The organism is Bacillus paranthracis, from assembly GCF_001883995.1.
Taxonomy (GTDB): domain Bacteria; phylum Bacillota; class Bacilli; order Bacillales; family Bacillaceae_G; genus Bacillus_A; species Bacillus_A paranthracis.
On record NZ_MACE01000062.1, the window covers coordinates 57,672 to 112,336 of the forward strand.

At 34.2% G+C, this 54,665-nt stretch carries 46 protein-coding genes and 2 pseudogenes (1 of these 48 only partly in view); 20 read left to right on the top strand and 28 right to left on the bottom strand.

The annotated features are described in order from the left end of the window. From BAQ46_RS23405 to BAQ46_RS23415, 3 genes are all read right to left on the bottom strand, one after another. Window positions 1-723 carry the 5' portion of a WecB/TagA/CpsF family glycosyltransferase gene (locus tag BAQ46_RS23405; RefSeq protein WP_000290759.1) on the bottom strand. 18 nt of this gene lie to the left of the window's left edge, so only the first 723 of its 741 coding nucleotides appear in the window; the start codon lies at window positions 721-723; the stop codon falls past the left edge of the window. Between the two features lie 21 nt (window positions 724-744). Further along, window positions 745-1,854 (bottom strand): glycosyltransferase family 4 protein, encoded by a 1,110-nt coding sequence (locus tag BAQ46_RS23410; protein WP_061131907.1) that lies wholly within the window; start codon window positions 1,852-1,854, stop codon window positions 745-747. Between the two features lie 95 nt (window positions 1,855-1,949). After that, window positions 1,950-3,422: an O-antigen ligase family protein gene (locus BAQ46_RS23415; RefSeq protein ID WP_061131908.1), complete on the bottom strand. Its 1,473-nt coding sequence runs from the start codon at window positions 3,420-3,422 to the stop codon at window positions 1,950-1,952. Window positions 3,423-3,915: 493 nt separating this feature from the next. On the opposite strand from BAQ46_RS23415, the gene BAQ46_RS23420 reads away from it, so the two are divergent. From BAQ46_RS23420 to BAQ46_RS31745, 3 genes and pseudogenes are all read left to right on the top strand, one after another. Then, entirely contained in the window at window positions 3,916-4,548 is a 633-nt protein-coding gene (locus BAQ46_RS23420; RefSeq protein WP_000924376.1) for a trimeric intracellular cation channel family protein, read from the top strand. Window positions 4,549-4,798: 250 nt separating this feature from the next. Beyond that, window positions 4,799-5,176: pseudogene (locus tag BAQ46_RS31740) on the top strand (protoglobin family protein); the annotation flags it as partial. Then, window positions 5,174-5,980, top strand: coding sequence for a methyl-accepting chemotaxis protein (locus tag BAQ46_RS31745; protein ID WP_392387734.1), 807 nt, complete (start codon window positions 5,174-5,176; stop codon window positions 5,978-5,980). The pseudogene BAQ46_RS31740 and the gene BAQ46_RS31745, both read left to right, overlap by 3 nt. Before the next feature lie 86 nt (window positions 5,981-6,066). Here BAQ46_RS31745 and BAQ46_RS23430 read toward each other — a convergent pair whose 3' ends face one another. Then, complete coding sequence (locus tag BAQ46_RS23430) at window positions 6,067-7,380, bottom strand: ArnT family glycosyltransferase (RefSeq protein ID WP_071742894.1); 1,314 nt, start codon at window positions 7,378-7,380, stop codon at window positions 6,067-6,069. Between the two features lie 298 nt (window positions 7,381-7,678). Here BAQ46_RS23430 and BAQ46_RS23435 point away from each other — a divergent pair, with 298 nt between their 5' ends. The 5 genes from BAQ46_RS23435 to BAQ46_RS23455 all read left to right on the top strand — a co-directional run bounded on the left by BAQ46_RS23435 (window position 7,679) and on the right by BAQ46_RS23455 (window position 12,782). Continuing rightward, the gene (locus BAQ46_RS23435) at window positions 7,679-8,191 is read left to right on the top strand and encodes an acyl-CoA thioesterase (protein WP_061131911.1); all 513 of its coding nucleotides are present in this window, start codon (window positions 7,679-7,681) and stop codon (window positions 8,189-8,191) included. A gap of 212 nt (window positions 8,192-8,403) precedes the next feature. Next, window positions 8,404-9,132 carry a glycosyltransferase family 2 protein gene (locus BAQ46_RS23440; protein ID WP_000151538.1) on the top strand — a complete coding sequence of 243 codons (729 nt, stop codon included), beginning with the start codon at window positions 8,404-8,406 and terminating at the stop codon, window positions 9,130-9,132. A 6-nt stretch (window positions 9,133-9,138) separates the two neighbouring features. Further along, window positions 9,139-9,489, top strand: coding sequence for a DUF2304 domain-containing protein (locus tag BAQ46_RS23445; protein WP_001121772.1), 351 nt, complete (start codon window positions 9,139-9,141; stop codon window positions 9,487-9,489). Window positions 9,490-10,291: 802 nt separating this feature from the next. Beyond that, window positions 10,292-11,272 carry a glycosyltransferase family 2 protein gene (locus BAQ46_RS23450; RefSeq protein ID WP_071742896.1) on the top strand — a complete coding sequence of 327 codons (981 nt, stop codon included), beginning with the start codon at window positions 10,292-10,294 and terminating at the stop codon, window positions 11,270-11,272. A gap of 97 nt (window positions 11,273-11,369) precedes the next feature. Then, window positions 11,370-12,782: an oligosaccharide flippase family protein gene (locus BAQ46_RS23455; protein ID WP_000856141.1), complete on the top strand. Its 1,413-nt coding sequence runs from the start codon at window positions 11,370-11,372 to the stop codon at window positions 12,780-12,782. On the opposite strand, the pseudogene BAQ46_RS31170 reads toward BAQ46_RS23455, so the two are convergent. Continuing rightward, a pseudogene (locus BAQ46_RS31170) lies at window positions 12,771-13,304 on the bottom strand (Rossmann-fold NAD(P)-binding domain-containing protein); the annotation flags it as partial. The gene BAQ46_RS23455 and the pseudogene BAQ46_RS31170 sit on opposite strands and share 12 nt — an antisense overlap. A 97-nt stretch (window positions 13,305-13,401) precedes the next feature. On the opposite strand from BAQ46_RS31170, the gene BAQ46_RS23465 reads away from it, so the two are divergent. The 4 genes from BAQ46_RS23465 (at window position 13,402) to BAQ46_RS23480 (ending at window position 18,092) form a co-directional block, all read left to right on the top strand. Then, a complete protein-coding gene (locus BAQ46_RS23465) occupies window positions 13,402-14,955 on the top strand; it encodes an ABC-F family ATP-binding cassette domain-containing protein (RefSeq protein WP_061131963.1) in 1,554 nt (517 codons plus the stop codon). 92 nt (window positions 14,956-15,047) lie between these two features. Further along, window positions 15,048-16,499 carry an ArnT family glycosyltransferase gene (locus BAQ46_RS23470; protein ID WP_061131916.1) on the top strand — a complete coding sequence of 484 codons (1,452 nt, stop codon included), beginning with the start codon at window positions 15,048-15,050 and terminating at the stop codon, window positions 16,497-16,499. Window positions 16,500-16,700: 201 nt separating this feature from the next. Further along, entirely contained in the window at window positions 16,701-17,084 is a 384-nt protein-coding gene (locus BAQ46_RS23475; protein ID WP_000413286.1) for a GtrA family protein, read from the top strand. A gap of 36 nt (window positions 17,085-17,120) precedes the next feature. Further along, window positions 17,121-18,092, top strand: a complete 972-nt coding sequence (locus tag BAQ46_RS23480; RefSeq protein ID WP_001170717.1) for a glycosyltransferase family 2 protein — start codon at window positions 17,121-17,123, stop codon at window positions 18,090-18,092. Window positions 18,093-18,121: 29 nt separating this feature from the next. Here BAQ46_RS23480 and BAQ46_RS23485 read toward each other — a convergent pair whose 3' ends face one another. Then, window positions 18,122-18,994 (bottom strand): TetR/AcrR family transcriptional regulator, encoded by an 873-nt coding sequence (locus BAQ46_RS23485; protein ID WP_044791879.1) that lies wholly within the window; start codon window positions 18,992-18,994, stop codon window positions 18,122-18,124. Window positions 18,995-19,136: 142 nt separating this feature from the next. On the opposite strand from BAQ46_RS23485, the gene BAQ46_RS23490 reads away from it, so the two are divergent. Beyond that, complete coding sequence (locus BAQ46_RS23490) at window positions 19,137-22,253, top strand: efflux RND transporter permease subunit (protein WP_071742898.1); 3,117 nt, start codon at window positions 19,137-19,139, stop codon at window positions 22,251-22,253. A 28-nt stretch (window positions 22,254-22,281) separates the two neighbouring features. On the opposite strand, the gene msrB is transcribed toward BAQ46_RS23490, so the two are convergent. Beyond that, entirely contained in the window at window positions 22,282-23,247 is a 966-nt protein-coding gene (msrB, locus tag BAQ46_RS23495; protein WP_000261264.1) for a peptide-methionine (R)-S-oxide reductase MsrB, read from the bottom strand. 318 nt (window positions 23,248-23,565) lie between these two features. On the opposite strand from msrB, the gene BAQ46_RS23500 reads away from it, so the two are divergent. After that, the gene (locus BAQ46_RS23500; RefSeq protein WP_071742900.1) at window positions 23,566-24,039 is read left to right on the top strand and encodes a hypothetical protein; all 474 of its coding nucleotides are present in this window, start codon (window positions 23,566-23,568) and stop codon (window positions 24,037-24,039) included. Between the two features lie 278 nt (window positions 24,040-24,317). On the opposite strand, the gene BAQ46_RS23505 is transcribed toward BAQ46_RS23500, so the two are convergent. The 5 genes from BAQ46_RS23505 to lytS form a co-directional block, all read right to left on the bottom strand. Beyond that, window positions 24,318-25,352: an AI-2E family transporter gene (locus BAQ46_RS23505; RefSeq protein ID WP_061131921.1), complete on the bottom strand. Its 1,035-nt coding sequence runs from the start codon at window positions 25,350-25,352 to the stop codon at window positions 24,318-24,320. Window positions 25,353-25,677: 325 nt separating this feature from the next. Further along, entirely contained in the window at window positions 25,678-26,370 is a 693-nt protein-coding gene (gene lrgB / locus BAQ46_RS23510; RefSeq protein WP_000168869.1) for an antiholin-like protein LrgB, read from the bottom strand. A 34-nt stretch (window positions 26,371-26,404) separates the two neighbouring features. Then, window positions 26,405-26,836 carry an antiholin-like murein hydrolase modulator LrgA gene (lrgA, locus tag BAQ46_RS23515; RefSeq protein ID WP_000104902.1) on the bottom strand — a complete coding sequence of 144 codons (432 nt, stop codon included), beginning with the start codon at window positions 26,834-26,836 and terminating at the stop codon, window positions 26,405-26,407. 132 nt (window positions 26,837-26,968) lie between these two features. Further along, the gene (locus tag BAQ46_RS23520) at window positions 26,969-27,709 is read right to left on the bottom strand and encodes a LytR/AlgR family response regulator transcription factor (RefSeq protein WP_000921833.1); all 741 of its coding nucleotides are present in this window, start codon (window positions 27,707-27,709) and stop codon (window positions 26,969-26,971) included. Further along, entirely contained in the window at window positions 27,687-29,456 is a 1,770-nt protein-coding gene (gene lytS / locus BAQ46_RS23525) for a two-component system sensor histidine kinase LytS (protein ID WP_000933576.1), read from the bottom strand. The genes BAQ46_RS23520 and lytS overlap by 23 nt, the downstream gene beginning before the upstream one ends. A gap of 328 nt (window positions 29,457-29,784) precedes the next feature. Here lytS and BAQ46_RS23530 point away from each other — a divergent pair, with 328 nt between their 5' ends. Beyond that, window positions 29,785-31,083, top strand: a complete 1,299-nt coding sequence (locus tag BAQ46_RS23530; protein WP_001103440.1) for an MFS transporter — start codon at window positions 29,785-29,787, stop codon at window positions 31,081-31,083. Window positions 31,084-31,195: 112 nt separating this feature from the next. On the opposite strand, the gene BAQ46_RS23535 is transcribed toward BAQ46_RS23530, so the two are convergent. Together BAQ46_RS23535 and BAQ46_RS23540 are read right to left on the bottom strand one after the other, a co-directional pair. Next, window positions 31,196-32,764, bottom strand: a complete 1,569-nt coding sequence (locus BAQ46_RS23535) for a BCCT family transporter (RefSeq protein WP_071742901.1) — start codon at window positions 32,762-32,764, stop codon at window positions 31,196-31,198. A 364-nt stretch (window positions 32,765-33,128) separates the two neighbouring features. Further along, window positions 33,129-34,199 (bottom strand): nitric oxide synthase oxygenase, encoded by a 1,071-nt coding sequence (locus BAQ46_RS23540; protein WP_071742903.1) that lies wholly within the window; start codon window positions 34,197-34,199, stop codon window positions 33,129-33,131. A gap of 215 nt (window positions 34,200-34,414) precedes the next feature. On the opposite strand from BAQ46_RS23540, the gene sodA reads away from it, so the two are divergent. Further along, the gene (sodA, locus tag BAQ46_RS23550) at window positions 34,415-35,041 is read left to right on the top strand and encodes a superoxide dismutase [Mn] (RefSeq protein ID WP_000094046.1); all 627 of its coding nucleotides are present in this window, start codon (window positions 34,415-34,417) and stop codon (window positions 35,039-35,041) included. An 88-nt stretch (window positions 35,042-35,129) separates the two neighbouring features. Here sodA and BAQ46_RS23555 read toward each other — a convergent pair whose 3' ends face one another. Beyond that, window positions 35,130-36,011: an NAD-dependent epimerase/dehydratase family protein gene (locus BAQ46_RS23555; RefSeq protein ID WP_071742910.1), complete on the bottom strand. Its 882-nt coding sequence runs from the start codon at window positions 36,009-36,011 to the stop codon at window positions 35,130-35,132. Window positions 36,012-36,116: 105 nt separating this feature from the next. Further along, window positions 36,117-36,707, bottom strand: coding sequence for an AmiS/UreI family transporter (locus BAQ46_RS23560; protein WP_000542569.1), 591 nt, complete (start codon window positions 36,705-36,707; stop codon window positions 36,117-36,119). 379 nt (window positions 36,708-37,086) lie between these two features. On the opposite strand from BAQ46_RS23560, the gene BAQ46_RS23565 reads away from it, so the two are divergent. Then, window positions 37,087-37,488, top strand: coding sequence for a hypothetical protein (locus tag BAQ46_RS23565; protein WP_071742905.1), 402 nt, complete (start codon window positions 37,087-37,089; stop codon window positions 37,486-37,488). Window positions 37,489-38,055: 567 nt separating this feature from the next. On the opposite strand, the gene galE is transcribed toward BAQ46_RS23565, so the two are convergent. Next, window positions 38,056-39,072, bottom strand: a complete 1,017-nt coding sequence (gene galE, locus BAQ46_RS23570) for a UDP-glucose 4-epimerase GalE (protein WP_000996533.1) — start codon at window positions 39,070-39,072, stop codon at window positions 38,056-38,058. Between the two features lie 186 nt (window positions 39,073-39,258). Next, entirely contained in the window at window positions 39,259-39,906 is a 648-nt protein-coding gene (gene trhA / locus BAQ46_RS23575; protein WP_000995364.1) for a PAQR family membrane homeostasis protein TrhA, read from the bottom strand. Between the two features lie 164 nt (window positions 39,907-40,070). Here trhA and BAQ46_RS23580 point away from each other — a divergent pair, with 164 nt between their 5' ends. After that, on the top strand, window positions 40,071-40,631 hold the full coding sequence (locus tag BAQ46_RS23580) for a DUF1836 domain-containing protein (RefSeq protein WP_000427879.1): 561 nt from the start codon (window positions 40,071-40,073) through the stop codon (window positions 40,629-40,631). Window positions 40,632-40,669: 38 nt separating this feature from the next. Here BAQ46_RS23580 and BAQ46_RS23585 read toward each other — a convergent pair whose 3' ends face one another. Continuing rightward, window positions 40,670-42,115, bottom strand: coding sequence for a DEAD/DEAH box helicase (locus tag BAQ46_RS23585; protein WP_001290603.1), 1,446 nt, complete (start codon window positions 42,113-42,115; stop codon window positions 40,670-40,672). A 476-nt stretch (window positions 42,116-42,591) separates the two neighbouring features. Here BAQ46_RS23585 and guaC point away from each other — a divergent pair, with 476 nt between their 5' ends. Both guaC and pepF read left to right on the top strand, forming a co-directional pair. Next, window positions 42,592-43,575 (top strand): GMP reductase, encoded by a 984-nt coding sequence (gene guaC / locus BAQ46_RS23590; protein WP_000432434.1) that lies wholly within the window; start codon window positions 42,592-42,594, stop codon window positions 43,573-43,575. A gap of 134 nt (window positions 43,576-43,709) precedes the next feature. Beyond that, the gene (gene pepF / locus BAQ46_RS23595; protein WP_071742907.1) at window positions 43,710-45,521 is read left to right on the top strand and encodes an oligoendopeptidase F; all 1,812 of its coding nucleotides are present in this window, start codon (window positions 43,710-43,712) and stop codon (window positions 45,519-45,521) included. Between the two features lie 190 nt (window positions 45,522-45,711). Here pepF and BAQ46_RS23600 read toward each other — a convergent pair whose 3' ends face one another. From BAQ46_RS23600 to walR, 9 genes are all read right to left on the bottom strand, one after another. After that, the gene (locus tag BAQ46_RS23600; protein ID WP_000713636.1) at window positions 45,712-46,590 is read right to left on the bottom strand and encodes a radical SAM/SPASM domain-containing protein; all 879 of its coding nucleotides are present in this window, start codon (window positions 46,588-46,590) and stop codon (window positions 45,712-45,714) included. 136 nt (window positions 46,591-46,726) lie between these two features. Next, entirely contained in the window at window positions 46,727-47,206 is a 480-nt protein-coding gene (rlmH, locus tag BAQ46_RS23605; protein ID WP_044791861.1) for a 23S rRNA (pseudouridine(1915)-N(3))-methyltransferase RlmH, read from the bottom strand. A gap of 59 nt (window positions 47,207-47,265) precedes the next feature. Beyond that, window positions 47,266-47,451: a CxxH/CxxC protein gene (locus tag BAQ46_RS23610; RefSeq protein ID WP_001052827.1), complete on the bottom strand. Its 186-nt coding sequence runs from the start codon at window positions 47,449-47,451 to the stop codon at window positions 47,266-47,268. A gap of 53 nt (window positions 47,452-47,504) precedes the next feature. Then, a complete protein-coding gene (locus tag BAQ46_RS23615; RefSeq protein ID WP_071742908.1) occupies window positions 47,505-48,680 on the bottom strand; it encodes a S1C family serine protease in 1,176 nt (391 codons plus the stop codon). A gap of 63 nt (window positions 48,681-48,743) precedes the next feature. After that, a complete protein-coding gene (locus tag BAQ46_RS23620) occupies window positions 48,744-49,538 on the bottom strand; it encodes an MBL fold metallo-hydrolase (protein WP_000522836.1) in 795 nt (264 codons plus the stop codon). Continuing rightward, window positions 49,522-50,364 (bottom strand): two-component system regulatory protein YycI, encoded by an 843-nt coding sequence (locus tag BAQ46_RS23625; RefSeq protein ID WP_000383731.1) that lies wholly within the window; start codon window positions 50,362-50,364, stop codon window positions 49,522-49,524. Before BAQ46_RS23625 ends, BAQ46_RS23620 begins: the two co-directional genes overlap by 17 nt. Further along, a complete protein-coding gene (locus tag BAQ46_RS23630) occupies window positions 50,345-51,661 on the bottom strand; it encodes a YycH family regulatory protein (protein ID WP_000061586.1) in 1,317 nt (438 codons plus the stop codon). Before BAQ46_RS23630 ends, BAQ46_RS23625 begins: the two co-directional genes overlap by 20 nt. Next, window positions 51,658-53,499 carry a cell wall metabolism sensor histidine kinase WalK gene (walK, locus tag BAQ46_RS23635; RefSeq protein ID WP_000755380.1) on the bottom strand — a complete coding sequence of 614 codons (1,842 nt, stop codon included), beginning with the start codon at window positions 53,497-53,499 and terminating at the stop codon, window positions 51,658-51,660. Before walK ends, BAQ46_RS23630 begins: the two co-directional genes overlap by 4 nt. A 3-nt stretch (window positions 53,500-53,502) precedes the next feature. Further along, window positions 53,503-54,210 (bottom strand): cell wall metabolism DNA-binding response regulator WalR, encoded by a 708-nt coding sequence (walR, locus tag BAQ46_RS23640; protein ID WP_000971872.1) that lies wholly within the window; start codon window positions 54,208-54,210, stop codon window positions 53,503-53,505. Window positions 54,211-54,665 lie beyond the last annotated feature (455 nt).

The window sequence follows — 54,665 nt, forward strand, 5'->3', positions numbered from 1 at the left end:
GACTTCTTTTAAAAATTCCGCTAATACTAACTGACGACGCCAACGCGTTGGATTGCTACACAATCTATAAAACCACTCTAAATGTATCGCTTGAATCCATTTTGGTGCACGTTTTACCTCTCCAGCCCATACATCTAAACTTCCGCCTACTCCAACGGCCATTTTCGTTTCTAAACGATGCTTATTCGTTTGGATAAAGTTCTCTTGTCTCGGGAAACCAAGTGCAACAAGCAATAGGTCTGGTTTTGCCTTTTGAATACGAGAAACAATATTCTCTTCTTCTTCTTGTTTAAAATACCCATCTTGTATACCCACAATAGATACAGCTGAATACGTCTTCGTTAAATGATCTGCTGCAGCTTGTACAACATGCGGTTTTGCACCTAATAAGAAAACTGATACTGGTTTATTGTCTTCTGATAACGCCGCAAGTAAATTACACATTAAATCAAAACCTGCTACACGTTCCTTTACAGGTGTACCTAACATACCACTTGCTTTTACGACTCCAATACCATCAGGTGTAATTAAATCTGCATTTAATAATGTTTGATGGAATGCTTCATCCTTTTTTGCACACATAACAATTTCAGGATTTGCTGTTACTACCTGAAAAGTATGTGTTCGCTCCACTTCTAGTTGTTCTTTTAAATATTGGACCGTTTCATCCATTGTCATTGTAGAAAAAGGAACGCCTAGAATATCAACTGTTTGTACTGCCATAGTTAACTATCCTCTCTATCATTACAAGTTTTTCGCTATTAATTGCTTATATGTTTCCTTTGTATCTTCATATAGTTTTTGAAGTGAGAAGTTCATAATAGCATGCTCATAAATATGTTTCCCCATTGCTGCTAATTCTCCAGTTTTCCACTTATCATACGCTTCTTCTAAAGCTAATGCTAATGCCCTTCCATCATCTGTTGGCACAATCCATCCATACGTTTCATCTACAATTAATGGTTCAATCTCTCCAGCCCTAGTCACAATTGATGGTACGCGTTGATTTGCCGCTTCTAATAAAACTAGTGGGAACCCTTCACTATGGGAGGTTAATAAATTCACATGTGACGACGCAAATAATTGTTTTACATCTTGACGATGCCCTAAAAACTCGACTTTATTATTAATCCCTTTTTCAATAGCCAATGACTTTAGATTTTCTTCTAACGGGCCATCGCCAACTAACAATACTTTAATTTTCTCTAATTTTGTTCGTTGTAACGCATCAAATAGAACTTCATGTCCTTTCACAGGATGCAATCGTGCTACTTGGATTGCCGTAAATACATCTTCATCAATATTGAACATTTCTTTTTTATTATAACCTTCTGCTTTTTCCTTATCGTATTCAATTCCATTATAAATAACATGCATCTTTTCATTAGAAATACCTAAAGCAGCTAAACTTTTCTTTAATCTATTTGTTACAACAAAAAATAAATCTATATTTTTTAAGGCTTTCAAATTCAATTTCGTAAAAATCCAACCTTTTAAGCCTTGTTTAGTAAAGTCTTCAAATGGATCACTATGAATAGTCGTTACCCATTTTGCCGTTATTCTCTTTTTCATTAAAGAAACATAGAAATTAGCCCTAGGACCATGCGTATGAACTATATCAAATTTTTCATTATTAATGAATTCGCTTATATTCTTTAAAATAGATAAATCATAGCGGGATTTTTGTGAAAACACATGGACTTTTATCCCTAACTCTCTTGCTTCTTTCGCAACAATTCCATCTTCAAATACCGCTAATTCTACTTCACCAGTTGGAAACTGATCGAGAAGTGAAATAATATGTGTTTTCCCTCCCCCATCTTCTGCTCCTGCATTCATATGCAATATCCTCATATTTTTTCCTCCTTTAAATCCTCGCCACATTTCCATCTATCTTTATTTTACTGTACTAAAAAATAAAAGCTAACAAAAGTTAGCTTTTATTTTAATCATTCAATTTCTAAGTCTACAATTAGATAAGCTAACACCACTACAAAGTAGATCCCAACTCCTGGTGCTGTTAAAATATGTCCTGCAATATAGGCAATACCTAATGCTAACAATAAGCTTGCTGCAATCATTCCATATTTTATATTAAATATCTCTTTAAACCTTGTAATAAATACTAGTAGGATTCTTAAGCCGTAATAAATAAATGGAATCATTAGTAATGCAAAACCAATAATCCCAAAGTCATAAAACCAATCATGGAAGTCCATTTCAATTAGCTTTGGATCTGGCTGCTTTTGTTCATTATATTTAAAATTACCTGCATAACCCATTCCTAATAACTTTTGTGACATTGGCGCTTCTTTAAAGAACTGCTTATGTCTTTCTTCATATACTTGACGTCCGCTGAAAATAAGATTTTCTTGATTTTCTTTCTTTTGCTCTTTCTCAAGCTCTTTCTTAACTTCCTCTTCTATCTTCGCCTTTTCTTCTGGCTTTTCAACTTTATGATGCTTTTCTTCTTTTGCTTTAAGTTCTTGCTCTTTTTTCAGCTTTTCTTTAATTTCTTTTTCCTTTTGACCTTGCTGTGCCACATTTTGCTCTGATAAATAGTTATTGTGAATACCCATATTTTGTGCTAATGGCGTTTGTTTAAACGTTCCAACTACACCAGCTAATAGGACAATAGCAATTACTGCATTAAACGCAAGGGATTTTTTGTTCGGATTTTTTCTATCAAATAATAATTGTAGTACAATGATTCCGATTGCTGCCGCTAACGTAGCACCAATTGAGCCCATTCCTACTTTCGTACCGACCTGAATTAATGAGTAAATCATTAAAAGCGATGGAATCCAATATAAAACGTGTTTCCAGCTCTTTGTTTTTTGAATAGAATATAGTACCACAATAGGGAAAATAATAGCTAAGATTGAACCTAGTTCATTCCCTGCATAGAACCAACCTCGAGAACCTACCTTCATCCATTCATAACTACCAAAATCAGTAGATGTTGAAATAGAAATAACCATAATTGCGTTAATGATTAATGTAGCATATACAATACTATTTCGAACCTTATCACTAATATTAACTTTCTTTTTCAATGATTTTAAAGCTAAAATGTATGATCCCAGCATGATATATATATATAATGCTTTCGCAACGAATTTAACTTCTTCACTAAGTACAATAGGATCCTTAACTAGTTTATTATTAATAAATCCTACCCCTAAAACTCCGGCTAATAATATAAGATAAATTAAAAACTTTCTATTTTCCTTCTCTTTTGCCTGAATTAAAATGTAAATACCACCAACAGCCATAATAAGGAATCTTACTAAAATTCCAACGGTAGCACTTGACTTTAATAAAGTGATGCTAAGAGACGTTAATAAATCTAAAACAGGCTGTAAAATAATAAAAAAGAGCAAAAAACGCTCAAATCTAACCCTAGCTTGATTTGCTAACATTCCAAGACCTCCATACAAAATCTTAACATTATCTTTTAATCATAATTTTTTATCATTCAAACACACCTAGCAATTATAACATAACTCATATTCAAATCGAGAACTATTTTTCCAGCTAAAACTAGCCAGGACAAGTATTAATCAATAATAGAAATTACTGTTCTTTCGCTATACTCCTTATTTTTACAAAAGCTATCTAACAACCATCCCCTTATTTTTGTCAGTATATACATATTTTTTTATCATTTTATACAGATGTAAACAACATACCTACTATTGTAACATTTTACCAAGTAGGTAACACCAAAAAATGTGAAATTAATCTTTTCATATCTTTTTCAAATTACTTTATAGCTATTTTCCAAACATTTTCAAACGCTTTCTTTATGTATTTTATCCGTTTTTCTACATGTAGCGAAAAGTAATTGTTATTTCCAATACTTTAGTGTATATTTTTTCTCTGGAACATCTTTAAGAGGAAGGGATTAAGGCCATGTTATTAATCGATATATTTACGTTTCTTGGCATTATCGCCGCTGCCATTTCTGGTACATTAGTTGGTTTAAAAAAAGATTTAGATTTATTCGGTGTCCTTTGTTTAGCTGTAGCTACTGCGCTCGGCGGCGGTATTATTCGTGATATTATGATCGGTAACCTGCCTCCCGTCGCATTTGTTAAACCCATTTACTTTTTCGTAAGCGTATTATCAGCATTATTTACTTGTATGTTTTTTGAGCGTATCAATAAACTTCAAGTTGTTATTATGCTTTCTGATGCTGTTGGCTTAGGCGTTTTTACAGCTATTGGTGCAAATGCGGCAATGTCACATCATGTTGACGCCTCATTTTTAGTTGTTTCAATGGGAGTCATTACAGGTATTGGAGGCGGTATTTTGCGTGACATTTGCGCTCAAGATATCCCCTACGTATTCCGAAAAGAAATTTACGCCATCGCTTCTATTTTAGGGGCAATTAGTTTCCTAATCACATATGCAATGGGGGCACACGTATTGGCTTTCTATGTTTGTTTACTAGTAACATTCATTATTCGTGTTGTCACTGTCATATATAATGTACATTTCCCAGTTTTCTTTAAAACACATGCTAAAATTAATAAAGGTCATTAAGAGAATTCTATATGGAATTCTCTTAATTTATATACTATTCTACACACTAATATAGAGTAATTGTATATAAAAATATATAATTATATTAGAACTAAAAAATGAAAACGCTTTACAAACAGGGGGAAGAACGATGCTTGGGGTTTTTAAAAAACATAACAATAAAACAAACGTCAGTATACTTGAATTAAGTAAGAATCAACAAATCACTTTTAACGTTCCTACTAATTCTGAACTGAAAATTCAAATGGATATGCTACATATTTCAAAAGAAGATTTACAAATCGTAAAGGTACTACAGCCCTTTATTTATGAAGAAATTGATTGGATTACTGAAAAATTCTATTCCAATATTACAAAACAGCCTAATTTAATTACGATTATCGAACGTTATAGCTCTATTCCAAAACTAAAGCAAACTTTAAAAACACATATAAAAGAATTATTTAGCGGAGATATGCATGAAGACTTTATTGAACAACGTGTTAGAATTGCAAAAAGACATGTACAAATCGGGTTACATAGAAAATGGTATACTGCCGCTTATCAAGAATTATTCCGCTCTATCATGAAGATTTTAAAAACGAAAATTACAACAATTGACGATTTTTCTTATTCCATAAACGTAATAAACAAATTACTTACTCTTGAACAAGAACTCGTTATTACGGCTTATGAATCTGAATATGAAAGAATGCAAAAAGAACTTGAAAAAGAAAAAGAAATAACAGCTATGACCATTACGCACATTGCAACAGAACTAGCATCTGTATCTGAAAAAACAAGTGCTTCTATTCAGCAGTTAACCGCTAGATCTGAAACGATTGTAGAAATTGCTAAAACAGGTACGTCATTAGCTACAACATCAGAAGAAAAAGCAAATAAAGGTAAAGAACAATTAAATGAGCAAAATAAACGAATGGAATACATTCAAACGAACATGGAAACGATTATTACAGATACGCATGAACTTCTCGATATTTCTAACAAAATTAACGAAATTATAGATATTGTAAAATCAATTGCCGAGCAAACAAATTTACTCGCACTAAATGCTGCAATTGAATCTGCGCGTGCTGGGGAATTTGGCAAAGGCTTTTCTGTTGTAGCTGGAGAAATTAGAAAGTTATCAGAGCAAACGAAAGAATCTATATTTAACGTTACAAAGCTCGTTGAAAAAACAAATGAACAGATTGTTCGTGTCTCTTCTTCTGTGAAACAAATTAGCTCTCTCGTATCTGAAGGAACTGATAGTATGTCTGCAACGGATCAATACTTCCAAGAAATCGTAAAAGACATGTCTAACTCAAAAGAACAGAATAAAAAAATTGAAAATGAGTTAGAAACCATTTCACAAGTAATGAAAGGAATTCAAGATGATTCCTCAAAAATGGCTCTAACAGCTGATAGTTTACAACTAGAACTGAACCGATAGAGCGATTATGTCAGTAGAGATTCTTTATCTCTACTAGCTCTTAGTATTCATCTTCCATCAAAAAAAGAATCCAAATTGGATTCTTTTTATTTTCTAAAGAATATTTTTTGACAATACACATAACTCATATAAACACCAAAGCTTTGCAAAATAAACAATGCTGGCACAATAAGATTATAATATACCATATCGACTTGGAAGAGCTTTAACAATACGTAGCCACTAGTTAAAAATAAGAACAACATATATCCCTCATTTTGTTGTTTCTTAATAAGGAAGTGTAATAGAGCTATAGTCATAAACAATGTTACGGCTATATATATCAGTTTTTCACATTTAAAAAGAATAGAATTTATTCCCTCATCTGAAAACTGATTTATCATCGGTTCTAAAAGTTTAAATCTTTCTCCCTCAATCTCTTTTAACTTTTGATCAATATGCTCTGTTACACTTTGATTTTTCGATACTCTTTCCTCATGTTGCGTTTTTCCAATTAAGACAGATTGAACATACGTCTCATTCGTAATCGTATATTGTGACAGTCCCATTGTCTTAATTCCATAATTCACACTAAAATGAGCACTATAAAATAGAATAAGTATCCCTATCATCTTTAGTAACACTTTTTGTTTCGTTGCTGATTGAAACACTTCAATTAATAATACATATATCGTGATAAAAATAGGAAGAAATAATCCCATTGGGAAAATCATATTACTACATGCAAATAAAATTGCTGAAAACACCCACATATAAGGATGATCTAATCCTTTATATAAAAGTATGTAGCAAGCAAAATAAAATAAAAATATTGCAAGTGACTCAGGAGTTAATACGGAACTCATGAATATATTTGGAATATACAGAGCATAAAATGTGGAAGCAATACGACCGCATTCTTCTCCAAAAACTATTGCCGCAATACGATAAATAAAAAATGCAGTTCCTGCGCAAAATAACACATTAAATAGTTGTAAAGCGAATAATGTATCACCAAATATGCGAATAATTACTGACTCATATATAATAAACGGCAAATGAGTTACAGTCCCTATATTATTACCAATTGCAATCTCCTTTGCAGACTCATACATCACTTTCATATCACCAATTATTGGAGCGTCTACAAATAACAGCATACTAAGCCTCACAACTATAGATATACTTATAAGAAAAATAAGAAATTGTTTGTCTGTAAAACGATATTGTAAAATTGATGCCACTAACAAAATGAGTATGACGAAAATTGCCAATATGATTGTTACACTTGTTGTACTTCCCCCAAAAAATTGCTTACTTGTCTCAAATGCTGTCCAACAACTATAAACAAAAAATGCAAGCATCGCACCAATCGTAATTTTATTGAAGAAAGATGAAAAATTTGTTTGTATATGATTCATATGTCCATTGCACCTCTATTTCCATTCATAACAAAACGATTCTATCATGAATGGGTACACGGCTGATAGGGAATTTCTATGACAAATACATAGTCATTACTTTTTGCTTGCAATGTAAGCGAATCCTCTTTTACACTACATTTTAGATAAAATAAATTTTCTTTCAGTTACATGAATACAAATACAGAAGTTTAAATAATCCTCTTTTGGAATACGCTTTACTTTATTAAATATCTAATATGAGTAATCCACTTACACATATTATTCTGATTGAAAACAGACTATAGGGGCTGAATATATGGAAAAGAAATTCATGCGAGAATCTAAAGCAATTAAAACAACACGTGTTTTTCCTAACGATTTAAATAATCACCAAACACTTTTTGGAGGGAAATTATTAGCAGAAATTGATAGTATTGCTTCAATTGCGGCTGCAAGACATAGTCGTAAACATTGCGTAACAGCATCTATTGATTCAGTTGATTTTTTAACTCCAATTCACCAAGCTGATTCTGTTTGTTATGAAGCATTTGTATGTTATACAGGGAAATCTTCAATGGAAGTTTTCGTAAAAGTAATCGCAGAAAATTTATTAGAAGGCGAGCGTAGAATTGCCGCCACTTGCTTCATTACATTTGTGGCAATAAAAGACGGAAAACCTTCGTCCGTACCACAAGTACTTCCTGAAACTGAAGAAGAACATTGGTTACACACAACCGGTTCAGAACGCGCGGAAAATAGAAAAAAAGGACGTTTAAAAAGTAAAGAAATGGCTGAGGTTTTAACTTTAAATAAACCTTGGAATATTTAATACGATACTCTTCCATATACATGCATAGGTTCTTTCTTCCTTGCATGTATTTTTTATGCGAAATATTCCCTCTTATCCTTTTATTCTCAATCTGTCCTCTTAAATCATGCACCAGCTTTTCCTTTATTTTGTTATACTGTTAATGGTATATTAAAGAAAGTTCGTTTAAAAATAACCATAATATGATTAAGTATATAAGGGATGGTGCGGTAATGACTATTGAAGTACCAATTTCAATACCAAAAACGTTAATTATTATTCCAGCGTATAACGAGGAAGAGGCAATTGCAGATACATTAACAAGATTATTAAAACTAAAACAGCATTTTACTGGATTAAGCATTTGCGTTATTAATGATGGATCACACGATAAAACAGCTCAAATCGTAAAAGAATTTCCTGTTCACCTTGTGAATTTACCGTATAATCTAGGTATTGGCTCAGCTGTACAAACTGGATATAAATACGCATATGAGAATGGATATGATATTGCGATTCAGTTCGATGCTGATGGACAACATAACCCAGATGATTTATATAAAATTATAAAGCCTATCGCTGAAGATGAATGCGATATGGTACTAGGGTCACGTTTTACAGAAAAAACAGCATATAAAGGTAGTATTTCCAGAAGAATCGGTATTTTTTATTTTACTGCCCTATTGAAAGTACTAACAAAACAAACATTTATGGATCCAACTTCTGGATATCGTGCTATCAATCGAGAAGTAATTACAATTTTTGCACACAATTATCCAAAAGATTATCCAGAACCAGAAGTTCTTATTCATTTAAAAAAGAAAAAACTTCGCATTAATGAAATATCTGTAAATATGCAAGAGCGACAAGGTGGACAATCTTCTATCACACCTTTTAAATCTGCATATTACATGATTAAGGTAAGTCTTGCTATATTGATGCAAAAAATCGTGAAAGGTTGATAATAAATGCCTATAATTACCTTTTCATTCATCTTTATTTTATTATTATTATTACTAATTATTAATTCTATTCGTCGCGGAACTTTAGAAACGAAATATGCTGTTTTGTGGATTTTTGTTTGTATTGCAATGGCTATTTTAAGTTCTACCGATAAAATTATAAACTGGATTGGAAAACTACTAAAAGTAGAATATCCCCCTTCCATTTTATTTTTATTTGGATTATTATTCTGTTTCATCTTAATTTTTGATCTAACAAGAAAAATTTCTAAACAACATCATCAACTTGTAACATTAACGCAAGATTATGCGTTACTAAAGCAAAAATTACATGCAACTGAGCCAGACAAAGATTAACCTAATAGTTCAAAACCAATATAAAAAACCTCTTAATTTATTTCAAAAATTAAGAGGTTTTTTATTCTCAATAATAATTTATTCCCCTTCACAATCGTTACGATAAATATATCCTACTTACTAACTAATTGACACTCCCACGGCTAAAGCCGCAAGCTGACTAACGTCAGTGGGATTCTTGCTACCAAAGGCGAAGTCTATTTCTAGTATCGCTGACGTGCAAGATTGCGGTGTGCCATCACCACTCCATATCCAGTGCATCTAGCAGATACGGCACTCGTTCTATTACCAAACGAGTCAGATTTTGAGTTCTCAAATGTGTTTTAGCGTCTTGTACTTGACGACTCAATACATTTTACAGAGCAGAAGAATTTGTTACTCCAACCTCATATGTATTCTGTTTTCAGAGAACAAGATTGTTTTAGAGACTTTTACTTGTCTGTTATGAAAATTATACCATTTCAAACACTTGATGTGCAGAACATACTTTCGGTATTTTATCTGTACATCGCATTTGACCTCACTATCATCCCACCCCTAAAGGGGGTACTATCGCACCGTAGTGGGCTTTCCTATTCGGAAAATCTGTAAAAATAGTATAAATAAGAATTTATATGCAATAAACATATTAAAGCCGTTTGAAATACGAGAATTAACCATAAGTCACCACCTTTTTAATAGAAAGTTGATTTACAAAGTTTATATGCGTTAAAATTATACAGATGTTCTTGTAATCTTCTTCCTTTCAAAAGGCTTGTATATATGGTGCGAGACATAAAAAACTTGAGGAGATAAAAATTCTATGATGGAACAAAAACAACTTGTTTCTGTTGTCATACCTCTGTATAACACGGAAAAATATATTGAAGAAACGATGCAGTCAATATTAGATCAAACATATAAAAACATCGAAATTGTAATTGTAGATGATGGGAGTAAAGATCAGTCACCTTCTATCGTAAAAAATCTTGCTGAAAAATACCCAGGGCAAGTAAAATACGTTCATCAAAAAAACCAAGGCGTTTCAGTAGCCCGTAATACAGGTATGGAAAATGCTAGCGGAGAATATGTCGCTTTCCTTGATAGCGATGACTTATGGCATCCAACTAAAATTGAGAAGCAAGTCGAAAGTATGCATAAAAACGAAATGGACGCGTGCTATTGTGGTTATATGAATTTCTACGAAGAAACAGGCGAGAAGGTTGAACATACAACAAACTTTATTAAAGGTGATATGACAAAAGCATTCCTAACACATCAAGTTGTTGCTCAAACAAGTACTTGGATTTTCAAAAAATCTATCGTAATAGATCATAACATTCGTTTTACACCAGGATGTAGTTGGGGAGAAGACTTGGAGTTTTTATTTAAACTTATGAGTGTGACAAATGTATGTTATGTCGATGAATATTTAACATATTACAGAATCTTATCAGAAGGAAATCTTTCTTCTAAATATAAAGATTATGAATTAAAAACGGCAAAAGAGCTGGAAGTATTCAATCGTATGAAGGACTGGGTACATAATAAGTCTCAAGATTTCATTACAAAAGACCCTCAGTCACTTATTGAGATTCTTGAGACTTATTTATTCCCTTATACAGTCATCAATAACGCTTGTATATATATTAAGGGAAACTCTCAATTAGATAAATCACAAGTTCAATTAATCAAAAAAGATATCAAGAAATATTGCCGTAAAATCTATTCAAAGAATGGAAAGCGTAGTAAAAAACTATATGCAATGCTTTGGTTTGTACGAATTAAATTTCTGTTTTCTTAAACTGAAAATATAACTATACTCTCTCTTTCTGTGAACAAATCAAATTTACAAATAGGACAAGCTAACCGGGTCCTAAAGAATAGAAAGGTCTTTTCTCATGAAAACAAATAAAATTCTAAAAAACGCATCCTACCTCTTTGTAGGAAACATTACTGTTCGTTTTGTACTGGCTATTGCAACAATTCTCTTTGCAAGATATGTTTCACCAGATGAGTACGGGATGTTTACAGTTGCATTAGCAGTTTCCGCTGTCATTTGCTATTTTACGGATGCAGGTTTGACACATACGTTTATGCGTGAAGGAACAAGAAGCAACGCTAACATTAGCGTATTAATAAGCAGTTATTTACGAATTCGTTTAGTATTAGCTATCGTAATTTCTGTGCTCTTCGCCATTTTCGCTCAGTTCTTCTACACTGATGCTTACTTACGTGCCATGGTATATTGGGTCGTACTACCAACCATGTTTGGAGCTACTTTACAAGGGGTTGGGATGGCCTATTTCCAAGTAACAGAGCGTATGCAATTCACAGCGATTATTTCTGTACTACAAGGTGTGACGGCCGCTGCCGCTCTTCTGCTAGGGATGTCATTTAAATGGTCACTTATGATGGTTGCTGCTATGTATGGAATATCTAGCCTTATAACAGGAGTCATTGCCTTTATAATGACAATCCGCTATACAACAATTCATAAGGGTTGGAATAAAGGCATTTTAGATCAATTACTTATTTTCACAGTCAATGGCGTTATCATTATGCTTTTACCGCAGTTAGGTCCTATTATCTTAGAAAAAGTTTCAACGAAAGCACAAGTTGGATTCTTTGGGGCCGCCTATAAAATACCTGCTGTACTTTACCAAATACCTGGTGTAATTGCAGCAGCCTTTTATCCAAAATTGTTTGCTTTTGGAAACGAAAATAATATTGATGAACATAGAAAGCTATCTCAATTCGAATTAAAGCTTATGTCTTTCTTAGGGATGGGAATTTCTATCCCGTTTATTGCCGATCCAAGTTTTTGGATTGTAACTCTATTAGGTGAAAAATATGCGCCAGCTGGTAATGCACTTGCAATTTTAGCCTTTATGGTCATTTTACAATCTATCAACTATCCGCTTGCTGATAATTTAACAACAGCTGGTCAACAATGGAAACGTGCGACAACTATGGCAATTGGATTAGCTGTTGCTATCATAAGTTACATCATATTAGGTAGCCAATTTGGAATGATGGGAGCTGCTGTAGCTGCTATCCTTACTGAGATTACATTATTAATCGGATTTTCATTATTCGTTCGTAAAGGATTTTCATTGCTATTCAAAGGAATAATATTCAATACACTAGCATTTATAATTAGTTATGCAATATATCGCACAGTATTAATTAGCTTACCACCACTAGTAGCTTTAGTACTTACTGGTATATTGTATGGCATTATTGGCCTTGCAATTGATCCACAAATACGTGGATTAATTTTAGGGTTTGTAAATAAAAAGCTAGGTAGATAAACAATAACAAGGCAAGCTTCTAAATTGTAAATAGAAGCTTGTTTTTTTACTTATATACAATTCCCCTTCATAATAAAAGGTTCTAGGTACAACCCCAATATATTTCTCGCACTTCTCTCCACTTAATACAACTGGTTTTTCCGTCAAATATAGTATTTCCACAAATTCATTGATCTGCTTATCAAACAGACCAAAGAACTGGATTATTCCTCTCTTTACAGTTATTACTCATTTGGTATATCCCGTTCATTCTCGTATGTGTTAAATCAATTCCTCACCTGTAATGTCACCATAACCTGATATGTTCCAATTTTGTCCATAGGCCTCGCCATGTGAAGCTAATTCAACTATTGCTTTTGCACCATCTGGTGTAAAACTATATTCACGGACAATCTTTTTACCTCCAATAAAGCTAGACATTTTATTTGCAAGTATTCCTTTTAATGTATGATGGACAAGTGTGTTTTCTGCATTTGGACCATAAAAGTTTGGGAAATGAGCAATAAACATTCGTACATTAGCTTATTTTGAAAATATATACATTTTGAAATGATGGCATTATATGAAAGAATTTAGTATCATGATTCAAGGTACTATTTCAAGTTGGACGGAGGATACTATGAGCTTATTAACAGTTGAAAAATTAGGACATACATTTGGCGATCGTACATTATTTAAAGATGTATCTATGCGATTACTAGCAGGTGAACACGTTGGATTAGTTGGTGCAAACGGCGTTGGTAAATCAACATTTATGAATATCATTACTGGTCAACTTATTCATGACCAAGGTCGTGTAGAATGGACACCGGGCACACATTACGGCTACTTAGATCAGCATACTGTTTTAACGCCTGGACGTACAATTCGTGACGTACTAGCGGATGCATTTTTACCGTTATTCGAAAAGGAAAAAGCTTTAAATGAAGTTACAGAAAAAATGGGAACTGCTACACCAGAAGAGCTAGAAGAACTTCTTGAGCAAATGGCAGAAATACAAGATGCACTTGAAGCAGGTGGTTTCTATTTACTAGATATGAAAATTGAAGAGGCTGCACGTGGTCTTGGAATTGATGCAATTGGTTTAGATCGTGATGTTTCAGCACTAAGCGGTGGACAACGTACAAAAGTATTGCTTGCAAAGCTATTACTTGAACAACCAGAAGTGTTATTACTTGATGAACCTACTAACTATTTAGACGTTGAACATATTCATTGGTTAACAAATTATTTAAAAGAATACCCACATGCATTCTTATTAATTTCTCATGATACGGAATTTATGAACAAATGTGTTGATGTTATTTTCCATCTAGAATTCACAAAAATGACACGCTATACAGCGACATATGAAAAATTCCTAGAACTAGCAGAAATCAATAAAAATCAACATATAAACGCTTATGAAAAGCAGCGCGAGTTTATCAAAAAGCAAGAAGATTTCATTGCAAAGAACAAAGCCCGTTATTCAACAACAGGTCGTGCAAAGAGTCGTCAAAAACAACTTGATCGCATGGAACTTATTGATCGCCCAGAAACAGCAATTAAACCTGAATTCTCATTTAAAGAAAGTCGTGCAAGTAGTCGCTTCGTCTTTGAAGGTGAAAATGTAGAAATTGGATATACACATCCGCTACTACCAAAGCTATCAATGACAATTGAACGCGGTGAAAAAATTGCTATCGTTGGATGTAATGGTGTTGGTAAATCAACGTTACTAAAAACAATTTTAGGTAAAATTAAACCTTTAAGTGGTAAAACAAGTCTTGGTGACTTCTTAGAGCCAGCATACTTTGAGCAAGAAGTTAAAGCTGATAATATAACACCAATTGATGATGTATGGAATACATTCCCTGGCCTAGACCAGCATCAAATTCGTGCGATGTTAGCAAAATGTGGATTAAAAAATGAACATATTTCTCGCCCATTAAGTCAATTAAGTGGTGGAGAACAAGCAAAGGTTCGTTTATGTAAGCTAATGGGTGAAGAAAGTAACTGGCTACTATTTGATGAGCCGACAAACCATCTTGATGTTACAGCAAAAGCGGAACTTAAGAAGGCTATGAAAGCATATAAAGGAACAATTCTTCTTGTATGTCACGAACCGGACTTTTATGAAGATTGGGTTACAAAGGTTTGGAACATAGAAGAATGGGCACAACAAAACTCTTAATTACCTAACCTGCCCTTTATACTGTAACTTAACGTACAAAGGGCAGTTAAGTTACATCCTTAATAAATTTTGATAAGGGGTTTTGAAATATAATGGAAAGTACGTTCTCTCTCAAACTTAATACGTTTTTTGTGAAAATTTTATTATTACTATGTCTAATCATTTCTGGTGCTATCACATGGCATTCGGTAGCAGTGATTAAAGAACATGATGAGACTAGCCTCTTAGTTTTAATACCAGTCCTTATTCTAATAGGTCTTGTATTTTTACTTTTTGGCTATATTTCTAATAAATATATGTCAAAATTGACATTTTCTATCTCACTAATCATTTTGGCTTTTTCTATTCGATTAATTTGGATGCTCAATATTCAAACTCCTGTAGAAACAGACTTTTCAATGATGTACCATAGCGCTATACAAGCTGCTAAAGGAGACTTTAGTTTCGCACAAAATACTTATTATACTTCATGGGTTTACCAACTTGGCTTTACAATGTACCAAGCCTTTATTATTAAGTTATTTGGCGAAGGAACGTTTCTCTTAAAATTTTTAAATATAATCTATTGTACAGGAACAACATTACTAATTTATAAAATAACTTCTTATATATTTAATGAATGGTCTGGACGAATAGCTGGATTACTATATGCATTTTATATCCCAAGTATTGTATTGAGTTCTGTACTAACAAATCAACACCTTGCTGTATTTTTATTTTATCTAGGCTTCTATTTATTAATTACAAAAGGCCTAAGCAATAAATATACGTGGATTTTTATAGGGGCTATCCTAGCTTTAGGAGACATCATGCGTCCACTTGGTGCTATAATCTTAATTGCAATAACTATATATGTCTTTTTACAAGGTATATTAGGAAAATCAAGAAAAGAGATTTTTACTTCTGTAAAAAAACTTAGTGGCATTTTGATTGTATTTTTCCTTTTACATCAAATTGTAAGTTACTCATTTATATATTCCGGAATTACACAATATCCTCTCTCTAATCGTGATCCACTTTGGAAATTCACGTTAGGATTTAATCATGAAACAAAAGGTAGCTATTCTGGTGCAGATGCGGAATATATTATGTCCCTTAAACTTGGCGAAGAACGAACTGCGGCCCAAAAAAAACTAATTCAAGAGCGACTATCTGATCCACAGAAAGTTTTATCTTTATTTGGGGATAAATTTGTACTCATGTGGGCAGATTATGACTCCGCACCATTATGGAGCCTAGTAACATTGGAAAAGACAGATAAGGATATGGTGTCATTAAAAGAGGATCTTACAAAATATGAAAAGTATATGTATACTGCGGCTATGATATTTGGCACATTATCACTCCTTTATCTCATCCTAACTAAACAAAATAAAACACATTATACTCTATTTTTATTACTAATAATTGGTTACGTAGCTATTCATTTCTTAATCGAATACCAAACAAGGTACCGATACTTCATTATCCCTAGCTTTACAATAATTCAAGGCTACGGAATATATATTTTTTATAGTCTAATATCGAAAAAGAAATTGTCATAAAAAGAAAATAAGAAACTACCTTTCAAAATATTTGTAATTGCCCTCAATTTTACTTATAATTTACATTTTGAGGGCAATTTTTTTATGATTAATTCCATTTGAAACTTAAAAATATGGTATAATTTTTATTTGTTGTATATGAATAACACTTCTATATTTTTTGTTTTACTTATATATTATTATAAACATGAGGATATTATTATGGAAAAACTCTTAAAGTTTGGCTTAGTAGGGATCTTTAATACACTCATTACAATTATTAGCTTTTGGATATTATTAAAATTCGGTATGAACTACCTTATTGCGAATACCATTGCCTATTCAATTGGTGTTGCCAATAGCTACTATTGGAATAAAAATTGGGTATTTAAACCTAATAATAAAGGCTCGTCAATGTTCTTTAAATTTCTAACTGTAAATTTAATTGTATATGCTTTTAATACATTATGTTTATTTATATTAGTAAATAAACTTACCTTTAATGCATTAATTGCACAGATCTTCGCAATTGGTTTCGGAATGGTTATAAATTTTGTCCTTAATAAAATTTGGACATTCAACCAAACTAAAAAAGTGACTAATTAAATTTGAACAACTTATTAAAAATACGGAGGATGCAACATGCAAAAATTAATTTCGGTTGTAGTTCCTATGTACTTCGAGGAAGAAGTAGCACAAGAATGTTATAACCGTTTAAAGTCCGTTATGCTTCAAAATAACATTAATTACGAGTTTGTCTTTGTAAACGACGGTAGTACAGATCGCACAATGGAAATCTTATCTGAAATTGCAGCAAATGATTACCGTACAAAAATTGTTAATTTCGCACGTAACTTTGGTCACCAAGTAGCTGTTACAGCTGGTATTGCTGCCGCAAAAGGTGACGCTATTGTAATTATAGATGCAGACTTACAAGATCCACCTGAAGTTATTCCTGAACTTATTGCAAAATGGGAAGAAGGATATGAAGTTGTTTATGCAAAACGTAAGCAACGTAAAGGTGAAACTTGGTTCAAACTTTTAACAGCTAAGTATTTCTATAAATTCTTAAACTATATGTCTGATATCGATATCCCAAAAGATACTGGTGATTTCCGAATCATCGACCGTAAAATAGCTGATGTTTTCAATCAAATGACTGAGCGAAATCGCTTCATCCGCGGTATGATGTCTTGGGTTGGCTTCCGCCAAACATATGTTGAGTATGAACGTGATGAACGCTTTGCTGGTGAAACAAAATATCCATTAAAGAAAATGATTAAATTTGCATCTGACGGCATTATTGCATTTTCGACAAAGCCATTACGCATCGTTATGTCTTTAGGTTTATTATCAGTTCTTATTTCTATAATTGTCTTACTATATACAATTACTGTGAAGGTCTTTGGACATGGCACGCAAACAGGTTGGGCGTCCATTATGGTTGCTATTACATTCTTTAGTGGTATTCAATTACTTGGTCTTGGAATCGTTGGCCAGTATATTGCTCGTATTTATGACGAAAGTAAAAACCGTCCAATTTATATCGTAAAAGAAACAATTAACATTGATGAAGAAGAGACAGCACTGCAAAAAGAAAAAGTGAATGCATAATAAAAAGGTAACAATGAAAACTATCATTGTTACCTTTTTATATTGTAATAGCCCATAAGCCTCAAACGAAATTCTTTTAAAGTTGGATATGCCTCTAAATTAAACAACATCCCTTGGATAACCGGAATTCTTGGATTTTGCATCCTCATTTCTGCCTCCAAAACATCTAATGTAACAAGCAATTCCTCATCTTCTAATTGATCCGCTAAAGTACGTTTAAACACAATAATTTCTTTTAGAAAATGTTCCTTAACCTGTTCCTTAATAAGCTCTGATTTACAAAGAAATTCTCCAAGCTTTTCTTCATGTAATACAGGTTCTTCTGAAGATTCTACCAATCCATCTACTAAATGATCCACTCTTTTCAAAATAAAAGCAGAGACGTAAGATAAGTCTATTTCTGGTGCTTGTAAAATAATTAGTTCTAAATATCCACGGCATATGCCTTCTACCATAATGACTAAATCTAATAAATATGGCATAACCTTATCACCATAAATAGACAGTAAACTATTCCGATAAAATGCGTGAGACTCTAACTTCATCCGCATCATAAATTCTTCTACTTCTTTATTAAAAGGAATCGCATTTTCCCTTGCATGCATAATAATAAATTCTTTATGCTTTTGTATATCATTAAACTGGCAATGCAATTGTTTTGCAAATTTTTCACGTGGCAATAACGACTCTTTTTCAATATCCATCATTTTGTTTTGAATCTTGTCATAGTAATATCGAAGTGTCGCTAATAAAAGTTCCTCTTTTGATTTAAAGTATAAATAAAAGGCTCCCTTAGATATGCCACAAGCTGTCACAATTTCCTGCACCGATGTCGCATTTACACCCTTAGTCGCAAATAACTTCATAGCCATCTCTATAATTAAGCGCTCTTTTTCTTTCATATCATGTCTCTCCTAAATTTAATCTCGCATCTTATTATGAATGTATTATACCATCCCTTTTCATTGACGGCTGACCAATCAGTCAGTTATATTATGTATTAGACTGACCAGTTGGTCAATATAATACAAAGGGAGCGCAAACATGAACAAAATTATTAATTTTTCGTTAAAAAATAAGTTCGCAGTTTGGCTACTAACCATTATCGTTACCATTGCAGGTATTTATTCTGGGCTGAATATGAAGCTGGAAACAATTCCTGATATTACAACACCTGTTGTAACAGTAACCACGGTTTATCCTGGTGCTACACCAGAAGAAGTAGCTGATAAAGTTTCAAAACCGATGGAAGAGCAACTGCAAAATTTAAGTGGTGTAAACGTTGTTAGTTCATCATCTTTTCAAAATGCATCTTCTATTCAGGTAGAATATGATTTTGATAAAAATATGGAAAAGGCTGAAACAGAAATAAAAGAAGCTCTCGCAAATGTGAAACTGCCAGAAGGCGTAAAGGACCCGAAAGTTTCACGTGTAAACTTCAATGCCTTTCCTGTTATTTCATTAAGCGTAGCAAGTAAAAATGAATCTTTAGCTACCTTAACTGAAAATGTGGAAAAAAATGTTGTGCCAGGATTAAAAGGACTTGATGGAGTCGCATCTGTTCAAATTTCAGGTCAACAAGTAGATGAAGTACAACTTGTCTTTAAAAAAGATAAGATGAAAGAATTAGGTTTAAGTGAAGATACTGTAAAAAATGTAATTAAAGGATCGGACGTATCTTTACCACTTGGCCTATATACATTTAAAGGCACAGAAAAATCAGTTGTTGTAGATGGAAATATTACAACAATGAAAGCATTAAAAGAATTAAAAATCCCTGCTGTTCCTTCATCAGCAAGCAGTCAAGGTAGTCAAACTGCTGGAACTGGTGCACAAATACCACAAATGAATCCAGCTGCTATGAACGGGATTCCGACAGTTACATTAGACGAAATTGCTGACATTAAGGAAGTCGGAAAAGCAGAATCTATTTCTCGAACAAATGGAAAAGAAGCAATTGGAATTCAAATTGTCAAAGCTGCTGACGCCAACACAGTTGATGTTGTAAATGCAGTGAAAGATAAAGTAAAAGAACTTGAGAAAAAATATAAAGACTTAGAGATTATTTCAACATTCGACCAAGGTGCACCTATTGAGAAATCAGTAGAAACAATGCTGAGCAAAGCCATTTTTGGTGCTATTTTTGCGATTGTTATTATTATGCTGTTCCTACGAAATATCCGAACAACATTAATCTCTGTCGTTTCCATACCACTTTCTTTATTAATTGCTGTATTAGTCATAAAGCAAATGGATATTACACTTAACATTATGACGCTTGGAGCAATGACAGTCGCTATCGGGCGTGTTGTGGATGACTCCATTGTTGTTATTGAAAATATTTACCGACGTATGTCGTTATCAGGAGAGAAACTACGCGGGAAAGATTTAATTCGTGAAGCTACGAAAGAAATGTTTATTCCGATTATGTCTTCTACCATTGTAACAATTGCTGTATTTTTACCGCTTGGACTAGTAAAAGGTATGATTGGTGAAATGTTCTTACCATTCGCCTTAACTATCGTCTTCGCTTTATTAGCATCGTTACTAGTAGCAGTTACAATCGTACCGATGCTAGCTCATTCTTTATTTAAAAAAGAGAGCATGAGAGAAAAAGAAGTACATCATGAAGAAAAACCAAGTAAATTAGCAAAAGGTTATAAACGTATACTTGCATGGGCTTTAAATCATAAAATCATCACATCAAGTATTGCTGTCCTTCTATTAGTTGGTAGTCTTGCACTTGTTCCAATTATCGGTGTAAGTTTCTTACCATCTGAAGAAGAAAAAATGATTATTACAACGTACAACCCTGAACCAGGTCAAACGTTAGAAGACGTTGAAAAAATTGCAACGAAAGCTGAAAAGCACTTCCAAGATAATAAAGACGTCAAAACAATTCAATTCTCATTAGGTGGCGAAAACCCAATGAGTCCTGGTCAATCGAATCAGGCAATGTTCTTCGTACAATATGATAACGACACGAAAAACTTCGAAAAAGAGAAAGAACAAGTCGTTAAAGATTTACAGAAAATGTCTGGAAAAGGCGAATGGAAAAATCAAGACTTCGGAGCAAGTGGCGGTAGTAACGAAATCAAGTTATACGTTTACGGAGATAGCTCAGAAGACATTAAGCCTGTCGTAAAAGATATTCAAAACATAATGAAGAAAAACAAAGACTTAAAAGATATAGACTCTAGTATTGCAAAAACATACGCAGAATACACTTTAGTCGCAGATCAGGAAAAGCTAAGTAAAATGGGTCTAACGGCTGCACAAATTGGAATGGGACTTTCTAATCAACATGATCGCCCTGTTCTGACAACAATTAAAAAAGACGGTAAAGATATCAATGTATATGTAGAAGCTGAAAAACAAAATTATGAAACAATCGATGACTTAACAAATCGTAAAATTACAACGCCGCTTGGTAGTGAAGTGGCTGTAAAAGATGTGATGACTGTAAAAGAAGGAGAAACTTCGAATACAGTGAAACACCGCGATGGCCGTGTTTATGCGGAAGTAAGTGCAAAACTAACATCTGATGACGTTTCAAAAGCATCCGCCGCGGTTCAAAAAGAAGTAGATAAAATGGACCTTCCTTCTGGCGTAGATGTTTCTATGGGAGGCGTTACAAAAGATATTGAAGAATCATTCAAGCAACTTGGCTTAGCGATGTTAGCTGCGATTGCTATTGTATACTTCGTTCTTGTCGTGACATTTGGCGGTGCTCTTGCACCATTCGCAATTTTATTCTCGCTACCATTTACAATCATTGGAGCCCTTGTTGCCTTATTAATCTCTGGTGAAACGTTAAGTGTCTCTGCAATGATCGGTGCCCTTATGTTAATCGGTATCGTTGTAACAAACGCAATCGTGCTTATCGACCGCGTTATTCATAAAGAAAATGAAGGTCTATCAACACGTGAAGCTTTATTAGAAGCTGGTGCAACACGCCTTCGCCCGATTTTAATGACTGCAATTGCAACAATCGGTGCTCTTATCCCGCTCGCATTAGGATTTGAAGGTAGCGGCTTAATTTCTAAAGGACTTGGTGTAACAGTAATTGGTGGATTAACAAGTTCAACATTATTAACACTTCTTATTGTTCCAATCGTTTATGAAGTATTAAGCAAGTTTAAAAAGAAAAAAGTAAAGTAACAAAAAAATAACCTCGCTAACTGCGAGGTTATTTTTTATTTCCAAACAAGATTAGGAAATCACCATATCCTTCTTTTTCTAATTCCTCTGTTGGAATAAATCGAAGAGCTGCTGAATTTATACAATAGCGAAGTCCATTTGGTCCTGGACCATCTGGAAATACGTGGCCGAGATGTGAATCTCCTTCCTTACTTCTCACTTCTGTACGCGTCATATTATGACTCACATCCATTTTTTCCTTCACACTAGCTGACATAACTGGCTTCGTAAAACTAGGCCATCCACATCCACTATCAAATTTATCTAGAGAAGTAAACAAAGGTTCACCTGAAACGATATCTACATAAAGACCTTCTTCTTTATGATTCCAATACTCATTTCGAAATGGTGGTTCTGTACCATTTTCCTGTGTTACATAAAATTGCATCTCACTGAGTTTTTCCTTTAAATGAGCATTATCCTTTGGCCAATGTTGCTTAATAAACGCATCTCGCCCTGAGCCCTTACGGTATAACTCGTAGCGGAATTCATTTTTCTTATGATATCCTTGGTGATATTCCTCTGCGGGATAAAACGTAGCAGCTGGCAATATTTTTGTCGCAATCGGCTTTGAAAAGCGCCCACTCCTTGCAAGCTCTTCTTTTGAAGCCTCTGCTTTTTTATGTTGTTCTTCATTATGATAAAAAATCACTGTTTCGTAAGACTGTCCACGGTCATGGAATTGCCCGCCTACATCAGTCGGATCAATTTGTCTCCAATATATATTTAATAACTCCTCATACGGCATTTTATTTGCATCAAATGTAATTTGTACTGCCTCATAATGTCCCGTCGTTTCTGAACATACTTCTTTATATGTTGGATTCTCTTTATGACCACCTGTATAGCCAGAAACAACCTTTATAATTCCTTCCATCTCTTCAAATGGCGAAACCATACACCAGAAGCACCCTCCAGCAAATGTAGCTAATTCTACCTTTTCATTTACAACCATTCTTTCACCCCTATTCTATCTTCTCCTTACAGTATGGCATAAGAAACATCATGTTATAAAAGAAAAAGCATCGAACATCGATGCTTTTTTAATCTGTCTCCTTTGTAACGGACAGTAAAACCTCCAATGATTAAAGTTTGACTTTATTTACGAGGTTTTAAGGAATCTTGAAAATGAAAAGTATTATTTATTAGTAGCAAAATAAATATTTATATATTTGCCTTAAAATCTAATTCTAATAATATGGAATTGCAAATACATTTGTTGAAAATAAAATCATAAAGTGTATTAATTTACTTTAAAAGGAGAATTTGTGAAATGAAAAAGTTACTAGTATTACCAGCAATCGCTTTATCTTTAATTGGAACAGGGACAGCTGCAGCATCAGTACCAGAAACGCACATGAATAAAACTCCTGAAGTAACAGAAATTCAGCTAGGAAATGGCGATGATTCAATCATCATGTATTCATCATCAATATTACTAGGGAGTCAAACAGTCTCCTTTGATCATGGCTCTGGGTCCGGTTATTTTTGGAATAAATCTGGAGATGACCTTACATTTTGGATTCAAAACACAGGGCCAAGTACTTTACGCTATAAACTTATAAATTCAGCAGGCCATACGCTTTATCAAGAAAGTATAAGTCCAGGGGCGCAAAAAACTCTTTACTTTAGTACTAGTTGGTCAGATTGGGTATCAAGTGGAAAATATACCATCTCTGCATATACTGATCATGGTGGTGTTGATTCATTTAAATTTGCAGCAAGGGCATTTCCAGAAGGGTTTTAAGATCACAAAACATATTTATTTAATTATATATAAATATATATAATTATTAATTAAATTGTCTTTACGTTAATAATAAATAAACCCCCAAATCATGGACACTAAAAAAGTCTATGATTTTGGGGGTTGGTGCATTTTCACGCTCATTCCTCATTAATAATGGAAACGATGATAAAAGTGAGATACAGGAAATGAGCAAAATTATTTTTAATGAAATACAAAGGAGAATTCTTTTGTTAAATTATCCACTTTATAGGGTACAGTTCATTTCTTACTTCACTTTATTTTTTCCCAGCGTCCTTCTCCATTTCATCACTTGTCACATCTAAGACATCTAATAAGAAAATGAAGATTGGAATACCGATAATTAATCCCCATACACCTAAGAAGTGTTCCGAGAAGATTAATACCATAAACGTATAGAAAATTGGTAAGTTTGTTTTTTGCGACATAAGCTTCGGATTTAACACGTAACTTTCAAGCGCATGAATGACTGTTACGATAACTAAAATATAAACAACGTACATAATACCGCCGATATTGTAAGCAATCATACAAAGCGGGAATAACGAAATGATAACCCCAGCTACTGGAATTAAACCAAGTAAGAAGATCATTAACGCTAAACCTAATAATTGTGGGAATCCTAATATCCATAATGCAATAACGGATAAAACGCAGTTAACAACTGCAATTAAAAATTGTGCCTCAATTACTTTTCCGAATGAACGTGCAAATTTCTTACCGAAGTACTCGATTTCAGTATAGAAAATTGCAAGTCTGCTCTCTTTAAATTTTGCAGTAAAAGCAACGATACGAGCTTTCTCCAATAAGAAAAATAAACTTAAAATTAAAGAAAGTAACACTTGAAGGCCAAATTTCCCAACATTCGTAATCGATTTATACAAAATGTCAACGCCTTGTCCTACATACTTCGAAAGTTCCATATGATTAACAGCATTAACTGCATACTTAATTAATTCACTGTCCGGTGGGTTTCTTAAAAATACGTTAAATTGATAAATCAATTGTGAAATTTGTATCGTTAATACTGGTAAATATTTAAATAGCGTAATAGCAATTCCACCAATTAACATGACATATAGAAATGCTATAATGAGTTTTCGATTAATGGGCATGAAATGATCTAATTTGCGGGAAATAAACTTTTGGAATCGATCCATTAAATACGTAAGAATAAACGTAATTAAAATTAAATTCAACATACTTTGCAGCCCGTATAACACGAGGGCAAGTATTACTAATACGAGTAACCTCTGAAATCCTTTGCTTTGAAACAGGTTTTTTATTTGCATAATCGACGAGTACTCTCTCCTGTCCTATAAAGTAAAACGTTAATAAGTAGATTTTTCTCTTTTTTCTACTTTTAATTATTCATTCATATTAAGATTTTTATAAGCTCATTATACGCCTACCTTAGCAGATCTATAGTAGCTTACTTCTTATTTTACAATACAATGACCTAATTCAAAACGTATTCTACACAGTATTAATGAAGATTTAAGGAAACTTACATTTTGTCACAATAGGTCTTACCACTACTGTAACATAAAAAGCAAGCTATCAGTAGAAATCTGTCCTACAAATAGCTTGCTTTTCTCATTTTTTAAGTAAGTTTTACTATCCAATGAATGGCATGAACATCGGTATGACAACTACCGTTACAACTCCAACTACTGTTACAGCAATACTTGCCATAGCTGCCTCTACTTCACCCATTTCAATTCCTACTGCCACTCCTAATGCATGACCTGCTGTTCCAAGTGCTAAACCTTTTGCAATTGGATGTTTCACTCTAAATGTTTTTAAGAATAACGCTCCTAATGCGTATACAATGACTGCGTTAAAGATTACTGCAAATGATGTAATTGCTGGTATACCACCAATACTTTCAGAGATTGGTAATGCAATTGCTGTTGTTGCCGCTTGTGGTAACATTGAATTCATTACTGCTGTATCTAGGCCAATTGCTTTTGCAACAATGAACACGACAATTACTGAACAAATAGATCCAACCACGATAGCTGATAAAATTTGCCACCAATATTTTTTCAACTTATCCACTTGTTTATATAATGGAATTGCAAACGCGATTGTTGCTGGCTCTAAGAAAAAGCTAATCATTTTTCCACCAGTATTATATTCTTCGAAAGTAAAGTTACCTACTTTTAAAAAGACAATCCCTAATACCATCGCTACGAATAATGGTGTGAATAAGAAGAACCCTTTTGAATGCTTGAATAATAATGTTCCGATTCCGTATGCGATTAATGAAACGACGATTCCGAAATATGGAGTCATTGTGCTTGCCATGTTCATTCCCTCCTAACAATATATACTAAAATGGTTACGCAACTTTTCCGTGCTTGCGTCCTTTATTTACTACTTTCAATTCTTTTGTATCTTCTGTTTCTTTTTTATCTTTTCCTAAAATAAATTGTGCAAATAATCCTGTTACAGCGAGTAAAATAACTGTTGCAACAACAATAACAGTTAAAATTTGTACAAAATATTGTCCCATTACACCAAGAGAATTAATAACTGAAATACCTGATGGGACGAAAAGAAATCCGATAATACCTGTTAAAGCTGTTCCAAGTGATTCAACTTGTTCCAATTTAATAACCTTTAAACATAGTAGACTAAATAAAATGACTAATCCGATTACCGATGAAGGCATCGGAATTGGTAAATGTGTTGCAATAATATTAGAAATTAACATAATAGCTGAGAATATGAATGCTTGTGATAAGAAACTATATACTTTTTTCGTACTCATTTTAGCCACCTCTTTCGATTTGGTACCTTTATTGTATAGGATATAACCGCCTTAGTAAGCGTTTACATAACAGAACGTCAAATATACAGAATCAGTTACAAATATAAAAGGATGAAATACAAAAGCTGCTTCTTAAATACGAAGCAGCTTCTTGAGTTCTTTTGCATATGTACGACTAACAGGTACTTTTGATCCTTCTTTCATAATTAAATTATAAGTAGAATTGAACCACGGCTGGATTTCAGTAATATGATTAATATTTGCAATGAAGCTACGATGTACACGCATAAAACTTGCTTGCGGCAACTTCTTTTCCAAAATCACAAGTGTATCGTGTGTTATATATGTGTCCCTCATTGTTTTTACTGTTACTTTTCCATCCACAAGTCCTACATATATAATATCTTCAATATTTACAAGTACGATTGATTCTTCAATTGGTAATGCTAATTTATGCATATCTGCCGTTACATCTGCCCCTTTTATTTCTTGCTTCGTTTCTATTTGCGACTGCTTTTGTTTTTTATACTTCTTTAATGTTTGTACAATACGTTCTTCATCAAATGGCTTTAAAATATAGTCTAACGCATCTACTTCAAATGCTTGCAGCGCATACTGATCGTATGCAGTAGCAAATACAATTGCAGGTGGATTTTTCATCTTCTTTAATATATTCGCGATTTCAAATCCGTTATCATCAGATAACTGAATGTCTAGGAAAACAATATCTGGTTTGTTTTTCATTAACTCTTCTAATGCGTCCTCTACACAATCAGCCTCACCAATTATCTCAACTTCCTTCGTTCTCTCTAATAAATACTTTAGTTCATCACGTGCTAACATTTCATCATCAACTACTAGTACTTTTAACAATCTGCTCTTCCTCCCCTACTTTTTTCGGAATAACAAAAGTAACCTCTGTCCCCTCATTTAATTCACTTTCAATATGAAGCATCGTTTCTTTCCCAAATAACCCAATAAGACGTTCATTAATATTATATAAAGCTGTTCCAGTCCCTTTCTTTGACGAAACTACCATCTTTCCTAATTGTTCTAAACGTTCTTCCTCAATTCCCTGCCCATTATCTTTTACTTCAAAATGAACCATACCCTCTTTTTCAAAAACATGCACTTCCACTTCGCATACTGGTTGCTTCTTCGGAAAGGCGTGTCGCAACGCATTTTCAACCAATAGTTGAAGAACAAATGGTGGTACTAAAGTTGTCTTTAGCTCATCCTCAATATACACCTTTACTTCATACTTATTTGGAAACCTTGCTTGTTCTAGCGATAAGTATGCTTGGACATGGTTTAATTCTTGTTCTAGTGGAATCAATAACTGACGTGCCCCTTGTAAATTACAACGGAAATACACACTAAGCTGTAATAATAACTTCCTTGCTTTTTCTACATCTGTTCGGCATAAAGCTGATACTGTATTAATCGCATTAAATAAAAAGTGTGGGTTAATTTGTGCTTGTAATGCCTTTATTTCCGCATCTTGCAATAATTTACTTTGCAACTCAGCTTCCCCTAATTCAAGTTGTGTAGAGAATATTTTTGCTAACCCTTCTGCTAATTCCTCTTCCACACGACTTAACTGGTTAGGATTTTTGAAATACAGTTTTAATGTCCCTATCGTATTTCCATGTGAAGTTAGTGGAATAACAATCGCCGCTTGCAAAGGGCATCCTTCATGTTGACAATTAATGACCTCACGTGATTTTGCTTTCATTATTTTTCCTGTGTGTAACACTTCTTTCGACAAACCAGTTATTAAACTATGTGAAGGAATATGGTGATCTGATGCTAATCCAACATGAGCTAATATTTTCTCTGTATCTGTTAAGGATACCGCATCAGTTCCTGTAAAGCGGTGAATAATTTGTGCCACATGCTTACACGATTCTTCTGTTAAGCCTTGGCGAAAATACGGTAACGTTTTATCTGCAATACGTAATACCTTATGAGTCTGAAGTGCCTTTGCATTCTCTTCCTGGCGCAAAATAGCTTGTATCATAGAAAGTAAAATAAAACTTCCAAAGCTATTTACAAGGATCATTGGTATCGCAATTGTCTTCACAATACTCATTCCATCCTCTACAATCAATAAGATCATAATCATTTCTAAAGAAACGATAAACACACTTAAAACCGCTGAAAATTTAGGCGTAATTGTACGATTATACTTTTTGAAAATGTATCCAATATAACCTGTTATAACCCCCGCTAAAATTGAAGAGATTGCACAACTTAGTGCAGTCGTCCCGCCAAGCATATAACGGTGAATACCAGCAATCGATCCTACTCCAATTCCAACGATAGGTCCGCCAAGCAATCCACTAATTCCAACACCCATAATACGTGTATTCGCGATTGTGCTCGATGAAGAAACACCCTGTAGCCAATTTTCATTCATAATCGTATTACCCGCTATTTCAATCCCAGTGTAATTGCTTACAATTGTAAACACCGAAAAAATACAAATAAGCTTAAGCTTATCTACATAACCATCTTGCTTATGAAGGAGGCGCCTAAATGTTTTAATATGCGAAAGTAAAAATCCTAAAATAACAATAAGTCCGACGCGTTCAATCATCATAAGTACTAAATTTAGCATCTGTGATTCATTCCTTTTTATAGTAGTTAGTTTTATTATCGGAAAATAGTGAAGTGGGCGTCAAGAAGAATGAAATACCTTTTGCAATATTTTACACATAACAATTCCCTCTTTATTTGACAATCTAATAGAAGAGTGCTAAAAATAAAGTAATATAATACAGTCCTTTAACCCAACCCCGTGAGGTTGAGAAGGAAGTCGGAATACAATATACGTATGTTCTTTTCTAGGAATACGTATGCTTTTTTGGCCTTCTCATCATATCAGGTGAGAAGGCCTTTTGTTATTCTTCCATAGCGACTGTAGAAGAAAATAAGGAGGAATAATGATGAACGTCACTACTGATGTACAATCAACAACAGAGGAGACGAAAGGGAAAAGATATAAAACATTATTTGGGTCTGCGCTAGGATATGCAGCAGAAGGCTTAGATATGTTGCTCTTATCTTTCGTACTCGTCTACATTTTAAAAGAATTTCATTTAAGCCCTGTTGAAGGTGGGAACTTAACTTTAGCTACTACAATAGGAATGCTAATTGGGTCTTATTTATTTGGATTTATTGCTGACTTATTTGGGCGTATCCGTACGATGGCCTTCACAATCTTACTATTTTCACTCGCGACAGCACTTATTTATTTCGCAACAGATTATTGGCAATTATTAATTCTTCGCTTTTTAGTAGGAATGGGAGTTGGTGGTGAATTCGGAATTGGGATGGCCATCGTAACTGAAACATGGTCGAAAGAAATGCGCGCAAAGGCAACATCTGTTGTGGCACTTGGATGGCAATTCGGCGTACTAGTCGCTTCACTCCTACCAGCATTTATCGTTCCACACTTTGGATGGAGAGCCGTTTTCTTATTTGGACTCATTCCCGCACTACTAGCTGTCTATGTCCGAAAAAGTTTAAGTGAACCGAAAATATGGGAACAAAAACAACGATACAAAAAAGAATTGTTACAAAAAGAAGCTGAAGGTAATTTAACAACTACTGAGGCAGAGCAATTAAAGCAAATGAAAAAGTTCCCACTTCGAAAGCTATTTGCAAATAAAAAAGTAACGCTAACAACAATTGGTCTTATTATTATGTCATTCATCCAGAACTTCGGATACTATGGAATCTTTACATGGATGCCAACTATTTTGGCTAATAAATATAACTACACATTAGCAAAAGCGAGCGGTTGGATGTTCATCTCTACGATTGGCATGCTCATTGGAATTGCAACTTTTGGTATTCTAGCCGATAAAATTGGTCGCCGTAAAACTTTTACAATCTATTATGTTGGTGGTACTATATACTGTCTCATTTACTTCTTCTTATTCACAGATTCAACATTATTGCTATGGGGAAGTGCATTGCTTGGATTCTTTGCAAATGGCATGATGGGAGGATTCGGAGCAATTTTAGCTGAAAACTATCCCGCTGAAGCCCGTTCTACAGCAGAAAACTTTATTTTCGGTACTGGACGTGGTTTAGCTGGCTTTGGACCTGTTATTATCGGATTACTTGCTGCAGGTGGTAATGTAATGGGAGCATTATCTCTTATCTTCATTATCTATCCAATCGGTTTAGTTACAATGCTATTATTTGTCCCAGAGACGAAGGATAAAGTATTAGAATAGATTGAAACTACACAGTGTACGATCTTCCTTCAAGAAAGATAGTTATATAAATAGTAAAGAGGAAGCATCTCTAATGAAATGCTTCCTCTTTTGATATAAAATATACAATTATTTATTTTGATCTACTAGCTTTTTGGAACAAGAAAGAAGTTTGCTCTTCTTCTTTTACAATACCTTGTTTTAATGCTAGTTCCCCTGCCACTTTAGGCGCTAGCCATAGCATTGGGAACAACAGAACAGATACTGGGACAGCTGTTACTACGATGAATGATTGCAATGCATTAATACTTCCCTCACCCATATATAAAAGAATTGCCGCAACTGCTCCCATAATAAGCGACCAAAAAATTCGTAAGCTAATTCTAGGATCTCCGTCTCCAGTCACTGCCATCGAAATCGAATAAGCCATTGAATCTCCTGTTGTCACTACAAATAAAATTGTTAATAAAAGAAATGCCGGTCCAATAATATGAGAGAGTGGCAGTTGCTCTGTAATTGCAATCATAGCTGCCGGCATACCAGATTCACTTAATGCGGTCGATATAGAACCAGGATTCATTAACTCATAAAACACACCTGATCCTCCCAAAATCGTAAACCAAAACGTTGTAATAATAGGTGCAATAATTCCAATTGCAACGATGATTTCTCGAATCGTTCTTCCTCTTGAAATGCGGCTCACTAAAATTGCCATCATTGGTCCATATCCAATAAACCATCCCCAGAAAAAGATTGTCCACGACCCTAACCAACCTGTATCACCACGGTATGTGCTCATTGGAATAAATTCATTTACATAAAATCCAAACGAAGAAACAAATGCATCAATAATAAATCCACCTGGTCCACATAATAATACAAATACCATTAATAAAATCGCTAATTTAACATTTAAATCGCTTATAATTTGAATCCCTTTATTAATTCCTGTTACTGCAGATATAGTAGAAACCGCAACTACACAAATGATAATTGCTAATTGAGTAGTAAACACATCAGGAATATTAAACAACGCTTGTAGACCATAACTTGCTTGTAGCCCTAAAAATCCGATTGGACCAATCGTCCCTGCAGCTACCGCAATAATGGCAAATGCATCAATCATTGTTCCAAGCAAACTCTTTCGCAATTTCTCACCAAAAATAGGATATAAAAGCGTTCGAGGTTTTAACGGCATACCTTTATGATAATGCCCATACATCATAACTACCGCACTGATTGTACCTAAAATCGTCCACGCTAGGAAACCCCAGTGCATATAACTTTGTGCTAAAGCAGGCATTACTGCTTCTTTCGTTCCAGCAGATATACCTTCATGTATCGGCGGCACCGTCATCAAGTGGTACATTGGCTCTGCAGCTGCCCAAAAAACGCCACCTCCGGCAAGTAATGTCGACATAATAATAGCAAGCCACTTTGCCGTACTAATCTCAGGTTTTTCTAATCCCCCAAGTTTAACTCTTCCATATTTCGAGAACGCCATACACATTGCAACAATAAATGTACCAATTAATAAAACTTGCCAGAAGGCACCAAAATATTTAATTGAAGCTGCAAAACTGCTATTAATGACTCCCTCTACATAATTTTTATTTAAAAAAACCGCAATTACAAATAATAAAAGCGAACCACCACTAATAAGAAATACAGGCCAATCCGTTTTTCGACTCTTCATCCTCATTTACACTTCCTCCTTCCTCAGCAATCTAAAAAAACAACTTTATTATGTTTTATTGTTTACACCCAAAACACAATGATTATATAAGCATAATAATTTATCTATTTACTACACACTTATGTTGTCCCTAAAAATATGCTAAATCCCTTATTTAAAAGAAAATTTCTATTCCTCTTACATAAAAAAGCAAAATAAAAGACCTTATATTTCTATAAGGTCTTCGAAACAGAAATTTGATTATAACATAAGGAACTCCTTGGTTCAAAAAGCTCCTTCCAAAAATAACCGAGGGTAAAGGCTTCCATTTGCTACGTAACAGTAGTTAAAAAAAAATTATATTTTTACAGAAAATGCCCTATACTACAAACTATTTATGAAAAAAATTCGGCTTCAAAATTTCATTCGGATACGGTTTATGATAAATATGAGTAGTAGCTGGAGATAATGGCGGAATGAGCCACACCCAATTGCCCGTTACAATACGACCGGAAGCAGCTTCTTGCTTCTCAAATTGCTGAAATTGTTGCGCCGCAGTATGATGGTCAACAATACTGACTCCTTGTTTTTTAAAGGAATGTAAAACAGCCACGTTTAATTCAACTAATGCCTTATCTTTCCATAACGTACCGTTTCTTGATGTATCCAAATCCATCATTTCCGCAACTGCTGGAAGTAAATTATAGCGATCATGATCCGCTAAGTTACGTGCCCCAATCTCTGTTCCCATATACCATCCATTAAACGGAGCTGCTGTATAGGAAATACCGCCAATTTCTAAGCGCATATCTGAAATCATTGGAACCCCGTACCATTTTACTCCAAGTGACGAAATTGGGTATTCTGGGTGTTCAATTGGCACCTCTTTTACTTCTTCTTTCGGAATTTCTTTATATATCGGCGCTTTTCCATCTATAGAAAACACAAGTGGCAATACATCGAAATTCGTACCTTCTCCTTGCCAGCCAAGTTCTTGACAAAAATCTGTAAACACAGCGGAATGAGAGTCACCAATCACTCCCATTTCTGTTTTATATCCTGCATACCGAATCAATTGGTGATTATAAATTCGTATATTATTTTCTTCACCTTGATATTGCTTAAAAATTGTAATGGTCGGTTTCACTTTTCCGTCGTTCGTTGCATATTGAATATGATGAATTAATGCATTATATATACCTTCCTCATCATTTACTTCACGTGCATCTAATATGTGCATCTTACTCCAAAATAGTCTTCCGATACATCGATTACTATTGCGCCATGCCATTCGCGATCCGTGAACAAGTTCTTCAAATGTATGTTCATACGTCCCCGTCTTCTCTATTTCAACTCGAATTTCTTTCATGCGTTCTTCTATGAATTGTTCTTTATTAAGCTCTTTATAGCAAATCGTAATAAAATGACTCGCTTCCTCTATTAATTGCTTCGTTTTACTCATAAGCGATCTCCTTCTATTTCAACAAAACGTTACTACTTTACAGTATAAGCAAAAAGAATAAGAGTCACAAACGAAAGTCGAAGTGTTACTTTTATTGTACTATCTTTCAGAAAATTAAGAGATTACTATTGACTTTCATGAAAAATAGGTGTATTTTTTACTCAGGTAAATTATTTTTACCTAGACCAACTTTTAGAGAGAAAGGAGGAAATGTCATGTCTTCATTTCAATTGCCAAAGCTTTCATATGACTATGATGAACTAGAGCCATATATCGATAGCAATACACTTTCTATTCATCATGGAAAGCACCATGCGACATACGTAAATAATTTGAATGCCGCATTAGAAAACTATTCGGAATTACATAATAAATCTTTAGAAGAGTTACTATGTAATTTAGAAGCTTTACCAAAGGAAATTGTTACAGCTGTCAGAAATAACGGTGGTGGACATTATTGTCATAGTCTTTTTTGGGAAGTAATGAGCCCACGGGGTGGCGGCGAGCCTAATGGAGACGTTGCAAAAGTAATTGATTATTATTTCAATACCTTTGACAACTTAAAAGATCAACTGTCTAAAGCAGCAATTAGCCGTTTTGGAAGTGGTTATGGATGGCTTGTCCTTGATGGTGAAGAACTTACTGTAATGAGTACACCTAATCAAGATACACCTTTGCAAGAAGGAAAAATCCCATTACTTGTCATTGATGTATGGGAACATGCCTATTATTTAAAGTACCAAAATCGTCGCCCAGAATTTGTTACCAACTGGTGGCATACAGTGAACTGGGACCGGGTAAATGAAAAATATTTACAAGCAATTCAATCACAAAAACATTAGTCGTGCGTATAAGGTAAGTTTGGTAATGTAAAATTAGTATTGTCGAAATCCTCCAGAATCCCCCGGATTGCCACCGGGGGATTTATGATCATTTCATTGCATGTATGTAATAACGTAATACTTTTTCTATTTCTATTTTCAACCCTCGGAACGGGAATCCTAATTCATTAGCTTTTCCATTATGTAATGTACAATTAGTCAATTCATTATAAGGTGCTACATGATCTCCTACTTCTTGAATGAGTGATTTTATTCCCGTATTTTCTTCTATAAAATGAATAATTTCCCGAGTAGAAACTACCCCGTTGCTACAAGCATTAATTGGCCCTTCTATATCTTTCATCCCACACCAAGCTAAAAATTCCCCGGCTTCTTCTTCATGTATAAACGACAATTTTCCATCTAGATCATTCACTGCGACAGGTTCTTCTCTCACAATATGTTCAACGTAAAATTGTAACCTTTTCGTATAATCGTTTTCTCCAATAACAACCGGAAAACGAGCTGCAACAACTGGGAATGTTGCTTGTTGAAATACAACGGCTTCGGCTAATCTCTTTCCTTCACCATAATTGAAGTCATTCCTATCTCCATACGCGATTGCATACTCGTACGGATTAAAGTCTTCTTCTGATAAGCTTAGTGCAGGTTCATAGACAGCCATTGAAGATGTCATAACATACTTCTTCGTTTTCCCTCGTAACACTTCACATATTATCTTCGCTGCATTCGAGCTATAGCATAAATTATCGTATACAATATCATAACTTTTATCTGTTAGACGCTCTGTTAGTTGTTTTTCATCTTCTCTATCTACAATAAGTCTTTTTACTCTACTCCAAAAAAAATCTTCCGTAATTCCTCTCGTCGCAATCGTTACATCGTGCCCGTCTTGCAAAAGTGCTTCTACTAAATGTTTACCAAAAAATCTAGTTCCCCCTAGCACCAATACTTTTTTCAACTTTATCATCCCCATTTCGATAAATTGTAAAATACTACCTCTCTATTATAAATGCTAACATATAAAAAGCATGGAACACGTTTAACGATTCCATGCTTTTCTACAAAAAATATATTAACGTACTCGATATTTATAAATACAATAACAGAAGTATAAAATAGAAATTACAGATACATAAACCCATAATTCATATACGAATCCCTCTCCCCATACTCCCATAAAATAAAAGAGTGAAGGTAACGTCAATGTTACCCATGATTGTACGAAGGCAATCCTTCCAAGATATTGATTGATGTTCTTTTTTTGTGTATTTAATACAAAGAATAAATACCAAAGTAATGCCCACATAAACCACGTTAACGCATTCACAACATCGTGGAATTGAACAAATGAAACAACCATATAGAATAAAGCAATAATTGCTACCCAAATGCAGAACCAACCTAAACCGCTACTATCCATTCCTTTTATAAAAGTAACACCTACATATAAATAGGTTAATCCGAATAAGAAAGTAGCTGCATATGAATATACCGTCCAATTACTTTGATCAGAAATCATGATTAAATAGAACGGAATAATAATTTGTAGTGCACCCACAAATAAATTAAAAACACCTGCACTTTTCATCTCTGCTTTTCCTAATATAACAAGACTATTTAAAAATAAAGCTGCACCAGAAAGTAATAATCCTACATAACCCATGTATCCTCATGTGAAAACCTTACATTTTCACACTGTACCCTCCCTATCTTGTAAAAATTACATTATTCCTTATTCTCCTTCTTACTTACAACTCCATACAAAGTTTTTTCGAAAATAAGTCAGACTTCCTACCTTAAAAACAATAAAAAAAATCTCTTCGATACATGTCATACAGTGGTGATATTAATCAAAACGCATCACATAATAAAAACGCTTTCAATAATGCGCAACGCAATCAAAAAGCTAATAGGATTATTTGATTATAAACGCACTTTAACAATGATACAAGTATTGAATAATATATTTTCACTATCTCATTCTACTACTTATTCTCATAAAATATTGTACAATCATATTAATTTAGAAAGGTCTGTTATTTATGCCTTTTCATTATTCAATTCACTTTCCTATTTGCTCAACTGGAGTTTTAACGAGAGAACCCGCTACTGTTTCTGCAGTAGTAAACATTGTAAATCTAGATGTATATTACGAACACCCCATAAATCTAGAGGTTTGGGATTGGTCTAATTATTCTAATCCTGTAAAGTTACCTGTATTAATTGGTGAAAATGCAGAAGTAGAATTCCCATATGTTTTACAAGGCCATCATCTCGCAGTCTTTTATGCTAATTTAGATGAGACTATTGATTTGTATGAAATACGTATTTCTTATCCGGCTCACTCCAATATTATTGCAAATTATTTCGGACGAAGTCTCCCACCATATACAAGTCAAGAAGGAAACACAGTATATCACAAACAACTTGTTCGAATTCATTAATTCCTCCTATTATGTAATAGGTGGTGGTTCGTAATATATTCTTTCTTATGAGAAAATTGTATTACGGACCTAAAAGGCGATAGTACTCCTTAGCAGTTTTTGATTGTTCAAAATCCCCAATTTTGTATAAGGAATAGGCTTGAATCAAAACCTTTAATTTCTTTTAATAAATTTACATATGCTCGTTGAAATTGCTCTTATGTTGCTGGCTGATCATAAAGTGAAACTTTAATCAGTAGCATTTTACGGGTAGTTGATTACCCACCTATATCCTTTCCAATAATTTTCCTTATTTATAACAATACCTTTGTAACACTTTTCAATCTTCATTCACTTACTACTAGGCTATATTAAATGCACTTTCGTTCTAAGACGAGAAATAGAGCGTATACTTAATAATCAATATCTTTACTGACATTGAAAATATTGATTCCTACACGTGTTGCCAGTCAAATATTCCTATAAAACAGCGAACGTTCTTTTCTAGGTTAGCTAATAAACTTAGTAGAAAATGAATATAAAAAATGACCTCTTGCTTTTATGCAAAGGTCATTTTTTTATTTATCATTAAACTTCCAAATAGCCATTTTTATTATTTGATTGCCATCTCCAAGAATCTGCACACATTTCTTCTAATCCACGTTTTGCTTCCCATCCTAGTTCACGTTTTGCCTTTGATGCATCTGCAAAACATATTGCCACATCGCCAGGACGACGCTCTGTAATTTTATAAGGAACCTTTTTTCCTGAAACCCTTTCAAATGCTTCAACCATCTCAAGTACACTATACCCTGTACCTGTGCCCAAATTATAAGCATCTACTCCTGTTGTATTCAGTACTTTCTCTAGCGCTTTTACGTGACCTTTTGCTAAGTCTACAACATGTATGTAGTCACGGATGCCTGTTCCATCTTTCGTTGGGTAGTCATTTCCAAATACACTTAATTCTTTTAGCTTACCTACTGCCACTTGTGTGACATATGGCATTAAGTTATTTGGAATTCCATTTGGATCCTCTCCAATACGTCCACTTTCATGTGCACCAAATGGGTTGAAATAGCGAAGTAACGCGATACTCCATTCTCTATCTGCAAATGCTACATCACGCATAATTTGCTCAATCATTAATTTCGTTTGACCATATGGATTTGTTGCACTTAATGGAAACTCCTCTGTAATCGGTGACGTTTCCGGGATACCATATACAGTTGCGGATGAACTAAAAATCATCTTCTTTACATTATGTTTCTGCATTACTTCACATAGCACTAAAGTGCTCGTAATGTTGTTATGATAATATGTTAATGGAATTGCTACTGATTCCCCTACAGCTTTAAATCCTGCAAAGTGAATAACTGCTTCGATTGCATTTTCTTCAAAAATCGCGTCAAGTGCTTCTTGATTTAAAACATCTTCTTTATAAAACTTAAATTGCTTTCCTGTTATTTCTTTCACTCGATTTATAGATTCTACCGAGCTATTCGAAAGATTATCAACTACTATAATTTCGTAACCGCTATTTAGTAATTCTACACATGTATGACTACCAATATACCCTGCTCCACCTGTTACAAGTATTGCCATAATTATAGTCCTCCATATTTCATTCATTATAAACTTCTCAAAGTATATCACATATTTCTTATCCTATGTTTAATATGCGAACACATAAACTTACATTTTATCCCATAATAATTTTATAACATATACGATTCCAATCAAGTAATAAGAAAAACGCCACATAATTTTTGTTATGTGGCGTTTTTCTTATTAAATTACGTAACAATATACACTTAGAAAATGTGCAAGACTACCTAATAATACAAAAACGTGAAAAATTTCATGATGTCCCATATATTTAAACTCTAGCCATTTTGGCTTTGTTCCATAAATAAATCCACCAATTGTATAAAAAATGCCCCCAAGTACTAAGAAAACAATGCCTCCTGTACTTAAATTCTCAGCTAACGGTGCAAAGAATAAAACAATTAACCAACCCATCGTAATATAAATTGCTGTCGATAACCATCTTGGACAATTAAACCAAAACATTTTAAACACAATGCCACAAATCGCAGTTGCATAGACTAAACAAAATAATAGCAAACCACTTGCTGAATTTAATGTAATTAAGCAAAAGGGTGCATATGTACCTGCAATTAATATAAAAATCATAGAATGATCTAGCTTCCTAAAGAAGTAAATAACACGTTCATTGGCCACAACACTATGATATACAGCTGATGCCGTATAAAGGACCATCATTCCAATCCCAAACAAAATAACAGCTGTAATTGCAGCAAATGATGGCATCTTGATAGAAACTTTCACAAGCATAGCTAATAAGGCAATAAATGATAATATCGCTCCACCTAAGTGAGTAAATGCATTAACTGGTTCCCTTACGTAAGCATTCATAATAACACCCCTCATATAATTACATGTAGTTTTAATAACTACGTGTAATTATATACACATTTCTTTTTAAGGTCAACATTTACAATTTATTTGTTTCGTAATACCATATTTAAGGATGTATTAGACATTAAGTTCCACTAAGTTATAAAAGTGAGGGATTCTACGTGGAAAATATAAATGAATTACTTGAGACATTGCATTTAGAAAAAAATATTAAACTTGAGGATATTCCAAATGTCGACTTATATGTAGATCAAGTTGTCCAACTATTTGAGAATACTTATGCAGATACAACGAGAACGGATGATGAAAAAGTATTAACAAAAACGATGATTAATAATTACGCAAAAGGGAAACTATTCATCCCTATCAAAAATAAAAAGTATTCAAAAGAGCATATGATTTTAATTAGCTTAATTTATCAATTAAAAGGTGCTCTTTCCATTAACGACATAAAAAGTTCATTAGAAACTATAAATGACTCCTTATTAAATGATGATTCATTCGAATTAAATACGTTATACAAAAATTATCTTGCTCTTACTGAAAGCAATGTCGAAAGCTTTAAACAAGACGTAAATAACCGTGTTACAGAAGTAAATGAGATTTCTTCCTTAGAAGACACAAAGCTAGAAAAATTTCTACTACTAACATCCTTCGTGACTATGAGTAATATGTATAGACGTTTAGCGGAGCAACTAGTGGATGATTTAAAAGAATCATAAATAAAAACTATCCACCTATTAAAGTGGATAGTTTTTATTTACTTAATTGCTTCATGAACTTTTAGTTGTTTCCCTTTAATCGTTGTAGTCTTCATGACTTTCAAGACAAGTGGTCCTTTTCCATTTAATATTTCAACGTAAGAAACATTATCTTGTATCGTAATAATGCCTATATCTTCTGCTGTAATACCTTTAATTTTAGCGATTGTACCGACGAAATCTACCGCCCTAATTTTCTTTTTCTTCCCGCCATTAAAGTAAAGCTTCATAATGCCTTTGTTGATGTCTGCATTTTTATCTTTCTTTATAATTGGTTTCGCATGTATCTTTTCTTCAAATGCAGCTTTCCCTTTCATAACTTCTTCTTTTGAAGGTCCAATTGCCTTTGGAATTTCAAAGCCAATATACTCCTCAATCTCTTCTAAAAATCTATTTTCATATGGTGTTATAAATGTAATAGCTTTTCCACTATTTCCAGCTCGTCCCGTTCTTCCAGTACGATGTACATAGCTTTCTTTTTCAAGTGGAATATCATAATTAATAACATGTGTAATATTATCAATATCAATTCCCCTCGCAGCCACGTCTGTTGCTACTAAATAACGAAATTTTCCTTTTCTAAAATCATCCATGACTTCAAAACGATCTTCTTGTACCATACCACCATGTATTTTGTCACAAGGATAGTTAGCTCGTTTTAATTGTCTATATACATGATCTACATTTTCTTGTGTACGGCAGAAAATAATACAGCTATCAGGATTCTCAATCGTTGTTACATCTTTAAGTAGTGAAAGCTTCTCGTCTTCTATCGCCTCAAAAAGAGTATGTTCAATTTTATCCGTCGTAATCCCAGCCGCTTTAATTTCAATATGAGTTGGTGCATTCATATATGTACGTGATAACCTTTCAACATCTTCCGGTAAAGTTGCTGAAAATAGCATTGTCATTCTATTTGTAGGTAATTCATCAATAATTGCCTCTACTTGATCGATAAAGCCCATGTTTAGCATTTCATCCGCTTCATCAATCACTAAATATTTTAATCGCTCTAAAGAAAGGGTCCCTTTTTCAATATGATCCAATACACGCCCTGGAGTCCCTACTACAATATGCGTCTTTTGCTTTAACTCTAATTTTTGACGTGCAAATGGGGATTTACCATAAATTGCGGCGGCTTTAATTCTTTTGAATCGCCCTATATTTGTAATATCTTCTTTCACCTGTACCGCAAGCTCTCTCGTTGGTGTTAAAACTAATGCTTGTGGTTTATTCTCTGCCCACTCCACCATTTCACAAAGTGGAATACCAAATGAAGCTGTTTTTCCACTTCCCGTCTGGGACTTCACAACAAGATCCTTCTTTTGTAATGCGACTGGAATAACCTTACCTTGTACTTCTGTTGGATGATCATACCCTAACCCAGTAAGTGCCCTTACAATTTCTTTACTTAATTTATACTCAAAAAACCCTTTTTCACTCATATATTAACCTCATTTTATTCTGTATTATTTTCTTTTTTATCTTTTGTATACGTTACTATCGCCCTACTTATTATACTTGAAACCTCACATAAAAAGATGGATTATGCCAGATTCATCTTTTTACATAGAAATAAACCTTATCATTTCATATATTGTTCAACTACTTGATAACATCTTTTGCTCGTATTATTAGCATTAACCTTTTCATAGAATCCTACATCCACTCAAAAAAAATAAAAAGAATACATACATCCTTATATAATTATCTTAATTTTTCAACCTTTTTATAGACGAACAATATAAAACAAAAAACATTTTAAATTCGTTTTTAACGTTGTTTTTTACATATAAAATCTACTTTTAAAAAAAACGTTAAGAAATCCTTTGACTTTTTAATGAAAACAATGTAAATTATCATATGGACGAACATTTTTAATTAATAAAAATAAAATATTCGTATTTTAGGGGTGTAAATGATGGAAAACGTATTCGACTATGAAGATATTCAATTAATTCCTGCAAAATGTATTGTAAATAGCCGCTCTGAATGTGATACAACTGTCACTTTAGGAAAACATAAATTTAAATTACCTGTCGTACCTGCAAATATGCAAACGATTATTGATGAAAGAATTGCAACGTATTTAGCTGAAAATAATTACTTCTATATCATGCATCGTTTCCAACCAGAGAAACGAATCTCATTCATCAGAGATATGCAATCACGTGGATTAATCGCTTCTATTAGCGTTGGTGTAAAAGAAGACGAGTATGAATTCGTACAACAATTAGCTGCTGAGCACCTTACGCCTGAATACATCACGATTGATATCGCGCATGGACATTCTAATGCTGTAATCAACATGATTCAACATATTAAAAAGCATTTACCAGAAAGCTTCGTTATCGCTGGAAACGTTGGAACTCCAGAAGCGGTAAGAGAATTAGAAAACGCTGGTGCTGACGCAACAAAAGTTGGTATTGGACCTGGTAAAGTTTGTATTACTAAAATTAAAACAGGCTTTGGAACTGGTGGTTGGCAACTAGCTGCACTTCGCTGGTGTGCAAAAGCTGCAAGTAAACCAATTATCGCTGACGGTGGTATTCGTACACATGGCGACGTAGCTAAATCTATTCGATTTGGGGCGACTATGGTTATGATCGGTTCTCTATTCGCTGGTCATGAAGAGTCTCCAGGGGAAACAATCGAAAAAGACGGCAAACTTTATAAAGAGTACTTCGGTTCAGCTTCTGAATTCCAAAAAGGTGAGAAGAAAAACGTTGAAGGTAAGAAAATGTTCGTTGAGCATAAAGGTTCTTTAGAAGACACTTTAATCGAAATGGAACAAGATCTTCAATCTTCTATCTCTTACGCTGGTGGAACAAAATTAGACTCCATTCGTACTGTAGATTATGTAGTCGTAAAAAACTCTATTTTCAACGGTGATAAAGTATATTAATTTTTAAACTTAACTCGAAGGACAAGCAGTTTTATGCTTGTCCTTTTTCATATATAGAAATGTAAAATATTTTAATTTTACTGAATTTTCTAGTATCATATTTTTAGATACTTATAATAAGGGGGATATAATATATGAAAGATGTAATTGAGAAACGCTATATTCGTGCAGAAGTTCCTACTGAATTAACATGGGACCTCTCTGATTTATACGAATCTGATAAAGAGTGGGAAACTGCATTACGTGTATTAACAGATGATATAAAAAAACTTGATGCGTTTAAAGGACAATTACACAATAGCCCTACCACCTTATTACATTGCCTACTTTTAGAAGAAGAGCTTTTAATGAAGTTAACAAAACTATATTCATATGCAAATTTAAAAGAATCTACTGATCGTACAAATCCAGTTATTCAAGCGAACTCTTCCAAAATTGCCGCTTTATGGACGAAAGTACATACGGCGCTATCCTTTATTCATAATGAAATTCTCTCATTAGAAGAAGGCACAATTGAAAAATATTTAACGGAAGAAACAAAACTTGAACCTTTCCGTAAATCATTACTAGACATATTACAAAAAAGGCCGCACACGCTCTCTCCTGAAACTGAAGAAGCACTTGCTGCACTTGGCGAAGTACATAGTTCTCCATACAAAATTTACGGTATGACTAAATTAGCCGATATGGATTTTAACTCCATACAAGATGAACAAGGAAATGAACTCCCTGTGTCGTTTGCATTATTTGAAAGCAAATATGAGTTTTCTCCAAGCGCAGACATACGTAGGAAAGCATACTCATCATTTGTTTCCACCTTGAAACGATATAAGAATACAGTGGCAACAACATATGCGACTGAAGTAAAAAAACAAGTAACACTCTCTCGCTTACGCAAATTTGAATCTGTTACTCATATGCTTTTGGAACCTCAAAAAGTTCCACTTGAAATGTATAACAATCAACTCGATATTATTTATAAAGAATTGGCGCCTCATATGCGCCGTTTTGCAGATTTAAAAAAGAAAGTATTAGGACTCGATGAAATGCTGTTCTGCGACTTACACGCACCTTTAGATCCCGAATTTAATCCGACAATTACTTACGAAGAAGCTGGAAAACTTATTCAAGACTCTTTACAAGTACTCGGGGATGAATATAGTTCCATTATCGAAAAAGGATTCAAAGAAAGATGGGTCGACCTTGCAGATAACGTAGGCAAGTCAACTGGAGCATTTTGTTCAAGTCCATATGGTTCTCATCCGTACATTTTAATTACATGGCAAAATACGATGCGCGGCTGTTTCACATTGGCTCATGAATTTGGGCATGCTGGTCATTTTTATTTAGCAAATAAAAACCAGCGTATTATGAATGTACGTCCATCTATGTACTTCGTTGAAGCACCATCTACAATGAATGAATTACTATTAGCCCAGCATTTATTAGCGACGAATGACGATAAGAGAATGCGTAGATGGGTGATCCTGCAACTACTCGGCACATATTATCATAACTTTGTTACTCACTTACTTGAGGGAGAATATCAAAGAAGAGTATACAGCCTAGCAGAAGAAGGTGGAGCACTTACAGCTACAACTTTAACTGAAATAAAAGCAAATGTACTTTCAACATTCTGGGGAGATTCCGTAAAAATTGATGAAGGTGCTGGATTAACTTGGATGCGTCAACCTCATTATTATATGGGCTTATATTCTTACACGTATTCCGCAGGCCTCACTGCATCTACTGCGGTGGCTCAAATGATTAAAGAAGAAGGACAACCTGCTGTTGATCGCTGGTTAGATGTACTTCGCGCTGGTGGTGCGATGAAACCACTTGAATTAATGAAACATGCCGGAGTAGATATGTCAAAACCAGATGCAATCCGCAGAGCTGTTTCTTACGTTGGTTCCTTAATTGATGAATTAGAGCGCTCTTATTAAGAATAAAGTGAAACTTTAATCAGTGGGGGCCATCCCACTGATTATTAGCCCTCACCAATCGGGCTTTTACGGACAGTTGATTCCCTACCTAACTTCTTTGCTTCCGCTGAATTTTGAGGTAGGAATCTTACTGCCCGGCAAATAGCGGGATAAAAAATAAGCCCTCGCTTTATGAGGGCTTATTTCATATTTACTTTCCAAATCTTTTACGGTATCCACATTTTCTACATAGCTCTTCAACTGCAACTCTTCTGGAAAATCCATCAACAATGTTTGTTGCTCTTTCGCCTTCTATAATGTTAGAGAATGAATCATTATTAATATTTCCAAGGTTAATAATCCCTTCACCATCTAAACAACAAGGAATAACCGTTCCGTTCGCTAAAATACCAGCTTGATTTCGAAGTCCATGACAGAATCCTTTTCCATCATCCTCTTCTTCATGCAATGCTGGCCACTGGAATTCATAGTCTTGATTAATAAAGACACGTTCCGCAATTTTTATACCTTTTCCTGGTGTAAGCTTCTCTTCAATTTGATAAGATAAATTAAACTCATTTTCAATGATAGATAATAACTCTCTATTCTTCTGGATTTCAGCATTTGTTTTATTATCCTGCGTTAAGTTCCATAATCTAAGTGAAACGATTAAATCCGATTGACTTGTCGCCTCTCTAATAAAGGAAAGTATACTTCTTACATACCCCTCTTTGTCTTGTGAACCTGGGTGCCCATCAAAACTATGCAGTGAAAAATTCATTTGTCTTAAAGCAGGCTTATTTAACAATCTATGCCTTCTCTTATTAATTAACGTTCCGTTCGTTGTAATATTAACTTTAAACCCTTTTTCATGGCTTAAATCTAACAATTGATCTATTTTTGGATGCAGCAACGGCTCACCCTTCACGTGCAAATAAATGTAGTCTGTGTGTGGTTTAATTTGGTCTAACCTTTTTGCAAAATCCTCCACAGAAATGAATTGCTTCTGTCTTTCCGTCGGCGGACAAAAGCTGCACGCAAGATTACATACACTCGTAATCTCCAAGTAAAATTTCTTAAACTTCTTCACCTTTAACTCCTCACTTCTATGACTACTTATACTTTTTCCTCTTCATATTACAGCATACTTTTTTAGAAATAGAAACATACTTATTTTAGGAAATATAGAAAACGGCCACATCTGTAGCCGTTTGAATGTACTATTACTATTTGTGATACGGTTCTCCACGATTAATCCGAAACGCCCTATACACTTGTTCAAGCAATACTAATCGCATTAATTGATGTGGTAACGTCATCTTTGAAAAAGAAAGAGATTCATTTGAACGCTTCATTACTTCTAAACTTAGTCCAAGTGATCCGCCAATTACAAAGGCAACTTTACTCTTCCCATATGTAGCAAGACGATCTAAGCTTACTGCAAATTCTTCTGATGATTTTTGCTTTCCTTCTATCGCTAACGCAATGACATGCGTATCATCAGAAATTTTATCTAGTATACGTATACCTTCTTTTTCTTTTACAATTAACATTTCTGCTTCACTTAAATTTTCTGGTGCCTTTTCATCTGGCAATTCAATTACTTCTACTTTTGCGTATGCAGATAATCGTTTTAAGTATTCTGCTATACCTTGTTTTAAATATTTTTCTTTTAATTTCCCAATTGAAATAATCGAGATATTCACACGTATTCCCCACCTTACAAACATGTTATCCACATAACTTATCCACATATCCACAATTGTTACCCACATATTGTGTGAGAATCTGTGTTCGATACAACATATGTCGCCTCATTTTGACAAAATTCACATGTTTTTTTCTCTTTTTCTGAGTTATCCACATTGTTAATAACTGGCGCGACTTCACACTCATCCACAATAATATCTAAAGCTAATTCAACATGTTCTAAACAACAAGGTAAGTTCATATTCTTCACCTCACTTTTCTACAATAGAAAACAGGAGGTAGGCCCTCCTGTTTTTAATACTTTTGAATGCCTAGTTTAACCGTTGTTGTTGCTCGTTTTGTACCACGATAAAACGTAAGAGTCATTTTATCATTAATTTTTTTATCATATAAGGCCGTACGGAATCCGATAATATCGCGAACTGGTTTCCCATCTACTGCTACAATCACATCGTGTTCTCGCAAACCAGCATCTGTACCTGGCGAAGGGCTTTTCACATCTAAAATGCAAACTCCCTCTGTTACATTGCCTGGTAAATGCAATGTTTTTGACCAATAGTAGTTTGGAATTTCATTTAATGATCTCAGTTCAATTCCAACATACGGTCTTCTTACTTTTCCGTACTTCTCTAATTCATTCATAATTGGAACAGCTCTAGTAACAGGAATAGCTAGCCCAATTCCTTCTACTTCTTTTGCCGCAATTTTCATTGAGTTAATACCAATTAATTGACCTGCTGCGTTTACAAGCGCACCACCACTATTACCCGGATTAATTGCTGCGTCTGTTTGCAATACTTCTACTTGCCAATCATAATGTCCATCTTGATCTAAATCTACAGGGACAATACGCTCATTAGCCGAGATAATACCTTGTGTGACAGTTCCAGAAAATTGTAGACCGAGCGGGTTTCCAATCGCAATGACTGGTTCTCCTCTACGAACAGTATTAGAATCGCCAATCTCAATTACTTTTTTCACATGCTTTGCATCTATTTCTAGTACAGCCAAATCTGTGACCACATCGGTTCCTAATACCTTTCCAGGAACCTTCTTACCGTCACTTAAACTTACTTCAATACGATTTGCTCCAGCAACAACATGATTATTCGTTACAATGTAAGCTTGACCATCTGTCTTCTTATAAATTACACCTGATCCCGTACCTGCTTCTGAATCTGCCTCTGAAAAATTATCTCGTTGAATATTAATAACTCCAACAACAGCTTCAGACGCACGATCAACAGCATCCACAAAACTAATTTGTTTAATGCCTTGAGCTTCCGCCATATTACTTCCACTTGCTTCAGCTTGCGGAAACGCGTCCGTATCATTTGAAAATAAAGGAGCTCCAAATGCAAATAACGAAGCTCCTACAATTGTTCCTGCTATGCTAGAAATAACAATACCTTTATGCTTCTTTTTCTTTGCACGTTTCATACGATAATTTTCTCCATTAATAAAGGACATATTTGTTCACCTATCTTCCTGAAAACAACTATATTCACCTTTATTGTTTACTAAAATGGAGAATTATACGTATTGAATTTTTGTAGGCATTTTTGGATCTGTATCGTGGATTTCAAAGGCTTCGCCCACTCCAAATCCCTTTTCCTCTAATACTTGTGATACTGACATACGTGCTAGTTCTTTCATGTTATTATCTAAACTTAAATGGGCTAAATAAATATGCTTTGTCTCATCTGTAATTACATCCGCCATTGCTAATGCAGCATCTTCATTACAAACGTGCCCCACATCACTTAAAATACGTCGTTTAATACTCCATGGATAACGTCCCATACGAAGCATTTCTACGTCATGATTACTTTCAAATACGAAAGCATTAGCTCCCTTAATAACACCTTTCATACGGTCACTCACGTACCCTGTATCTGTAATAAGGGCTAATTTTCTATTATTGTTATGAAAAGCATAGAACATCGGCTCTGCCGCATCATGAGACACCCCAAATGACTCGACCTCAATATCACCAAATGTTTTCACATCCCCAACTGAGAAAATAAACTTTTGCTCAGTTGGGATATTTCCTATTAAGTGTTCCATTGCATTCCATGTTTTCTCATTTGCATAAACAGGTAAATCATATTTACGTGCCAATACACCTAAGCCTTTAATATGGTCACTATGTTCATGTGTTACAAGAATACCCGATACATCATTTATATTTAATTCTGCCTGTTTAAATAAAGCCTCAGTTGCTTTACCACTTAAACCTGCATCGACGAGTAATTTTTTTTCATCTGTTCCTACATATAGCATATTTCCTGTACTTCCACTTGCAAGTACGCTAAAATGCAACCCCATTCTTTCTCACTCCAGTATGTTCATCAACCACTTGATTTTCCTTTTCGCCTAATTCCATAACTTGCCCTTCAATTGCATTTACAAAGAAGTCCTGCTTCTGCTCCGTCTTTAAGTTCCACGTTGGAGCAAGTACTTGGTTATTAGAAGTAGATGCGGTAAGGTTGGCATAACCAATTTGCGCTTCTTTTACATGTGTATTCCCATGAATTTTATTTTTTAAATACAGATTTTCTAAAGCGGTTTGGGCAGTAATAATTTCTTGCTGTTTCGTTTTTTCACTTTCGCCCATTTCTTTTAAATCTGTTAGCATCGTCTGCGTGTACGACACAAGTTCATTTTTCTCATTTAATTCCACAACAATCATCGCCTGATCGTTATAGAAAATAGGCTTATCTTTATATTTTTGGAAGAAGTAAATTTTAGAGTCTTTCATCGCTCCAAACTCATACTTTTGTCCATCCAATACATAGTTCTTTAAAAAATCATTATACTTATCTTTGGATAACGATTTTGTATTTAAAAAGGGCTCTTTTAGCTTACTTTCTATCTTGTACATATTTTGTATATGCGCCGTTTGATTTTTTAAAGACTGTACATCTTCTTCTTTAAATGCCTTGTTTTCAGCCCTAATAAATGACTCTTTTTTCGGTTCTTTAGGGAAATTACCCATAGTAATTTTGTTTGCTTTTAATTCTTGATCTATCTTTGTTTCTGCAATAAGCTCCAATTGATTACTATCTTGCTTTTGAATGAATTGAAAAATGAGAAAGAGGTCCAAAACAAAAAAGGTCACAATAAATATGGTTTTAATCCGATCCCAATCCATTTAGTCCCCCCTCATTCCACTCATATATTTTTTGTTTGCCAGCTTCATCTTCAACAAACTTTACATACCAAATTGGCTGTAGTCGCGCTACTTGCCCATCTAGTGATAATTTGTATCCAATCCCAATGTCTTTAATGGATCTTTTATCTACCGCGGCATTATTTTCTAAGGATGCTATTACAACATGACCTGACGGAAGAGTAACCTTCTGCTCTATACCTTTCGTATTTAAAGAAAGCAACGGTCTTTCATATTCCATTACTTCTTCTGATCCCCATACTTGTCTCAATTCAGCTAATCCATCAGTATTGAATACGGGATATCCATCTTCCTGTAAGCGGAATACTGTCTGTCCTTTATTCATATAGTCCAAACGATATGAATCCAAACTCCCACTGTGACCATTTACAAAATCAAAACTTTTTTGTAAAAGCATTAAATTATCTGGCTTTTTCTCACTTAAAACAGAAGAATTTTTATACTTTAGCATATGCTGATCATTTTCAATCTCCATAGACCTAATACCATCTGTAAATATTTCTTTCGATCCCTCGATAATAGGGCTTAAATAACGTGGGTCACTAAAAAGAGCATTCTTAAATGTATCAACCGCCAAATTAGATGAAATATATGTTATATTACTTAATTCTGTCGTTCCATCTGGTAAAAATAGCTTTTTCATATCATTAATTTGATAGTCAAAATAAGGTTTCGCTGATACTATAAATTGATTTTGTGCATTTACAATATCTTTTAAATACACACCACTTAATTTTGCTTCATATATTCTAGAGTTATCACCATCGGAAACAAAATTAATTTTAATTTCTTGATCCCTACTTCTAGAAGGGTCAAGAATAATTCGATTAAAGTGTTTAGGCTTATCTATACTCTTTTCTTTCATACTAAACATAGATTTAACTGCATCAAATGGGATGTTGGTAGGGAAAATAAGTTCAATTTTCCCTTCACCATGCACATAAGAAAGAAAGTCAGCCTTAGCAATCGATATCTCTTTGAACTCATGTAATTCCCCTGCTTCCAAAGTTCTATAGATTGATTCTATATCTCCCTCTCTTTTGCTCCCGTAATGATTTTTATCTTTATGCACAATGATAGAAGTAGGGCGGACAACATCAGCGATTTTCGTTTGAGTATTTCCCTCATTCCCCTGTACAAATTTTGCGTTTTGCATAGATGTGGAATCTGGCACATACGTCCATAAGTTAAAAGTAAGAAATAGACTAATTACAACTAAATTAATTAAAACTATCGTTTTAACATTCTCCATACTCATTCCCATTCGTCCTCTTCATCTGCTGCCATAGGCAATGTGAAATAAATCGTTGTCCCTTTTCCTTCCTCACTCTTTGCCCAAATCGAGCCACCATGTGCCTCAATCATTTCTTTCGCAATTGCTAATCCAAGTCCTGTACCGCCCATTTGTCTTGAACGTGCTTTATCTACGCGATAAAAACGTTCAAAGATTTTATCGACGTTTTCTTTCGGAATACCCATTCCTTGATCACTTACACTAATCTCCAATAATTCTCCGCGATCACGTAAACGATATGTTACTGTTCCACCTTCTGGTGAATACTTTAATGCATTCGAAATAATGTTATACAATACTTGCGTAATTTTATCCGTATCCATATCAATAAATCGAGATTTTTTAGAGAAAGATCGTTTGAAGCTTACGTTTTGCTCTTTAGACATTTCAAAACGATCAATAATGTTATTAAAGAAGTCAGTAAAGTCGACCCATTCTTTCATTAAACGATGTTCTGTACTATCGAGTTTAGATAGTTGCAATAACGCATTTACAAGTCTAATCATTCTTTCTGTTTCTTCTTGTGTAACTGTTAAAAACTGTGGTGCAATATTTGGATCTTGCCACGCACCGTCTGTAAGTGCCTCTAAGTAACTGCGCATTGTCGTTAATGGCGTTCTTAATTCATGAGAGACGTTTGCTACAAACTCGCGGCGTTCTCTTTCTATACGCTCCTGCTCAGTCACATCATATAATACGGCAATTAAACCATTTGCTTTCCCTGTCTCTTTTTGAATAACAGAGAAACTAGCGCGTAAAATATATGGCTCATTTCTCGTACTAAAATCTAATAAAACAGAATCCGGCTCTTCGTATAAATGATCGAGCGTAAATTCTTCTTGTATTCCCAATACTTCTAAAACAGATTGATCGAGCGCCGTTTCACGCGAAACATTTAGCATCTTTTCCGCAGGATCATTTAATAAAATAATGTCCCCTTTTCGGTCAGTAGCAATTACTCCATCTGTCATATGTGATAATACGGATGACAATTTACGTCTTTCACTTTCTGTTGAAGAACGAGCTTGTTGTAATTTTTTTGATAAATTATTGAAAGATAATGCTAATTGTCCAATTTCATCATGGCTATGCACTTTTACTTTTCTTGAATAGTTTCCTTTTGCCATTTCAATTGCTTGTCTTCGCATATCAGAGATTGGTCTCGTAATCGTTTGAGCTAACAAAATTCCAAGTACAGCTGTTACGAGTAATGCAATAACGGTTCCGGTCGCAAAGATTTGATTAATATCCTTCATCTGCTTATAAACATCTTCCATGGATGCAACAACGTAAATAGCACCAAGTGCATCTTTGTTATTATCATCCATAATAGGAGTAATCATAACTTGTACACGATGACCTGTACGACCATCCTTCTCAATTTTTACTTCTGGTTTTTTTTGTACCAATACCCGCTGAACAGCTATATCAGTTGACGTTCTATTTACCTTGTTTTGCTTTGACTCATCTGAAATAGCGAGCAGCTTTCTATTCGCATCAAATACACTTACCTCTTGAATATCCTTCTTTCGATCAGAGGCAAATTTTCGAATGGAAGTTTTAATCGTTTCACCTGTTGATTCTGTCTCTGCTTTTGTATAACTTTTTTTAAACTCTTGTTTCAAGTTATACGATAATAAGTTCGTTTGTTGCGTTAAAGAATCTCTAAAACCTTGTACAAGACTCTTTTCTAACTCTCTTACGAAATATACCCCAATAACTTGCATAGCTATCAATATTAATAGCATATATATGAGTACAAATTTTAAATGAATAGATTGAAAAAAACCGACTTTCTTCATATACTATTCCTGCTCTGGGTCACGCAAGTAATACCCTACTCCACGTCTAGTGACAATTAATGTAGGATGACTTGGATTATCTTCAATTTTTTCACGCAGACGACGTACTGTTACATCCACTGTACGTACATCTCCAAAATAGTCATAACCCCAAACTGTTTGCAATAAATGTTCGCGTGTCATAACTTGTCCTAAATGTTTTGCTAAATAATGTAATAGCTCAAATTCACGGTGTGTAAGCTCAATATTTTCCTCACGTTTCGTTACACTATACGCATTTGGATTGATAACAATTGGTCCAATAACCATTTCCGTATTTTCTTCTTTTTCTGCCGCACCACCTTGCTGATGACGACGTAAATTCGCCTTCACGCGAGCAAGTAATTCCCTCGTACTAAATGGCTTCGTTACATAATCATCTGCGCCAAGCTCAAGTCCTAATACTTTATCAATTTCAGAATCCTTCGCTGTAAGCATAATAATCGGCATTTCTGAGCTTTTACGTATTTCACGGCAAACCTCTAAGCCATCCTTACCTGGTAGCATAATATCTAATAAAACCATATCTGGCTGTTCTTCAGTCGCTTTTTCAATTGCTTCATCACCATCGTGCGCCATTACAATTTCAAAACCTTCTTTTTCTAGGTTGAACTTCAAAATATCTGCAATCGGCTTTTCATCATCAACTACTAAAATTTTCTTTCCCATCATCGTCTATTTCCTCCTTATAAAGTGAAACTTTAATCAGCCCTCACCAATCGGGCTTTTACGGGCAGCTCGCTTCCCACCTAACTTCTTTGCTTTCGCTGAATTTTAAGGTGGGGGTCTTACTGCCCGGTAAATAACAGGGTAAAAATATGGCCAATATCCTTAAACACATTGATGTCTACATAGTATGTCCCTATATGACCGCATCTTTTGCTTAAGTACTTTCTACTCTATTCTCACAGACTCATGTATAATCCACTTTTACACGGAATCCTATACGATCTATAGAAAAACCTCTAGCTTCAACTGCTAGAGGCTCCTCATTCTATTTTAAAATAACTACTCAATTTTGTAAAATTACACAAATAAAAAGGATATTAAGTGGGCCCACTTAATATCCTGAGAGTGGCTCGGGACGGAATCGAACCGCCGACACGAGGATTTTCAGTCCTCTGCTC

Excerpts from the sequence above, each read along its gene's own strand:
- BAQ46_RS23410 (WP_061131907.1), bottom strand. The coding sequence starts at position 1,854 with ATGAGGATATTGCATATGAATGCAGGAGCAGAAGATGGGGGAGGGAAA.
- BAQ46_RS23415 (WP_061131908.1), bottom strand. The coding sequence starts at position 3,422 with ATGTTAGCAAATCAAGCTAGGGTTAGATTTGAGCGTTTTTTGCTCTTT.
- BAQ46_RS23420 (WP_000924376.1), top strand. The coding sequence starts at position 3,916 with ATGTTATTAATCGATATATTTACGTTTCTTGGCATTATCGCCGCTGCC.
- BAQ46_RS23430 (WP_071742894.1), bottom strand. The coding sequence starts at position 7,380 with ATGAATCATATACAAACAAATTTTTCATCTTTCTTCAATAAAATTACG.
- BAQ46_RS23435 (WP_061131911.1), top strand. The coding sequence starts at position 7,679 with ATGGAAAAGAAATTCATGCGAGAATCTAAAGCAATTAAAACAACACGT.
- BAQ46_RS23440 (WP_000151538.1), top strand. The coding sequence starts at position 8,404 with ATGACTATTGAAGTACCAATTTCAATACCAAAAACGTTAATTATTATT.
- BAQ46_RS23445 (WP_001121772.1), top strand. The coding sequence starts at position 9,139 with ATGCCTATAATTACCTTTTCATTCATCTTTATTTTATTATTATTATTA.
- BAQ46_RS23450 (WP_071742896.1), top strand. The coding sequence starts at position 10,292 with ATGATGGAACAAAAACAACTTGTTTCTGTTGTCATACCTCTGTATAAC.
- BAQ46_RS23455 (WP_000856141.1), top strand. The coding sequence starts at position 11,370 with ATGAAAACAAATAAAATTCTAAAAAACGCATCCTACCTCTTTGTAGGA.
- BAQ46_RS23465 (WP_061131963.1), top strand. The coding sequence starts at position 13,402 with ATGAGCTTATTAACAGTTGAAAAATTAGGACATACATTTGGCGATCGT.
- BAQ46_RS23470 (WP_061131916.1), top strand. The coding sequence starts at position 15,048 with ATGGAAAGTACGTTCTCTCTCAAACTTAATACGTTTTTTGTGAAAATT.
- BAQ46_RS23475 (WP_000413286.1), top strand. The coding sequence starts at position 16,701 with ATGGAAAAACTCTTAAAGTTTGGCTTAGTAGGGATCTTTAATACACTC.
- BAQ46_RS23480 (WP_001170717.1), top strand. The coding sequence starts at position 17,121 with ATGCAAAAATTAATTTCGGTTGTAGTTCCTATGTACTTCGAGGAAGAA.
- BAQ46_RS23485 (WP_044791879.1), bottom strand. The coding sequence starts at position 18,994 with ATGAAAGAAAAAGAGCGCTTAATTATAGAGATGGCTATGAAGTTATTT.
- BAQ46_RS23490 (WP_071742898.1), top strand. The coding sequence starts at position 19,137 with ATGAACAAAATTATTAATTTTTCGTTAAAAAATAAGTTCGCAGTTTGG.
- msrB (WP_000261264.1), bottom strand. The coding sequence starts at position 23,247 with ATGGTTGTAAATGAAAAGGTAGAATTAGCTACATTTGCTGGAGGGTGC.
- BAQ46_RS23500 (WP_071742900.1), top strand. The coding sequence starts at position 23,566 with ATGAAAAAGTTACTAGTATTACCAGCAATCGCTTTATCTTTAATTGGA.
- BAQ46_RS23505 (WP_061131921.1), bottom strand. The coding sequence starts at position 25,352 with ATGCAAATAAAAAACCTGTTTCAAAGCAAAGGATTTCAGAGGTTACTC.
- lrgB (WP_000168869.1), bottom strand. The coding sequence starts at position 26,370 with ATGGCAAGCACAATGACTCCATATTTCGGAATCGTCGTTTCATTAATC.
- lrgA (WP_000104902.1), bottom strand. The coding sequence starts at position 26,836 with ATGAGTACGAAAAAAGTATATAGTTTCTTATCACAAGCATTCATATTC.
- lytS (WP_000933576.1), bottom strand. The coding sequence starts at position 29,456 with ATGCTAAATTTAGTACTTATGATGATTGAACGCGTCGGACTTATTGTT.
- BAQ46_RS23530 (WP_001103440.1), top strand. The coding sequence starts at position 29,785 with ATGAACGTCACTACTGATGTACAATCAACAACAGAGGAGACGAAAGGG.
- BAQ46_RS23535 (WP_071742901.1), bottom strand. The coding sequence starts at position 32,764 with ATGAGGATGAAGAGTCGAAAAACGGATTGGCCTGTATTTCTTATTAGT.
- BAQ46_RS23540 (WP_071742903.1), bottom strand. The coding sequence starts at position 34,199 with ATGAGTAAAACGAAGCAATTAATAGAGGAAGCGAGTCATTTTATTACG.
- sodA (WP_000094046.1), top strand. The coding sequence starts at position 34,415 with ATGTCTTCATTTCAATTGCCAAAGCTTTCATATGACTATGATGAACTA.
- BAQ46_RS23555 (WP_071742910.1), bottom strand. The coding sequence starts at position 36,011 with ATGATAAAGTTGAAAAAAGTATTGGTGCTAGGGGGAACTAGATTTTTT.
- BAQ46_RS23560 (WP_000542569.1), bottom strand. The coding sequence starts at position 36,707 with ATGGGTTATGTAGGATTATTACTTTCTGGTGCAGCTTTATTTTTAAAT.
- BAQ46_RS23565 (WP_071742905.1), top strand. The coding sequence starts at position 37,087 with ATGCCTTTTCATTATTCAATTCACTTTCCTATTTGCTCAACTGGAGTT.
- galE (WP_000996533.1), bottom strand. The coding sequence starts at position 39,072 with ATGGCAATACTTGTAACAGGTGGAGCAGGGTATATTGGTAGTCATACA.
- trhA (WP_000995364.1), bottom strand. The coding sequence starts at position 39,906 with ATGAATGCTTACGTAAGGGAACCAGTTAATGCATTTACTCACTTAGGT.
- BAQ46_RS23585 (WP_001290603.1), bottom strand. The coding sequence starts at position 42,115 with ATGAGTGAAAAAGGGTTTTTTGAGTATAAATTAAGTAAAGAAATTGTA.
- guaC (WP_000432434.1), top strand. The coding sequence starts at position 42,592 with ATGGAAAACGTATTCGACTATGAAGATATTCAATTAATTCCTGCAAAA.
- pepF (WP_071742907.1), top strand. The coding sequence starts at position 43,710 with ATGAAAGATGTAATTGAGAAACGCTATATTCGTGCAGAAGTTCCTACT.
- BAQ46_RS23610 (WP_001052827.1), bottom strand. The coding sequence starts at position 47,451 with ATGAACTTACCTTGTTGTTTAGAACATGTTGAATTAGCTTTAGATATT.
- BAQ46_RS23615 (WP_071742908.1), bottom strand. The coding sequence starts at position 48,680 with ATGTCCTTTATTAATGGAGAAAATTATCGTATGAAACGTGCAAAGAAA.
- BAQ46_RS23620 (WP_000522836.1), bottom strand. The coding sequence starts at position 49,538 with ATGGGGTTGCATTTTAGCGTACTTGCAAGTGGAAGTACAGGAAATATG.
- BAQ46_RS23625 (WP_000383731.1), bottom strand. The coding sequence starts at position 50,364 with ATGGATTGGGATCGGATTAAAACCATATTTATTGTGACCTTTTTTGTT.
- BAQ46_RS23630 (WP_000061586.1), bottom strand. The coding sequence starts at position 51,661 with ATGAGTATGGAGAATGTTAAAACGATAGTTTTAATTAATTTAGTTGTA.
- walK (WP_000755380.1), bottom strand. The coding sequence starts at position 53,499 with ATGAAGAAAGTCGGTTTTTTTCAATCTATTCATTTAAAATTTGTACTC.
- walR (WP_000971872.1), bottom strand. The coding sequence starts at position 54,210 with ATGATGGGAAAGAAAATTTTAGTAGTTGATGATGAAAAGCCGATTGCA.